Raw genomic sequence first — 57,671 nt, 5'->3', positions numbered from 1 at the left:
TTAGCGCGAAAAAGCCTTGGGTTGGCAGGCGACCTCGCGGTGGCTTCGACAAGCTCAGCCACCGCGCCGCTGGCTGAGCCTGTCGATGCCACCGCGCCGCTGGCTGAGCCTGTCGAAGCCACGCGACGCGGTCCAGGACTTTTTCGCGCTAACGATTTTTTAGAGGGACAGGCAGACAACCGTGAGCAAGCTCACACAAACATCCTCGGTGTCCTCTGTGCCTCTGTGGTTAAACACTCTCTATCTCTGCAATACTCTACCTCAAGAACCACGCAGGAGAGAGCCAGCCCCTTCGCCTCCCCCTGGCTGCTCGGCGGCCTCATCTTGGCCGGGTTGAGCTTGGTACATTTCCGCATCCTGCTCTTCGCCCTCGCCCTGCTCGCAGCCCTCACACTGGTCTGGATGGTGGGCCAAGCCTGGCGCAACCTGAGTAGGCCACTACTCTATATGCTTGCTACCGCAGGTAGCGCCATCATGCTCACGCTGCCGTGGCTCTGGCTGCTGCTGCAACGCACCTTGGTGCCTGCGGTGAGCAGTGAAGGGGGGCTGGCTGGTGGAGGCAGCTACAACGCCTTCAACAGCGGCCTACTCTGGGTTGGTGCCAACTACCTCTTGGTTGCTCTTGCGCTGCTTGGGGCTTGGCTCGGCCTATGGCGGCGCAGCGTAGCCACCGGCAGCATCTTGCTCTGGGTAGGCTTCATGCTCATCATGGCCAACCCCTGGCTCTTGACCTACCTCATGCCCGCTTTGGGCCTGCTGCTGCTCAGCACGCGCCGCGTCAGCCTGATCATGATTGGTGGCGGCATGCTGCTCTTCAACCCACAACTGGTACAACTGCCCTACCTCTGGCTCATTCCCAACGACGTCGTGGTCATCAGCCTCTTTGTGCCCATGGCCATCCTGATCAGCGGCGGGGTGGTCATGCTTTACGAGCGTCACAGCGCCAAACTGGGCCGTCTCGGGCCAATCGTGCTGCTCATCAGCATCATCGGCAGCGGAGCTTGGGGCCTCCACGCCATGCAAGCCAGCATCATTAATCGCGCCACGGTCTTCGGCAGCCCAGCGGAACGGGCAGCGATCACATGGGCCAAACAGCACACCCCAACTGACGCCCGCTTCTTGGTCAATGCTGCGCCGTGGCTACCAACGGCGCGCCGAGGCGCCGACGCAGGCTGGTGGCTCATGCCCCTAGCCGAGCGCTGGGTCAGTGCGCCACCCGTCGTCTTTACCTATGGCGATGCGGCCTACGTACAGCACATCAACGCCATCAACGACACGATGATCACCTACACCCCTGGGCAAGAGCAAGCCATCTTTGAGTTAATTGCAAGCGAAGGTATCACCCACATCTACCTGGTGGATGGGCGCGGCCCCTTGGAACGCAGCATGTTTGAAGGGCGTACAGGTTTTCGGGTGGTGTACGATCTGGGGGGCGTGGTGGTGGTGGGGGTGGAGGAAGTGTAACATAATACCCATCATCCGGTTTATCTTCACTAAATATGACGCTACAATCAAAGCCTCTTCAAGCCATAGCCACAATGTTGTGCGGCATACTGTTCATGGCTCTCTTCTTTGGCCCAACCGACAACTGGTCGTGGGATCCTTCATTTTACTATGCGCATATTCGTTCGCCAATCATTGATGGTGATCTCGATTTTCGCAACGAGACCAAAACTGGGCAGTTCGAGCTACCCTATACCCGTAATGGGCTACAGCACAGCCTCTGGCCGCTTGGGCCAAGCTTACTCTGGTCACCCTTCTTCTTACTAGCGCATGGCCTTACGCTACTGATCAATCCGGCGCATGCGGATGGTTTCAGCTTCCTCTACATCGCTTTTGTAACAGTGAGTTCGCTCGCTTTTGGGATGGTTGGTCTCGGCTTGCTCTATCAAATTTGTCGCTACTATACAAGGCCGCACCAAGCGCTACTCATCACTCTGCTCTGCTTAGGGGCAACACCCCTCTTCTTCTACATGTTCCGTCAGCCGTTGATGGCCCACACGACCGGCCTCGCCGCCGCAGCGGGTATGCTCCTCGGCTTTATGCATCTCACGCGCTCACAAGCGCCGCTGCATAGCTGGAGCGGCGCCATCTTTGGAGTCGGCTTAGTCCTCTGTTTTCTGACGCGCTGGAATGGCATTCTGATGGGGGTTCTGCCCGCGATCTATTTTGCCGCCTACCTCTTCCCTGCAATCAAACAGCGCTCCCTACGCGAAACTTGGCCAGTGGTACGTCAGATTGGCATCATGCTGACCATCTTTGGCCTACTACTCACCCCGCAACTTGCTTTATGGTATCGCCTCCACGGCACTTTTTTCATGCTACCGCAGGATGGTGGTTCGTTTGTTGCTAGTTGGCTACCAACCAATCTTCTCCATATCTTCTTTCACACCAATCGCGGTCTCCTCTACTGGTCGCCTCTCGTTATCTTGGGCATGCTTGGCATCTTCTTCATTCCCGCTTGGCGCGTGCGTCTTGCCGCCATCCTCATCATCACTATGCAGTTGGTATTGATTGGCTATCGCCGTGATTGGTACAGCGGCGGCGGTTTTGGCGCACGCTACTTTATCGAACTCTTGCCATTCTTGGTGCTTGGACTCATCGCCTTGCTGCAACGCCTACCCCAAGCGCGCATGTGGAATATCGCCCTTGGAGTAGGCGCAATAGTCCTAGTTATTCACCAGTTTACACTACTCTATGTGGTAGAACGCATTACTGAAGGATGGATCGAACCAGCAGCATACTTTCAGGGCCAGCCACTCGGCCTTGCGTGGCAGTATGAGGCTCTCCTGCACCTTGTACGCGACCCACTAGCCTGGTTCAGCCCACGCCCCTATGTTGGCCTTGATCGCCAGACGATCGTGACCAGTCTGCTCACTGGCCCCCATCCAACCAATGTCTATGCCATCAGCGGCACCGCCCTCGTCTTGAGCATTCCCGTTGCGCTCCTCTTCGCCACCATCTGGCGGCTCAGCCAGCGCTTTGGCATCTTGCCGCTTCTGTTTGCTATCACAGCCTATTTTGTGGCATGGGCCCTTTTTATTTTAGTGGTGGGGTAGGCTACGCCCCGCCAATTCCCAACCCCACCAACCACCACTCGCGTGCGCCATAGACTAATACTAAATAGCCCAACAACACCATGCAGAGCGCCGCGTCAACCTTTGTCAGCCGCCAGCGCCGACGGGGGGCCGCGAGGTGGAGCGTGAACCAGAAGAGGACGAGTGAAATAGCACCGTAGAGGACGGCGGTGGCGCGGTGGAGCGGCAACGTTCCCCCCAATGCGCCCGTCTCAAGCGCACCACGGGTTAAGAGGCTCAACAAGACCAGTGGCCGTAGTCCGCCAACGAACGCATCGGTCGGTGGCCGGGCCGGGACGAGGGCTGCCGCCATTGCCGAGAGCGGGTTGGCTACGACGTAGTACGCGGGTGCCGCTCGCATGGCGTTGAGCAACGACCAGATGTTGGCGGCGAGTAAGGTTCCCCCCACAAGACAGACGAGCAAAGCATAGCAGAGCAGCGTAGCACTGTAGGTCTGGCGTGTGGCCGCAGAGCAGCAGAGGCCCAACATGCAGCCGGTGAACGCCGTTAGCAGCAACAATCCGCCCATGCGTCCAAGGTCGGCGATGGTAACCCCGCCAAACAAGAAGACGACACTGAAGACTGGTGCAACGGCGAGCAGCAAGAGCAGCAAGAGGCTCAATGCTGCAACGAGTTTCCCGGTCACCAGTTGCAACGGTGTAATCGGCGTTGTTTGCAGGATCAGTGCCGTACCCCGTTCATACTCGCTACTGATGGCATGCAAGGTCAAGGCAGGTGCCAAGAAGATGGTGAGTAACTGCAAGCCCAAGCTCAAGCCAATAAACAACACCTGGCCTATTTGGGCGCTCAACAGCGGTGCGCCGCGATCCAGTTGGCTGACCAGCACCCCGTAGAGCAGGCGAGCTGTGATGCTACTCAGGCCCACGTAGATCGCCAGCAGCAGTGCCACCCGGCTACCGCGCATCTGCACGGCAAATTCCTTAAAAAGAATTGGCATGGCCAAGCGCTTCATGGCAACGTTCCTTCAAGCTGTGCGCTGAGATAGAGGCAAGTTGCTTCGCCAATGCGACCATCGAGACGGACGAGCAGTTGACCGTTGCGCAGGTAGGTTTCGGGCGAATTGACGCGCAATTCCCCCGGCCCCTCAAAGTCCTGCTCGACCCAGCGCGCTTGCGCCCAATCATAGAGTTCAGTCGTTACCCCTGCATTGGGCCAACGCCGCTCACTCGTAAGCACGAGGGTCAACGCTTCGGCACGGAGCAGTGCCAAGCCTGGGGGTACGTGCAAGGGCGCAATGACCGGCGCTGGTTGCGCGGGTATGCCCCAACCCTGACCGCCCATGCAGCGCGCCCATTCCAACGCGCTCCAATCGGGCTTTAGCCAGCCACGCGGGAGCGTGAGCGGGCCGCTGCCATGAATGTGTGGGCGCATCACCAGCAGATTTGTCGTTTGCACTGCTGCTGGCCCAGCAACATCTATTGCCAATGGCGAGCGTTCCAACCATGCGAAGATGAGTGGCCCTTCGTCGGTGAGGGTGGCATTACGTACAACTGCCGCATTGATCAACGCCTCGCGCACCAGCAACTCGCGTGGTGGCGCTTGCCCGGGTCGCCGTCCAAGCGCCAATTCATCGCGCAACACGAGGGTACTCAAGGTCTGATCAGCCGCTGGCCCCCCGAAGGCTTGCGTAGGCCAACGGGCTACCCGCTGTTCGCCCGGCTCAACAAGGCCAAGCCTGATGATATACTCACCAAAGACCGCAGCCACATCACGCAACGCCTGCTCACCACGGTTCTCTAAGGTAAGCTGGATGGCACCATCCACCACGACCATCTCAGCATGCACCGCATCAAAGGCAAGCTGTTGATCTGCGATGAGCCCTTGGATCCGCCATGCTTTTGCATCGAGGGTGGCCCTGGGGCTAAACTGGGGTAGTTCACCCGTCACCCCTTCAATCATGCCAAAGCTTCCACTGGTGGGTCGCACCGGGCGTAAGAGGGCATCATCACTCAGCGTGAGGGTCAATCGCTGATCTTGGGGCACCAGCACGCCCACCAAGCTACGCACACGCGCCTGGCCTGGTTCTAACACTTCGATCAGACTGATCTGGTTTACGAGGCGCTCATCGGGGCGGATGAGTACGGCGAGGCCAAAGACGCCTGCGCCAACAAGGAGCGCAACCACTGGCACTACCACCCATGCCCAAGCCTGACGATCAATCCGGCGCAGCAGGAGCGCCACACCAGGGCCAATTAGAATCGTGTAGAGGGCGAGGAGCGCAAAGATACGCTCGGTAGGTGGCAATGGGATCGCTGGCATACTAGTCAGACTGCTCGTAAGAATCTGCTCTTGCAGCGGATCAACACTGGTCTGCATGCCATTTGGCCCACGCACAAGCAAGGCAGGACGCAGCAATTGGTACCAGAAGGCGGGCGCATCGGCCCACTCAAGCAATGCGGTTTGGGCCGGATCAAAGGCGAGTTGCGTCACCCGCCCGCGCCCAATTGCATGGCTGACCCAGGCGGGGGCCGTTTCTGGGCCATTGATCTGGACGCCGGGCAAAGGGCGCAACTGCACCGCGGTCAACGCTCTTGGCCCAGCGTCTACTTCCGCCAACGCAGCCAGAGGGTCGGGATTAAGTCGTATTGTCGCCCCAAAGGTGGCAGGCAGCAGCGCCGCAGGCAAATTGGTCGCAGTCCGTTCGGCTGCACTCCCACCACCAATGAGCAGATGCCCCCCGGCATGCACCCAACCCAAGAGCGCCTGCTGCTGATCGCTCCGCAACGCCTCTGCGGGCAGATCGTGAACCAACAGCAAGCCCAGACTACTCAGCCCAGCCATATGAACCGGAAACTCTGCGGGGGTAAGCAGAAAGCTATTGAACGGCTGTTGGCTCAGGTCTTGACGACGCGGCAAGCGCAATTGGGGGTCTTGAGCGCCCAACAACCCAAGCATACGTTCATCAATACGGGGCCGCAATTCAAGCACTTGGCTTGCCAATACGTCCTCTTGGGCCTCGACACGCACCTGTAGCCGCCGGGTTTCGTGGTCTAGAGCGACATAGAGCGTCAACTGCACCTCAACGCCACCGGGTAGCGCCACGGCTTGGCTATGGTGTACCCCAGTCCCCCCTGCCGTCGCCACCACTACTACCTCACGCGCTACCCCCTGATTGCTCAGGTTCACCTGAATTGGCAGCCAACTACCTGGCGTATAATTGCCATTAAAAGCCGCCTCTGCTTCTAGCAGCAGCACCTCTTCAGCATGGAGCTTGCCTGGTTGCCCAAGCAGCAGTAGTACTCCACAGATCAGCATGATGCATAGCAACCTCCGGCTCATGAGTGGGCGCAGGTGGCATCCTCTGGTGGCATATTGGTTCATAGTCATCACTTCACATGCTCGTCTCGCTGTACCATATTATAGCTTGTGACGGAACAAAACTCTTTGTTAGGGATGGTTTCAGAAACAGCCTTTCCGCTTTACAGTTGGAGTGCCGACGTTAGTCGGCATCCAAAGGCAGTTTGTGAACTCAGCCGACTAACGTCGGCACTCCGTCGGAGGCCAAACTGTAAAATATCCTGAAACCATCCCTAACAAGTTTTTTCGCGTTTCTTTGCGTTCTTTTGCGACAACGAACATATTTTCTACCCGCCCTTACCCCACCTTGCCGCAATAGCCAGCCCATGCTATGATCAACACGATTGTAGCGAGGAAACCAAGCTCCTATGACCAATGATGTCCAAATTAGCGAACGCGAACGCGAAATTCTCGAACTGGTTGTCACTGGTGCAACCAACCAACAGATCGCGTTGCAACTCAATATTAGTATTAATACCGTCAAGGTTCACCTGCGGAACATCTTTACCAAAATTGGCGTCGTTTCGCGCACCGAAGCAACCGCCTACGCCCTGCGCCATGGTTTGGTGGCACTCCATAACGGTGCTGCAACCAAGCTCATTGCCGAAGCATCTGAAACCAAAGCAGCACCAACCGAGCTTGTCTCAGCACCTCATGAGCCTGATGCCCCGCCAGTTCCGCCTGAAGCCAGAGCAGATGCCACCGAGCCTGCGGTTGAAGCAACAACGGGAGCATCAGCCCAGGCCGAGCCTGCCGACCTAGCCGCACATGCAGAACCAGCATCTGTAGTACCCTCCCAACCTGAAGCCCCTAATCAAACCTCAGTTGCACCTATGCCTCAACGTACAAACCGTATCACTACCGAATTTCGTACCTGGTTACCCTTCATTATCGTTTTTGGCGTCATTGCGTTCTTCCTTGTTGCCCTACCCCTCCTGCGTCAACAGACCGCCACAGGGCCTCAGCTTGGCGATGCGCCTGATGTTGTCGCCAGCACAGCTTCATCCCGCTGGACAAGCCGTGCCCCTGTGCCTAATCCGCGTGATCATTTTGCCCTCGCTGCCTTCGATCTGCAACGCGAAATCTACCTCTTTGGCGGTAGTGACGCCCAAGGAGTCAGTGCAAGTATCGAACGCTACGACCTGACCAACGACCTCTGGACTTCACTCGGCGAGAAGCCTACCCCCGTACAGCATGCCCAAGCGGCAACACTACGGGGCCAGATTTTTCTGCCCGGCGGTGAGGATGCGGATGGTCAGGTGCGCGACATCCTCGAAATTTACGACCCCCGCGAACGCCAATGGCGCGAAGGCCCAGCCCTACCCGCGCCACGCAGTCGCTACACCCTCGTCGCCTGGGATGGCCAGATCTACCTCATGGGCGGCTGGGACGGGAGCGCACTTCGGGATGAGGTCTTTATCTTCGATCCTGATGCCAATCGCTGGCTTGAAGGCCCTACACTACCTTCACCGCGCCAACATGCTGGATCTATAATCGTCAGTGGTCGCCTCTACCTGATCGGCGGCGAAGGCGCGAATGGCCCCCTGCGCGAGAGCATGCGCCTCGATCCTGGCGATAATACGCTGCGACGCTGGATCAGCATTGCGCCTCTACCAGAGCCTAGCGCAGCGCCTGTGGTCATTGCCCCCGCCGGCACGCTGCTGGTCTTTGATCCGCTGCAACAAGCGGGGTTTCAGTATAATCAGACCTCTGATGTCTGGCAGCCGTTTAGCATCCCCGATGAAGTGAACTTAACTACGTCTGCGGTTATGCTCGACGCCCACGCCTACTTCATCGCTGGCGCTGATGCCCCCCAACCAGGGGCGGTCTACCAGTACCAGACGGTCTTTACGATCTTTTTGCCGTAGAATATAGGATTTATTACCATGATCCATATGCAAAAGCAACGCCCTATCCGTGCGACAGGATGGCGTCTTGCTCGCCATGCCTTGTTTACCTTCAATAACCGACGCTTATCACAGCATCTTGCGCCCGAAAAGCGTACATCACTCGCCCATTTGCATCAAACAATCACCCGTATGCGCTTGCCGAGCGGCCAAATGCGCTTGCCTGGTTGGCTGACGCCCCGTGAGCAGCAGACGCTCTACGCATTAGCCTACCTGCTGCCTGGCCCAATCCTAGAAATTGGTTCGTGGCTTGGTCGTTCAACCGCTTGTCTCGCCTCAGGCATTCGTGATAGCACACAAGCAAAAACATTGGTTGCGGTTGATCTCAAACTTAAACCTGAGTATTTTCGTCCTTATGCAGATAAGATCGGGTTTTTCTACCCTTCAACATCCGATCTACCTCTAGCTGTAGTTGATAAGGAAGATTTTACTCGTAATGTTGAGCCTATCATCCGCGCACCGGGGGGCTCACGCCAGGTACTCCGCGAAAACCTCACGAACCTTGATCTTATTGATCTCGTGCATGTCGTGATCTGTGATTTTCGGGATGCACCAGTTTTACCATATCGCTTGGTCTTTTGTGATGTAACCCATGATCCAATCGAAATCGAGCGCAATATTCCCGATATGGCCCATCTCCTTGCCCCAGGAACTATTTTGGCATGCCACGACATTGATGCCACCAATGAAAAGTGCCTGCATAAACTTCTGCCGTTTCGCTATAGCTTCATGCGCGACAGTTTGTTTGTTGGTGAACTATAAAAATCTGTAGGGCGATGCCCTACAACCCTTCGGACTGATGAAGGATGCGAGGGAACCAGGTTTCCCTCGCGCACCCTAACTATACACCCCCAGCCACGCCTGCGCCAGACGCTCCCATGCGTAGCGTTGCGCCTGTTCGCGCCCCGCCGCCGCCAGGCGTAGGCGTTGCGCATCGTCCTGCAGCAGCGCGATGATCGCCGAGGCGAGCGCCGTAGGGCTACCCGGTTCCACTAAAACCCCGGCCCGCCCGTGCGCCAGCAACGCCTCACGATCCCCCACCGCCCCCGTGATCACCGGCACGCCCAAAGCCATGCTTTCTACCAACTTGAGCGGCGAGCGCGCCCGCGCTACTGCGTCGTCATGCACCGGATCAACGCTCATCTCGGCCAGTGATAGCAGTGTGGGCACGGCACTGTGGGGCACATGGCCTGTAAAACGCACGCTGGCTGTGAGGTTCTGCCGAGTTACCCATGCCTGCAACTTGGGTAGATCTTCACCACCGCCAATGATCAATAGGCACGCTGTGGGCACTGAGGCCAACACCAAGGGCCACGCTTCGAGCAACAGATCAACCGGGTGATTCTGCAATGCTAGGCTGCCCACATAGGCCACGACCCGCCGCCCTTGTAGCCCTAAAGCGCCACGTAACGCTGCAAGGCGTTGCGCTTCCGGTAGGCGAAAGCGGGCCACGTCAACCCCGTTGGGCACATAGACACTCCGCGTTACCCCGCTTTGGCCCAGTTGCTCTGCGAGATGCTGGGTGTTGACCGTGACCCCCTCAGCCAGGCGGGGAAGCAGGTGTTGCCAAAAGGCAAAGATCGCCCGCTGCCACTGGGCCGTGAAGCGGTTTCCATGCACTTCATCATCATCACAATCTACGTAAAACCCCTGATGCCGGAGTAAGCCTATGCCCAAGAGCGCAGCCATGCCGTTAATCGGCTGCGGTTTGCCGAGGTGGTAGCAATCCGAGGGTGAACAGATCACGCCCCAGATCATACCGAAGGTGGAAGTGGTGAGGACGCGCAGCAACTCCAGCGGCCCGAAGCGTTGCGGCAGGCTCCCCGTCTTGCGCGCATGCATCTGGCCCACATACCAGACCTCAACGCCATCCTGGACAAAACGACGCCGTGGGCAATCGGCCAGATCGGGATGCAGCGCCAAAATCCGCACCTGATGGCCCTGAGCCACCAGGCTACGCGCAATGTTCATATAGCGCCGCCCTGAAGGACGCTCAATGCCCATAATGATCAAGAAGGTGATACGCATTGTAGGAGTGATGAGTGACGAGTGATGAGTGATGAGTGACGAGTGACGAGTGACGAGTGACGAGTGACGAGTGACAAGTAGGGTATGCCGCATGATAAGAACGCGAAAGCCCATTGGGACGCCATGTTCGGCAATCTACAATCTACAATCGTAAATGGTATTAACTCGATTCACCCAACTCATGCGCTGTCTGCTCAATGGTGCTGACGAGTTGCTGCCAAGAATAGCTCTGCGCTACGGCGGTCTGGCGCACATTGGCCGTCAGTTCAGGCGCAAGCTCTTCGTTGAAATAGCGCACAATCGCCTCAGCCAAGGCTTGCTCATCCTGGGGCGGTACAATCAGGCCATTCACGCCGTCTTGCACCACTTCATGCAGCCCACCAACCCGCGTCGTAATGACTGGCTTGCCAAAACCAAAGGCCAACTGCACTACCGCGCTCTGCGTCGCGGAAACATAGGGCAACACCACCACATCAGCTAGATCAAAATAGGGTTGCAGTTCTTCATTCGCCACATAGCGATTAACAATCGTCATGGCATCGCTAACCCCAAACTCCTCCGCGTAGGTCTGATAAAAATTGGGATGCGTCCAGAATTCACCAACCACCAGCAGATGGGCATCCACATGTTCACGCACAGCACGCATCGCCTGAACGAGATATTCCAGCCCCTTGTAGGGTCGTACAAAGCCAAAGAAGAGAATAATCTGGCGTCCAGGCGGTAGCCCTAACCCTTGGCGCAGATCAGATGCAGGCTGCACCATACTCCCAGCAAGATCAGCGTAGGTTGGCAAATTCGCCTTGATCACGCGGGCGTAGGGCAGCAGCGCATGCAAACGGTAGCGATCCTGTTCACTATGCACAATCAGTGCATCACCACGGCAGAGCGCAGTGAGCGCAAGGCGGCGATCAATCACCCCGCCGCCTTCGTGCGGTACCACATTATGGCAAATAAAAACAATCTTGACTGACGTATTGTTTTTAATCCAACGGGTCAACATAGTGAGCGTCGGCGTCCAGTAGGGCACCCACCACTGTAAAACCAGCAGATCAGGCTGATCGGTACGAATACGCCGATAGAGACGCCACCAAGTTAGTGGATTCATAGGATCAAGAATATACTCACAATCCACCTTCAGCGGCGTACTACTAGGATCACGGTCGGTCTTGCCAGGAAAGAGCCAGCGCGGATACTGGCGCGTAAAGGAGTAGAGCGGCACCGTATGGCCTGCCGCCCGCAAATGGCGCACCAACAACGTCGTATAGTGGGCAATGCCCCCACGGTAGGGGTAGGTCGGGCCAACAACAGCAATCCGCACTAGCGTACTCTCCAGATCGTTACCCCATCACGGTCATAGATGCGCTCATAGTAGGGCACATCTGCTAACCGGGCTGGATCTATATGTTCTACTGGTGGATTTGCTGCCGGGCCATCGTAGAGGTAGCGATAGCCCCATTGCCGCAGGGCAGCGACAGCGGCAGCACTCTCAAGCGGATGCTCAAGGATTGCCTGATTATACTCCATCACCAGAAGCGCAAATTGGGGGTCTTCAGCCGCCTCAAAACCATAGGACATAGGCGGCAGATTGGTGCGATGGCCGCTAATCAGCGGTAACCACCAACCTCCGTCCGTCCCAGCATAGACATAGGCATCATAAGCGGGAAAGCTATTGACAAAGACTTTGGCTTCGGGTGCGAGGTGTTCGCGCATCCAAGCAGCGGCATGCAGATCGGCATGGGTGAGCAGCTTAAAGTTGGGATCAAGCAGATTGCTCTGCGCTCCTACGCCCCAGAGAATGCAGGCCGTAGCGAGCAGCACGATAACGAAGCGCTCTGCTTGAGCCTGCCTACCCGCAGCGACCCGTCCAACCAGCCAGCCAACTCCGTCAACCAAGGCGGCCAAACCGGCACCGGCGAGCGGTGCCAGCCAAATGTAGCCAGCAATAATCACCGCAAAGCTCGAAATAATACCTGCACCCGTCAGGCCAACCAAGTAGGGATTGGCGGCTAACCAAATGATCCCGAGCCACAACGGCAGCAGCAGCGCCAGCCAACGGCGGCGCAGCAGCAACACCAGCAGACCAAGCAGCGCCAGGGGCAACATCCCATTGGCCAGCGTGCGTTCTAGATCAATGGGAGAAGGGGCGTTGCCCGAAGTTGCGCCAATGTTGGTGGTCACCATATGGTTCGCCAATTGAAGCATGCGCCCCTCACGTAGACGCAGCAGCCAGGGCAAGGTGAACACAACCCCCGTGCTGCCCACCAGGATGGCAACGAAGAACATCCGCAAAGCCGGGAGCCATGAGCGCACATGCATGAGCAGCAGATAGAGCGCATAGAGCGCGACAAAGCAAGCCGCAAAGACCCCAATACGATAGTGGGCCAGCGCGACCCCGGTAGTAGCCAACACAGCAAGCAGCGCAGGCGCAGCGAGGCGCTGCCACGTCAACTTGGGTTGACGGGCCTGCTGCAACAGCAGCATCCAGACAAAACAGGTAGCGGGCAGCACCGTCTGCCCAGCCAACTGGGTATAGCGCCCCCAATTAACATAGTAGGTCGGAAAGACACTCAGCAAACCCACACTGAGCGCAGCCCACAACGCAATAGTACGTTCACCAAAGAGCTGACTAGTGAGCAAAAAGACCCCTGGAACCGCCAGGGCGGCGGCAACTTGACCCACCAGCAGCACCGCACGCAGCACAGGATAGCCAGTCAGCCAATGGAGCCAAGCAGCCATACTATGAAAACCAAAGTGGTAGGTAAAGGTCGCGAGTGGTGCATAGGGCTGCCATGAGCGAAAAAGGCCGCCATTATCCACCATCAGTTGGGTAATCAGCGTATGGTGATAGGAATCGCCAAAGAGCCCAGCGGGCAACTCACGCACCAGATAGAGGCGCAAAGCGAGGGTCAAGCCCCAGAGGGCCAGCAGCAGCCCCAGTTCGGCATCATACCAAGGGCGTGCTGGGGCAGCCTTATGGCGCGGCCAGAAGACCACGAGGGCAGCGAGCAGCAGCACCGCCCATGTAGCAAGCGGCCCCCAGCGCAAGCCCAGCAGATCGGCAGCGAGCAGCAGCAATGGCGGCACGATCCAACTGAGCGCGAGGGCCGCAGCGAGATATTGTGCGGGGCGCACAGGCACCGGGAGAGGCAACAGGCGCAACAGCGCCAGCCCAGGCAGCATAAAGAGCGCCAACGCACCCAAAGCTACCAAGGGCGCAGCAACAAGCGCCCCGGGCAGCCAAGCGAGGAGATCAACGAGGGCGGGGAACACCAGCGCTACTCAATAACCAATTGCGTCGCAAAGACAATCCCAAACCCTGAGACATCACGATAGCCAGGGCCATGCTGGAAATCAGCAGGATCAATATCGGTACCAGTCACATCACCGAGGGCAATGCCGATAATTTCGCCAAGCCGCATCTCGGTTGTTTCAATCGCAAAATTGCCATCATCATCAATAACCGTCTCACCAAGCACTTCAGCGTCACGCATAAAATTGACGACGCGAATCGGTACGCCAGCAGGGCCAGTGCCACTCACCACACCACGCGCGGCAGTAAGCGGGATATCGATAGTAAAGAGGGGACCCTGAGCGGTATCGTCGTTATTCTGTGGTTCTGGATAGGGATAGGGATAGGCAGGCGAAGCAGGTTGATCTACCGTTGCTTCAGGCGGCGGGGCATCCGTCTCATTCTGGGCTGGCCTGCCACAACCAACCAACAGAGCTACCATGAGTATCAGCAACATGAACCGACGCATGATCGTACTACTCCTAACTTACCTAATCCGTTTCAGGTAACCTCGTGGATTATAGGTCAACAGATAGCGTTCACACGCATGATCGACAGCAAAACGCGGATCCTCGCGTAAGAAGACCTCAACGGCTGCTAAGGGGCCATCTTTCAGCCCCCAGAAGCCATCGCGCAGACGAAACAGATCAACAATCCCATCTTCCACGATAAGATAGCTATGCAAACTGACCAGATCGGCATAGGCACGCAGATCGCGCAGCACCTGAGGTTTATGGTGGTCACCATCATGGATAACGAGAGTTGTCTTACCAACACAACGCTCATACACCTGAGCCACAAGTTCAGGGGATGAGCTATGCCCAGTGAGCGTTGTAATGCGGGGATGGCTCACATGATAATTGCTCCGGTCAATATCAATCGAGATTACGGCTCCTTTACCCAGCAGATCGCAGAGTTGGGCAAAATAGAGCGTACTGCCACCGGCTGCGCTGCCAATCTCAACAATGACATCGGGCTGCACACGATGGACAATCTCTTGGTACACCCAGACATCAAGCGGATTTTTAAGGGTTTTCACCCCCATCCAGCTACACTGTTCAAAAACGACTTGACGTTGATGGTAGGCGAGCCAATCCTCTAGGCTTTGGGCGAAGCGACGGCGATAGAAGCGTTGCGTTGGTTGCAACACCTTCGCCACATACTGCACAAAGGTACGGGGTTGGCGCAAGAGCAATTTCGCATTACGGGCTATTTCGAGCAGTGTATGGCGTTCAAACATCACGCAAGCGGCTCCACAGCAGGCAATCGAATGAGCCCAAAGACAAGCCCCACTATGATAGCACAATTACGTGCCAGCGAAAAACGGCGGTAGGGGCAAACCCTACCACCGTTGTTAGGTTACGATTGTTGGCTAATCCTACTGCCCGAAGGTGTTGTAGGTGAAGAGGCCGTCAGTCAGAGCGGCGGTCTGGTTGACAATCGCCACAATCTGGCCACCGGAAGCGGCTTCAATCTTGGCCGAACCGACATAGCGGCAGGTGGCAAACTGATCATCAAAGCCATCAGCGGCTGCGCCGCCAGCCTGGATGCGGGTTGCCGACGAGCCAGCCGGCAGGCTGATCGTGCGCGACTGAGGCGTAGCACACGTGCCATCACCACTCACCGTGTTGGGGCCGAAGGAGATGGTGACCTGAGTGGCAGAGGTACCAACGTTCTGCACCTGAATACCCGTTGTGCCACCGAAGTTGTTCGACACCACCAGAGGTGCACGCACCTCACCGGTTGCACTGCTCACCTGGAAGCCCTCATAGGCCGAGAAGCTGGCACCAAACGACTGGTTGACAACTGCCGTGAGGGGTTGGTTGTTGTTGCTGGTTACTGTTGCACCACCAACATAGCGGCAGTTAGCAAACTGGGTGTCGAAGCCTTCATTTGCACTACCAGCGCCCTGGATGGTGGTTACCGAGGCACCCGCCGGCAATTGGAAGGTACTTGCCTGAGGTGCACCACAGGGCTGGAAGGTACCGGCAGGCGTGGTCGCCGTATTGGGGGTGTAGGTCACGGTGACGGTTGTCGCCTCGTTGCCGTTGTTCTGGATCTGGAGGCCGGTCGTGCCACCAAAGTTGTTGGCAACGAGCAGCGGAACGGCCACAGCCGAGGGGGTCACGTTGGCATCAAAGCCACTGTAGCTGGCAAGGGTGTTGTTGCCATCTTGCACCACGGCAGCGACAATCGAGCCACCCGAAGCGGCTTCAACCACAGCCGAGCCGACAAAGCGCTCGCCAAGAGCGTTGTTGGTTGCCTGCGTAAAGGTTGCCGAAGCGCCAGGCTGGATGTTCGCAGTCTGCGTGCCAGCCGTGCCAGCCACACCAGGGGTATAGCGGACGGTCACACTGGTTGCTGCCGTACCAGTATTCTGCACGATGATCGTGGTGTTAAAACCAAAGTTACCACGCATGATCAGCGGCAAACTGACGGAGCTATAGCCAGCATTAAAACCACTGTAGGCTTCACCAACACTGATGTTGCCTTGGACCCCAACGAGGTTGGTGATCGCAACAACAGGCTGATCCGACTCGATCACAACGGAGCCGCGGAAGCCAGCCGGAACGCTCATTGCCACCGTGCCACCACCGCCATCCAAGAAGGTCAACGAGCCACCCGCCGGAATGGTTGCTTCCTGGCTTGCTACCTCAGCCCCATTGGCGGCACTGTAGTAGCGAATGGTAATTTGCGCTGCCGTCGTTTCACTCAGGTTCTGCACCTGAAAACCGCTGGTGGTCACCGAAGTCTGGGCACCGACAAGCATCGGTACCAGCGCCAGAATGGCTACCAGCATGGTTTGCATCAGTCGTCGCTTCATGATCGTCCTTCCATAATTCCTACAACGTTACCCTACCCTTTGTAGAGCTAGGCTGATTATACGTGGTACCCCTGAGCTTCTGCTATAGTCCATCTTGGTTAGCCAACATCACCTGTTTAAGCTACTCAAGGCTCCTTCTTACGAGCTAATCCAGGGCAACAGTAAGGCTACTCTGGGGATTATTACCCATCACCCAAAAGTAGTAGTACTTGAGTTTTTTCGTGATTAGAACGCCAAATTCACCCTAATCCTAGCGAGGTTGGGCTACAATAGTGACCACCGTCGTGCGTTGCCGCCATGTTGCTAGTTGCAAGTAGGGACGCCAGCAGAGCATACGGGCTGGCCGTGAGAAGATGAGCGCTTGGCTCAAGCGATGAGCAGTGTAGTTGCGTACAAGCGCCCGTAGCGCAATATGCATACTCTGATCCGCACAATAGTCTATGCCACTCAGGCTCGCCATGCGGAGAAGCGCAAACCCTGCCTCATGGAGCATCCGTGTCAACGAAACTCGATCAAAGTGAATAAAATGGCGCGGTAGCTCCCAGCCCAACCAATAGGGCCCAAAGAGCCGGGCATCCCAACTGTCATAGAGGGGCAGGGTGAGATAGAGGCATCCATTGGGGCGCAACAACTGACGTATGCGCTGCAAATCGGCCAATGGATTGGGTAGGTGTTCTAGGACATTCCAAAGGGTTACTGCATCCCATGTCTGGGCCGCGAGTTCGGCAGTTGCCAGGGTACCAATCTGCATAGTGACCCCATGGTGAGCGGCTTGTGCGGCAGGTAGCGGACTAGGCTCTAGCCCACATGTCTGCCAATGGGGTTGCAACAAAGCCAGCGCATGCAGAAAGCTCCCCACCCCAGCACCAACGTCAAGCAAGTGGCCGCCTGCTGGCTGTTGTTGTGCAATGAAGGCACAAGCACGTACCAAATCAGGCGGAATGGAGCCTGGCTCGATCCTCTCTGTTTGGTAGGGCGTATAACTGGGCGGATAGATCGCCTCAAATGCGGCTGCCGTTGGACGCGGATTCTGGTAGCCTAACCCGCAGACACGGCAACGGACAACCGTGAAACTGCCGTCCACATACCCAAAGTGATCGGGGGTCTCGACCAATGGCGTACTGCTATCTGCCCCACAGAGTGGACATACCACCAGTTCCAAGGGGATCAGCCGCCGCATGGTGTAACCGTGTCTTTACGCAGGCCCAAGCAACGCAGGGTGCGCCCATAGGCCCATCCAGCGATTGGCGGCACCAACATGCGGGCGATCTGACGCCAGCGCGGGAGCGCTGGCGCGATAAACTGTCCACGCCATGTCTCAAATTCTCCCTTGAGTTGGGCCACGCTTGCCGCATCAACCCGACCCTTGCATGCTACCGCTGCAACGGTATGTGGAAAGATCGGATCGCCACCACTGACAATCTCGACAAATTCAAACGGTCGCAGCAAACTCGCAAAGGCTTCCGGCGTAAAACGCCAGTAGTCGTTGGGGTAGTCATGGATGGGGAAATTCATCACCGAGGAGAGTACCAACAGCCCATGTGGTTTGATAACACGATAGAGTTCAGCGCAAGCCTTATGGGGGTATTCGACATGTTCAAGGGTGTCAAGGCAGAGTGCCGTGCCAACTGAACCACTGGGCAAACCCAGATCGTGCAGATTGAGCACGGCATCAACTCCGCGCCCAACACGCATATCCGAACCAACATACGCTTTGCCAGGGAAAAGCTCACGCAGATTGGCAAACTGCTCTTGGCCATGCACTTGATAGCTACCAAACTCATAAATCGGCGCGTGGATGGGCAAGTGGCGCGTACAGATCTCGACAAATTGTTTAATTGAAGGACGCATATGGTTTACTAGAGCAATAAACTGATGCCACCCCAAGTGACTTCGGTCAGATTGACCCAGACGCGCCAGAGCAGCATTAGCAGCAGGGCTTGGGGCATGGGCATAATCGTTGCAAGAATGACCACCGTAATACTATTACTCACCCCACTACTCGCGGGCATCCAGAAGAGCAATGCACCAACAACAACCGTGAGCGCCCAACACTGAATGATCAGCGCATAATCGCCTGGCTCAATCATTCCAAAGGCGCGACAGAACAGGTAGAGCGTAATCCCCCCTAGCACAGTGACGAGTACATTCAAGCCGGCCCACTGGAGCAGATGGGGCCAGCGCAATTGGTGTTCGGGGGGTTGACCCTTATTCAGCCAACGCAAGACGGGGCGAAAGATGGGTGAGGGCACAAGCGCCACAAAGCCAAGAATAACCCCAATCAGGATACTCGGAGGGATAAAATCAGCCTGACTCCCAGGCAGGAGGAGCGCCAAGAGCGCCACAACCGCTGCGGCAATGCCAAAGATTACCGTCTCAGCCAAACTAGTAGCGGTAACCTTGACCACATCGCCCGTATCGCGTTGATACATATAGACGCGGCTAATGATATTCCAACCAAATCCAGGAATCTTACGCGCTAGGTTGGAGATCATATAGACCCGAAAATGGCGTCGAAAAGAGACTTGGTAGCCAAACTGGCCCATCATGTAGGTCCAACTATAGACCAAGAGCAGGGCACCACTAAACTGCACAAGCGCAGTCAAACCCAAGAGCAGCAGATCAGGGCGTGGCCACTCAAGGGCCCGCAATTGGCCCCAATCTTGATAGAGTCGGTAGAGAATGTAGCCATTGAAGAGGACAAAACAGAGGCCAATAACCACCCACTGCCAGCGACTCTGCTGAAAAGCGGTAAACCATTTGCGTAGCCGCAACTGAAGTGGTAGTGGTTCTACAAGTTGTTTCTGCATAATTCCTTTATGTACCTACCGATCCTTTGGCACGGGCATAATCAAACCGGCCAGTGATCCTGCTAGGTAGCCGACCACATTGGCCATACCCTCATATTTTACCCGAAATGGCGCTTCACGAAACAGTTTATAGAGTTCACGGCCACGATAGACCACACGCTGCCAAGCAGAACGGTGTTTACGAAAGAAGAGTTGCCGCCCTCGCCCCAAGTAGAAGAAGCGCAGACCGCGAATACCTGCGGTACTAGCCGAGACCGCATGGAAGACCCGCACGTGGGGGGTGTAGGCGACGACAAACCCCGCCGCCCTTGCCCGTACACACAGATCGACATCTTCGTAATAGAAGAAAAAACGTTCATCAAAGAGCCCCACCCGCTCAAAGAGTCGCCGTGGGATGAGCATTGCCGTGCCAAAGACCGCATCCAACACAATGGGATGAGGCTGCTGCTCTGGTTCATCACGTTCGTCCCACCCAATCAGTTCACATTCATAGCGATGGATACGAAAACCAAGACCAGCGCGGCGCGTTGGTTCATCTTCGTAGACTGCAACCGGCGTTAGAATGCCAATGTGAGGGTTTTGTTGATGCATTGCAATCAATAAACGCAACGATTCAGGTGCAATGAGCGCGTCATTATTAAGCAAAAATATGTAATCAGTATGCGTGGCAAGTGCGGCTCGAATGGCCGGATTGATGCCACCAGCAAAACCATAGTTCTGAGCTAAAGCCAGAATCTCGATACTAGGAAAACTTGCACGCAGACGTTCTAGTGAACCATTATGTGAACCATTGTCTACGAGCACAATGCGGTACTGTGGGTAGTCGAGTTGCTGGAGCGCCTCAAGGCAACGCTGAGTCCGTTGATCATTGAGCCAGTGTAACACAATGATGGTCACATGGGGGAACATGCTCATGGATGCTTCCGAAAGGCAACAATTTGGCCCACATACCAAGCTATGCGTACCCAATAGACTCCCCACAACGTTGGCCAATGGTGGCGCAAGAGGGCAGGTTGGGCGCTGTAGAGCTTATATACGTCCTTCAGCGTCCAGAAGGGGATCAGCAACCATGCGAGGAGCGGATGTGTACGATAGCTCCTGCGCCAGAAGGGCAGGCCCAAGATCTGTGGGTAGCGATCCACCAGCATGGGCCATTGTGTCCCATAGAGCCAAATATGGCGCCAAACTTTCGCTGCCTGATCGCGGCTCGTCTCATGGTGAATGATCGCTGTTGGCTCAAATTGGGGGGTATGCCCCTGCAACACTAGTCGAAACGCAAGATCGCTATCTTCGCCAGAGGCATAACGAAAGCTGAGATCAAAGCCACACTGCTGCAAGAGCAATGCACGGCGAATGGCTAAGTTCGCACTGATCACATAGAGCCGTGGGCCACGCGGTGCCGTGACAAGAAAAGGTGCCATCGCAGCAATATTATCACAACGCTGCCAAAAACGCTCGTTGCCCAATGCCACCGCCCCAACAACAACCGCATCCCCCTCCATCTGACGTGCTAACAAACGCTCCAACCATGGAGCCTGGGGAATACAATCGGCATCAAGAAAACAGCAGACATCGCCCCGTGCATGGGCCAAGCCGAGATTACGCGCTACTGCTGGCGGCACGGGATGCGGGGTGGTAAGCATGCGTACAGCAGGATGCGCTACGTGAAAGCCATAACGATCCTGACCAACGACAATCACCTCAAGTGGTGGGGTCGTCTGCTGGCTCAACGCAGTCAGCACTGCCCCCAAATGGGGTGAGTGCAGGTTGGGGATAATCACTGAGGCGGTTAGCATAACATAAGCACTCAACAACTCATGGCAATGGCTCAAACGTCAGCAGACGCAGAAAGGGCACGTTGGTATGTGCAGGAATGATCCCCGCTATGGCAGGAATATAATCTTGGGCATCATGAATCTCGATGGTATCCAACCAAATCTGATTATACCCCGCTCGTAATGATAATTCGACACTACTAACCTGGCCATAGGCGCTATGCATCCTTGTCGTAGGTGTGCCATTGACATGAACGATGATCTCTTCAGGTAGCATAGTAGCACCTGAACGATAGCTCCTTTGATCAGGCGTAAGCTGCATGTGGGCATGACGTGCTTGGGCTGTATAGACCCAGAAGTGGGCAGGTAGCGCTAATATGCGCCGATCATGGTCACTATGTGGTTGTTTATCATCATACCATGCTCGCCAATTGCGCGGTAACATAAGCGCGACATCATTTTTACAAACTGATCCGGCTACGACAAAATCTTGCTGCACATAGATAACTTCATCGGCGAGGATAAAGGGTTGCCATGATGGTGCTTCTAGCAAGGTGAGCATGGCAGGATCAAATGAGGGCGAGGTTAAGAGACTACTGTCAATCGCAACAACGGCGGGTTGATGCCGGGCCAGATCGGCTGCAAGATCAACATGCATCCCTTGATTCAATGGGTAGACAACGCGACACGTTGGGCAGAGATAGGCTATGTACGCGGGAATAGCGCCACCATAGACCGTATAAGCGCCTTGCGGAAGGATGCTTTGGAGAACATTCAGCTTGGGTATCAGGGTCTGTGCCGGTAGATAGCTGGCGAGAAAAGGCCGTGGTTGGGTCAAAAGTATCACGGCTACGAGCGTGAGCACCACTGGAGCAATCCAAGCCTCGCTCCGCACCATCACACTTGCCAGCATTGGGTGCTCAGAGTGCCTGAGCGATCGTATGGCCGCAAGCCCCCATATCCCCAGAGCATAGAACAGAAAGGGCATCAGGATCATAAAGTACTGGGCAAAGCGCAGGTTAATCAATATGTTGGGAATGATCGTTAGGGGAGCAATCAGAGCAAGGATTGGCAGATCACCTGTTGGAAACCTCAACACCTGTTGGGCTTGATGCCATGCTTGGGGAAACTTCATCAGCCATACGAGGCCGCAGAGCATCGCACTTGGCACGAGTACCCCATACAACATCGGGGGGCGTAGCGGAGCAACGGGCAAGAGAAATTGCACCAATGCTTGTGGTAGGGCCGCAAGATTGGCGAAGATATGGCCCAAGAGAACCGTGGGATAGTTGGCGACAACATCGCTCAGTGATTGTGCATTCGGGAGATCACGCGCAATAATGTGAGGAAAGTCGGCCCAAGGATCGAGATGGTAGCGTCCGGCTATGACTTGGGCAAAGGCATAGTGTTGCTGAAATGCTAACCACGAGCGACCTGCACTAAAGTTGATGCTTGCCACATGGCTAAACAAGAAGGCAACCAGACCAAGCTGCATACTGATCAGCAAGAGCAGCGCCCAGTTGTAGCGTGAAGGAGGTGCTTGTTGAGGGCGCAATGGGAACCTTGAGCTAACGTGTTGTAGCCCTATGTAGCAACCATACACAAGGGCTAACCCAAAATATTCGGGGCGCACAAAGCCAGCTAACAGCAGAAAGAGCCAAGCTGCGAACCGATTGATCCGGCTAAAGATAAGAGTAATCAGAAAAAGTGCAAGAGCCAGATGAAAAACCATCGTTCCTGGAAAGATATTCGCCGCTGAAAAAATCCATATGAACGTTAAACCTGTAGCAACCCGTAATGAGCGCAGGCTACCAAGCAAGAAAATGAAGAGCAGCAGCGTAACACCAAGGGTCAACATGTAGCGCATCACAAAGATGCTCTGCTCTACCCCTAACACTGCGATGAAGGGTACATAGAGCAAGCTATAGAGTGGCCCATACTCAATACTCTGCAACGCTGACGTACCGCTCAACCACTGTATCGCAGGCAGCACGTAGAAGTTGAGCTAATCCCAAATGGGCAGATCCATGGTCTGATGTAGAGGGTAGAGTAACCACCACTGCATCAGGAGGACAACCATGCCTGCTATGATGGTTATGATGGTGCGCTGCCTTGCGGGTGTCTGCCCATGTTGCACAGTTATACCAATTACCCTTGAACAGGCCGCATGATCAAGAACGCGAAAGCCCATTGAGACGCCATGTTCGGCAATCTACAATCTACAATCTACAATGGTATTACAGCCTCTTGGCAGACTCTACCGCCAACATCCCCTCCACCACCCCCAAGTACCACGCCGCTTTGCCCCAGATCATGCCTGGTAGGCAATACCAGTAGCGTCGTAATTCGGGGTTGCGCCCGTACAGCAGCAGGGCGTCAAGAAGGGCTAAAAGTGGCGCACACGCCATAAGCAGCCCGCTCCACGGGCGCAGGTGTGGCCCCAAGCGCGGCGCGGCCCGTCCCTGATGCTCGCGTTGCAGCCGTACATGCACCCGTCCGAAGCTGCGTAGATGGGCTGCAACCGAAGCCGCACTGCTCCGTGCTGGGCGGTGGAAGATCGTGGCCTCTGGCTCAAACCAGAGCGTATGGCCTTGATTGCGTAGCCGCAGGCTAAAGTCAATGTCTTCGCCCGCCGCCCCAGGGAAACGCTCGTCAAACCCGCCAAGTGCGATAAAGAGATCACGCTGCAACATTACGTTTAGGCTCGGTAGGTAGGGCCGTTCACCTGGGCGTGCCGAAGCTAACACTGATGCAAAGACGAGTAGGTTGTCGCAGATCCGCCAGTAGTTGCCCGGCTCGGGCGTGATGCTGCCCCCGACCATGCTGGCTCCCGCTTGCAGGCGGGCCAAGAGCCGCTCTACAAACTGGGGGCTGGCAATACAATCAGCATCAAGAAAGCATAGGTACGCTCCAGTAGCCAAACGCGCCCCTCGATTGCGTGCTGCTGCTGCACTGAGTGGCTGTGCGACCTCCACATGGCGCACGCTCTTGGGTACCAGTTGCTCCCGATCTTGGCCAACCACGATCACTTCGGTAATCTGTTCACGGATGGTCTGGCGCTCCAGTGCGGCAATGACTTCAGCAATGAGTGGTGAGTTAAGATTGGGGATAACGACTGAGATCATCGTGGCTTCCCCCCCCACTCCACCAGTTGTGCCACCTGCGCCCGCCCCGGCCCGATGATCGGACGTGCCGCCCGTATCCGCTCCAAGGCGCGCTGTGCGTCTAAGCCCTCATTGGCCATCAGGCAGGCCGCCGCCATGATCGGCGCCCGCCCGACCCCCGCATGGCAGTGGATGAAGACCGGCAACCCCTCCGCGTGCGCCGCCTGCACAAAGGCTACCCCCGCATCCAGTTGCTCTAACGTCGGCGCTGTGAAGTCGGCTACCAGTAGCCGCTCCTGGCGCGACGGGTAGGGTTCCATAAATTGATCTTCGTGCTCCGCCTGTAAGCTCAAGACCGCCCGGATGCCCAAGCGATACAACTCAGGCCACTGCTCCACACTGAATTGCCCGCCAACAAAGAGCTGGGCGTTGATCATGGAGACGTTGAGGCCGAAGATCCGTTGCCATTGGGCTTGGAGGTAGGGAAGTAGCATAGGGGAACAGGAGAACAGGGGAACAGGAGAACAGGGGAACAGGAGAACAGGGGAACAGGGGAACAGGGGAACAGGGGAACAGGGGAACAGGGGAACAGGGGAACAGGGGAACAGGAGAACAGGGGAACAGGAGAACAGAGGAACAGGGGAACAGGGGAACAGGGGAACAGGGGAACAGGGGAACAGGGGAACAGGAGAACAGGAGAACAGGGGAACAGGGGAACAGGGGAACAGGGGAAATGCTTGTTAGGGAAGGTTTCAGAAATGCGCTTTCAGCTTTACCGTCGTAGTGCTGACTTTCGTCGGCGTCCAGAGGTTTTTGGCGACCTCAGCCGACGAAAGTCGGCACTACCTAAGAGGCTGTCTGAAAAGGGTGTCAGTACCATCATGCTACGTGGCATACGTTGGAGTGCCGGCTTTAGCCGGCTAAAGCCGGCACTCCAACGCCAGTTCATAGACTTTTCAGACAGCCTCTAATAGCGCAAACGCTATTGCCTACTTTATATCAGTCTGGGGCGCTTCGCGCTTGCTCTGCCAGACGGCCCAGACGAGTGCAGCGAAACAGACCACCATACCAATCATAACCCCAACGCCTAGTGGCTCGCCGGGCTTGGTGAGCGTGACGACCACCGGGGCGATGATCAGGGCGACGAGGTTGATCACCTTGATCATTGGGTTGAGCGCCGGGCCGGAAGTGTCCTTCAACGGATCACCAACGGTGTCGCCCACCACAGCGGCCTTATGCGGTTCGCTGTGCTTGCCGCCAAAGTTGCCCTCTTCGATATACTTCTTGGCGTTGTCCCAGGCACCACCAGCGTTGGACTGGAAGACCGCCATAAGCTGGCCGGTGAGAATGATGCCGGCAAGGAAGCCGCCGAGTGCTTCAACTCCCAAGAGGAAGCCGACCATGACGGGAACCACGACGGCAATGATGCCCAGGCTGATCAACTCTTTCTGGGCGGCAACCGTGGAAATCATCACGGCACGGGCATAGTCGGGTTGCACCTTGCCCTCCATGAGGCCGGGGATGCGGAACTGGCGACGTACCTCGTTGACGATCTGGGCTGCCGCACGCGAGACGGCGCGAATGGTGAGGGCCGAGAAGAGGAAGGGTATCGCACCGCCGATCAACAGCCCGATGAAGACCTCCGGCAGGGCGACATTGATACCCACGAGGCGGTCGTCTTCGGTGAGGATGCCCTTATCGATCAGCGGCTGTTGAATGCGGCCCACATCGGTCAAGTATGAACCAAAGAGGGCCACGGCGGCGATCACCGCCGAGCCAATGGCGATCCCTTTGGTGACCGCCTTGGTGGTGTTGCCCACCGCATCCAGGTCGTCCATCACATTGCGGGCATTCTTATCGAGGCCAGCCATTTCGCCGATCCCATTGGCATTATCCGAGATGGGCCCAAAGCTATCCATCGAGATAGTATTGCCAGTGAGTAGTAGCATGCCAATGCCGGTGAGCGAGACCCCATAGAGCACTGCGGTGAAGGTAATCATCGCATCGGCTGAATAGCCCGCAAAGATCACCACCGAGCTAAAGATGGAGATCGCGATGACACTAATCGCCCAGACGCTCGACTCCATACCCAGGGCCAAACCGGAGAGAATATTGGTAGCCGCGCCGGTCTGTGAAGACTTGGAGGTCTCTTTCACCGGATTGAAGTGGGTACTGGTAAAGTACTCGGTTAGCTTATCGAGGGCAATTGCGAGCAGCACACCAGAGACGGTAGCAAAGAAGGGACGCCAATCTACCACCCCAGTTTCGGGATGGCGCATAAAGAAGTAGCTCGCAACCGCACTGGCCACCACAGCAATGGCGGCGGCAATATAGAAGCCCCGATTCATCGCGGCCATCGCATTACGGGTACGCTCATCGGTCTTAACGAAGAGGTTCCCAATCACCGAAGCGATCACACCGATGCCACGCAGCACCAGCGGGAAGATGACAAAGCGCATATCGTAGGTACCATCGAACATTGCGCCGGAGGAGATATCGGCCAGCACAAGGCCGAGAATCAGCGCAGAGACGAGAGTCACCTCAAAGCTCTCGAAGACATCCGCCGCCATACCGGCGCAGTCACCGACATTATCACCCACGAGGTCGGCGATCACCGCAGCGTTACGCGGGTCATCTTCAGGGATACCGGCCTCAACCTTGCCCACGAGGTCGGCCCCAACATCGGCAGCCTTGGTATAGATACCACCACCGACGCGCATAAAGAGCGCAATCAATGAGCCACCGAAGCCAAAGCCGAGCAGCGCATCGGGCGCGGCGATACCAAAGACCAAAAAGATCAGCGTGCCACCAAGCAGACCAAGCCCCACGGTGAGCATACCGGTTACTGAACCGGATTTATACGCGATCTGCAGGGCGGGGTTGTAGCCCTTACGACTTGCTGCGGCCACACGCACATTGCCCTCAACCGCCACATTCATACCCACAAAGCCGACGGCGTAGGAGAAGAGCGAACCCATCAAGAAGGCCACCGCTCGTCCGATCGCCACCGCCACGGTTGCATTGTCGCCAAAGACCTCTACGGCCTCGTGGGTTGGAGGAACAATAAAGACGCTCGCTGCGAGGAAGAAGGTCAGCACCGCCACAAGAATGGCAATGACCCGAAACTGACTACTGAGGTAGGCGTTTGCCCCTGACCGAATAAAGCCCCAAACCTCCCTCATTTTGTCGGTACCCGTATCTTGGGCCAAAATCTGGCTCCGCAAGATAAAGGCATACACGATTCCAAAGATTGAAATCGCCAGCACGGTCCACACCGCAGCCTGTTGTAGGCCATCAAGGCCATCGAGCCCATGCATCGTACAACTCCTTCGTTGTGGTAGCGGATCAGAACAGCAGCGAACAGTGATCGTGCATAGCTCAGATCACCCTTGCCTCTGAACCATGCCTGAGCCTAAAAGAGGGGAGAGCATTATCTGGCAATTGTTGCCAGGGTGTAACGTGCCTATTCTAGCACTCGGCCTCATGCTTGGCAAGGTGAATACTATCACAAGGGGTCACAGCCCCAAGGACAAATGGTAAAATAGCCCAGTGGCAACCTGGTTCAACAATGAGGCATCTATGGATTCAATCAAGACCACCTTCCAATTGGCGCTCGGCGGGCTGCTGCTCGATCCGGCGGCCTTTCGGGAGCAACGCGACGCCCCTGATGGTTTTGCACGAGGAGCGCTGCTTGTGGCGCTGATTGGCTTATTGGTTGGTGTTGCGGCTTGGATTGGCAACCTGGGGGTCTATGCAACCCAACCAGATGCGACCGAGTTTAGCGCGACGCTCTACGATGGCATTACCAGCCTGCCGCTCTACCAGAATATGGTTGCAGAGAGCCCGGAAATTGGCATTGCCTTCGAGGAGGCCTTCAGCCAGCCTCAGGATTTTGGTGTGCTGGCCGCAGGGCCAGCGCAGAGCTTTATGGCGATCTTTTTTACCCCCGTCTTTGCGCTGCTCGGCTGGTTTCTCTTTGGCAGTGTGGTGCATATTGCCGCCCGAGCCTTTGGCGGTGCCGCTACCTATCAGCAGACTATGGCATGTACTGCGTTGGCCAGCGGTGCCAATCTTTTGGCACTTGTGCAGATCGTGCCCTATGCCCAGGTCGCTGCCACGACCACTCTGGGTTTGATTGCGACCTACGTCGCGGTGCGCGAGAGCCACCAACTACCAGCCTGGCCAACCTTCTGGGCTGTCGCTCTGGGGCCAACGCTCTTACTCGTGCTTTTGGGGACGTTCTTTTGTTGTTTCTTGTTGCTGTTGGTAAGTGCTGTTGCTTAAGGCTTCGCATAATGTTTGCGGAGTTACGCCCCCAACCTTGTTTTTTGTTGCGTATTGGCGGCTTCGCCGCCAATACGCAACAAAAAAAGTCTTTCGGGGGAGGCCCCCGAACCACCATGAACTATGGGTAACCCAATGATCGAACTTTTCAATGGTGCGCTTACGCTCAACCGCAATGTTATGCTGGGCCTCCGCGAGGCCCCCGATGGGGTGCGACGCGGGTTTCTGCTGATTCTCTTTGTTGGCCTGTTGGTTGGTGCGGTCAATGGGATCAATGATCTGATCCGGTCGGCCACGCCGGAGCGCACGGTGCAGAACCTCCGCAACCAAGTGAATACCCAGATGAATCAGTTGGTGCTGACGTCAAACAGCCCGGCTACGGCGGATATTACGCGGGTGGTGAATGAGAACAAAGAGCCTTTTTTCACGATGATGGAGGAGTTGTTGGCTCTGCAAACACCGCTGCCGCGCCCGGTGGCGCTGGTGTTTCAGTTGTTGGCCGCGACGGTCAGCCGCCCATTGAGCTATCTGGGATGGATGTTGCTTGGTGCAGTGGCGGCCCATATCATCGCTCGGCAACTTGGAGGGCAGGGGAGCATCCAACAGATGGTGGCCTTGGGCTCGCTCTCGGTTGCGCCCCGTGCGCTTGATGCGCTGGCCTTTATTCCCATTATGGGCGGCACCTTCAGCATGATTGCCTGGGTTTGGGGCTTGGTGGTGATGATTACCGCTACGAGTGTTGCTCATCGCCTCGATGTGGGTAAGGCGGCCATGGCAGTCCTCTTTATTCCGCTGCTGCTGATTGTGCTGGGCTTCTTTTCGCTCTGTATGCTCCTGGCGCTCTTGGTAGCCGCCGTCGGCGGGTAGCACTCCTACAACAATCTGCACTACAATCTACAATGGTATTACCCCGGCTGCCAGAGGGTGACACGCCCTTCGCTGTCGCCGGAGGCGAGCAGTTCGCCGCTGGGGCTGAAGGTGACGCGCAAGACGCCGCTGCTGTGGCCTTGCAGCACTTGGTGCAGTTCGCCATCGGCGGTGCGCCATAGTCGCACGTTGCCGTCCATGCCGCCCGAAGCGACCAACAGTCCGTCGGGGTGGATGGCAACACTGCGGATGGCGTTCTGGTGACCACGAAGTTGGTAGCGCAATTCGCCATGCTCGCTATCCCAGATGCAGACCATGCCGTCGGTGCTGCCCGAAGCAAGCAAAAAGCCGTCGAGGCTGAAGGCGACTGCGCTCACGCCGGCATGGTGGCCGGTGAGGGTGGCAACCAGTTGCCCCGCTTCTGCATCATAGATGCGGATGCGCCGGTCGTGACATGCCACCGCTAGGGCTTGGCCGTCGGGCCGACATGCCAGCGCAACCGCATCACGCACGGTGGCAATGCGTTGGAGCAGTGATCCGTCATCCAAGCGCCAATAGCGAATCGTCGCATCGCTGCCATTGGCAATCAGCACCTGGCTGTCGGGGCTGAAGTGGATACTCTCTTGGTAGGCTTGGGGCGTCGAAAGGGTCTGCACCAATTTGCCCCCTCGCGCCCCCCAGACCTTCACATCGCCATTGCTGGAGGCGACGGCTACGAGGAGGCCGTCGGGGCTAAAGCTGACGCTGAGTACATTGCCAGCCTGATCATCAAGGGTCGCGAGCAGGTTCCCATCGCTCACGCGCCAAAGCCGTACCATCTCGTCCCAACCACCCGAGGCCAATTCCAAACCACCTGGCCCAAAGTCGAGGGCCCAGACATTGCCTTTGTGCCCATGGATGGTTCGCACCTGGCGCACCGGCGCATCTTCCCACTGGAGGGCGCGTTGCCCCCCGACGGTGCGGAGCCAAAAGGCGCGCCAGCGTGAGAGTTGAGCCTGGACTTCGATGCGAAAATTGAGCCCATGCTGGTCTTTGAGCAGCAGTGCATCGCGCAGCTTACCGCTCTCGGTTGCACGGCGCATATCGGCAGTAATTTTGAGTTGCTGCCGTTGGCCTGGGGCGAGATTGAAACTGAGGAGTGAAGGGATGATCCAACGGGGGTGTTGCAGATTTACCCGCGCATAACGGCGGCCACGGTTGGAGATCAGCAGCCACTCGTCGCGCCGCTCCTCTAGGGCCATCGAGCCAAAATCGAGGCTGCGCCGGTCGGCCACGAGGCGCGTGCGTTCGGCCCCAAAGCCCTCTGGATCGTGGCTGGCCAAGAGCGCATCGAGGCCAGCGTGGCGATCCTTGGGGTGCTGATGCGTGGCCGCACGCATCTCGGCGGCCAGCTTGTTGCGCCCCCACAGCTTCTCCACCTGATCGGCGAGATTGCCATAGAGCCACGCCAGCGCATGCTCCCAATTGGCTTCGGCCCAGACCATGAGCGCCTGCTCATCGGCAATGGGGGTGCCATCAGGCGCTTGCAGCCTGGCTTGGCTGCGGGGGGTCAATAATTTCTCTAGTGCCTGGCAGAACGCGGCGGCACTCGGACGTTCACGCGCCGTAAAGGCCAAGCCGTGGAGCAGCAGATTTTCAACCTCCACCGGAATCGCGGGGTCAATGCTACGCGGCGGTGGATAGGGTTGCAGCACGCCACTGAGGAAATTGGGCAGATCGGCTTTGGTGAGGATGGGATGAAAGCCGGTGAGCAGGGTATGCAATGTTGCGGCAAGGGCATAGACATCGGAGCGCGGTTCGGCTTGGCCGCGCCACTGTTCCGGTGGCGTAATGCCCAAGGTGCCAGCCAGTTGGGTATGGCGCGGATCATTCTGGACATGCACTGCAATTGCGCGCGAGAGGCCAAAGTCAATCAGCCAGACCCGCCCAGAGCTATCGAGCAGAATGTTGGCCAGCTTGACATCACGGTGCAGTACTGGCTCAGGGCGACGGGCGTGCATATAGCTCAGGGCCGAAGCCACATCGCGTGCAATCGCCATCGATTCAGCGGGGTTCAAGAGACCGCGCCGTTCACGCAGAATCTCACCCAGATTGCGCCCCTCAACATACTTCATTACCAAACAGCGTTGTTCAGGCAGAAACTCATAAATTTCAGGAATGTTGGGATGCCCAGGGGTATTGAGCGTGACCAACAACTCAGCTTCACGCACAAAGTTCTGCGCGGCCAACTCCTTGGTACGTGTACTCCACTTGGGATTAGGCACCTGCCGTTTGGCCACACAGAAGCGATTCAACTGGCGGTCAAAGACCAAGTATGCCTCGCCAAAGCCGCCTTTGCCAATCGTCTCACGCACAACATAGCGTCCAGCGGGATCAATCGCCAAACCAGGCACCAACTCAGCATCTGACGTAAGCATCAGGGGTGCAGTCGGGCGGGCGCGGGCAAGCCGTTCACCAAGAGGCCGCGTCACCCCCAAGGGCGAACCGCAGGCATTGCAAAAACGTGAACCTGGCGGATTCACATGCTTACATGAGGGACAACGTAGCGGCTGGCTAGGCATAGGCTTAGACTCAATACTCTTCAAATACGACGGGTTTCCTGACGCAAAGGCGCAAGGGCGCAGAGTTTCTTGCATATGAGCGCCAAAACCTTTGCGGCTTTGCGCGAGCTTATCTGAAAGGTATTGGGCTTAGAAGCTGTCTGAAAAGCTAGTGGGCACGCGTTGGAGTGCCGGCTTTAGCCGGCTAAAGCCGGCACTCCAACGTCAGTTCATAGACTTTTCAGACAGCCTCTTAGACTCCGGTGCCGCGCACAAAGATATTGGGCCAGGCGCGAAAGCGGGTCAAAAAGGTTTGACGGGCAAGTTCGTGTTCACCCTGGCGAATGATGCGGTGGATGGTAATATCACGGCCACTGCGTGCCACATCGCTCTGGCGCAGGGTTCCACGGGGCAGCGAAGGATCATCAACATAGATCGGCTGCGCCGGGGCGCGTACCTCATTACTGATCAACGGGCCTTCGATGCTGACCTGACGATCGGGCGGCGTACCATAGAGGCGCACATTCAAGATTTGGGCCGCAGCATCCACTTCAGCGTGCATGAGCAGCCAATGGCCGGTATCATTCACAAACTTGAGATCAGCAACTCCGGTATAGATTGCCGCATCAAGCCCTTGACCATCGCCATAGGGCCCTAAGCCAAAAGGATCGTACCAACTGATGTAGAAGGCATGGGCGTGGCGTTCAGTGATAGGCAGGCCCGCCCAGAAGGCACTGCGGAAGACCGTGGTCGAGACTTGGCAGACCCCGCCGCCCCATTCGAGTTGGGTGCGGTTGCCAATAATCGCATAGCCCTCAACAAAGCCATTGGCGGCATTGACCTCACCAAGCTGCCGGTTGAACGAGAACTCCTCACCGGGAGCGATGAGGACACCATCCATGCGTTGGGCCCCCGCTTCAATATTGGTGATCCGGTAGGCCGCCGAGCCACTAAAGCTGCTGCGCCCCTCAGCGACGAGCGCACGAATACCCAAGCTATCGATCCGTTCCGCCGTAATCTGGGGTTCAAGCACATCGCCGGGCAGTTCAAGGGTGCGCGTCGTAGCACTGGTACTGAGCAAGAGATTCGCAAGCTGCTCCAGCGCATCCTCTTGGCGCAAACGCCAACCCGGCTGCCCCGGCTCAACAATCTGCACCGTCCCAGCAACAAAGCGCAACCGTGGTTCAGCGGTGCCGCTATCAACCAACTGGGCCAAACCCTCAACCGCCCGCGTGAGCCGTTCAACATCAGTATACAACTCCAAGCGATCATCTACCACTGCCACATGGAGCAATTCAGCCAGACGTTCAGGTTCCCAGAGCCAGACCTCGTCGCCGCGCTGCATCTGAATAGGAGCCTGGAGCAGCGCCTTGGCCCGTTCTTCCGCCACAGCCAGGGCCGCATCAGAGACACTCGGTTCGAGCAGGCGGGTACGCACCGCCACCTGCTTGGGGCGCAGATCGCGTAGCGCCAGCATAAGATCATTGGCGGTTGCATCAACCAAGAGTTGCTTCCCGGGCTGTCCGGGAGTACCGAGGACATGGGCAGCGGTGAGGCTCAAGGCCGCATTCTGGGGCGGCGTTTCAATTGGGGGCGCAAGGCTCAACAGGTAGTCCTGAAGCACCTGCTGATCCACCACCAGCCGTGGTGCCAACTCAAGCCCCTGCTGGTAGATCAGGTACAACTCTTGCAGGCGCATCAACGGGTCACCCCGCCGTCCGGTGGTGACCGCCGCATGGGCAGCGGCATCGAGATCAAGCCGCACGCCCAGATCGCTCAAGCTTGGCTGCCAAACCTGATCGGCATAGACCAGCGCAACCGGATTACGCATAAAGCTATCGTAGCGTTCGGCAAGCTGGGCATTGATTGCGGCCCGGCTCATGCCCGCGACCGGCTCACCCTGGATCGAAATGCCCGGCAAGGCTTGATTGGCAAAGGCAAAAGAGAGGCCATAGGGCAAAATTAGGGGCGCGGCCAGCAGCAAGAGCAGCAGTAGCAGTAATGGCCCCCCACAGCCACGGCGGCGCTGCGGGCGGGTGCAGCGGCGCTGCTGCGGGCGCTGGGGGCGCGGTGGCTCATTGCGGGGTGGCGGTTCCTCAGGCGCAGGCATACCACCCTGCGCCTGACGGCGCCGGATTGGCCCATACTCTTGGTGGTAATCGTTGATTGGCATCGCTGAACCATTCCGTCACCCGGTCACACCTCTGACCTTCATTGTACAAAAGGCAGAGCCGTAAGACAAGCATAGAGATGCAGAGGTTTTCACCACAGAGGCACAGAGAACACAGAGAGAGTTATCGAGATACAGAGGTTTTCACCACAGAGGCACAGAGAACACAGAGAGAGTTATGGTAAAGTTCGCACTCCTCCACCAAAACCTCTGTGTCCTCGGTGCCTCTGTGGTGAAAATTTCGGTATCTCTCTCCATCTACTGCTTCAAGAGTTGCTTCAGCAACTCATCATCATCATCGTCATCGTGATCAGCAGCATGCGGTTGCGGCTCTGGTTGCGCCTGGGCTTTGGGGGCTTGATTGCTGCCCGCTGGTGGCAGGCGGGCGAAGCGCTCATAGGCGCTACGCCGATAGCGGTAGGTCTGGCGCGTATTGCGCTGGCGACGGTTGCGCCAATCGTTGAAAGCAAGGCCAAGCATCGCCAAGAGCGCAAGGGCCAAAGCAAAAGCGGCAATGTAGGGAATCAAGGGGGTGGCACTCTGGGCCAACTGGGTCGCAGCGGCACCAATCAGGCTGAGGTCTTCGCTACTCAGCCCAAGGATAAAACCGGATGCTGGCATAGGTGTAGCCGTTGGTGCGCCCGCCGTAACCACCGCCGGGGTTAGCGGCAAACCACAGAGTGCCGCGACGCCCCCGGCTTCACGCAGCTCGCGCCCCAGCAGGCCGAGACGCACCTGGGCATGCAGCGGCGCAGCGGGCGGTTGCAGCGGAGCCAACTCGAAGCGCGCCCGCTCGAAATATTGCACCGTCGTTGGCACGCCTGTCTCTGGATGATCTTCGTTAAGTGCCCCCGAAATAGGATAGCCAAAGCGCTTCAGGTCGCCATACTGCTCATAGAAGGCGCGAAAGCGACTATCGCCAAAGGCTGCTGGATCGCTCAGATCGGTACGACGCTCGATGCTGCGCCCCGGGTAGCGCTGCATAAAGCTATACGTTCCCAACTGGCTACCAATGATGCGGTAGGGCCAGGGGGCATCGGCGTGCAGTTCTAGGCGTTGCCGTTCAGTGTAGAGTACAGGCAATGACGTGGTGCAATCGCCCGCCAACTCGACCATGGGCGGGCCGAGGGGCAGGCCCAGCGTTATCATGGCATGCTCAAGCGGCTGGGGGGTTCGTTCACCCAAACTGCGATAGTGCTGGGCAAAATCGCCGAGCAGCGGCGTCTCTGGCGCCTCGGCAAGCACTAACGGCGGGCAGACCTCCACCCGCTCTTCAGGCGGGCTCGCGGGAAGCTGGCGCAAACCACCGGGGTCGCGCATCATCGTACGTACGTGGGCAAGCACCGATTCGTGGCTACCGGGCTGGATCGGTGCGGGCCGGGTATCAGCGTCACTATGCATAGTTGGCAAGTAGCGATAGCCCGTCACACGCACACTGCCATCGGCGGCGCGGGCTACGCCCACATAGAAGATAACCGAAGTAGCGCTAGAGGACTGCGCTTGAAAGGCTCCCTGCGAAGCAAGGAAATGGGCTAAGGAATAGATTACCAGAGTTTGCCGCCCCTCGTGTTCAAGCCACTCCACAGGTTGCAGCGTATGGGACTGAGCACCCAAGATGACATCAGCCCCAGCGGCGGCCAATTGGTGGGCAGCCTCACGCTGGCTCACAGCGGGCTCAGACTGACCCTCAAAGCCCCAATGGGCCGCCACCACCACCAAGTCGGTTGCAGCCGCCGCCTGCGCCACCGCCTCCAGCATACTGGCCCGCAGCTCGCCCTGTTCGCCATAGCTACGACTGGCATAGAGCAAATTCACCTGATCAAAGGGATCGGGAAGATCGTTCGTGCCCCATGTGGCCGCAATAAAACCAAGCGTCAGCGTCGCATCGCCGCGGGTCAGCGTCAGCGGCAAAAAAGCGGGACGCTCACTGGCATCACTACGGACAGCCCCGTGATGCAGCATGGCATTGGCATCAAGCAGATCAAGGGTCGCATCGAGACCAGCGGGGCCACGGTCAAGGCTATGGTTAGTAGCCATTGAAATCAGCCCAATTCCCGCCTCGCGCAGGGCTGTAGCCAAGCTAGGATTATAGTTAAACTGGGAGTCCGTCCCGGTCAGCATTGCCCCATCGAGATGAGTATAGGCCAGATCAGCCGCCTGCAAAAACGGGCGTACATGGTCAAACAGCACATGGTAGCCCTGGGCCTCACCCACCGCCTGGATATGCTCATGGGGAAAGGTAGCGCCAGTAGCCGCCAGGGTAAAATGGATCTCACTGACCCCATCGCCACAGCGATTGGCCAGATCCAAGGGCTGATCGAGCCCCTGCGCCTCACGGCTATGCACCGGATGGGCCAAGGCAAGCATGAGCCACATCGTGATGAGGAGAGGTAGTAGGATTTTCATAATACCAACTATTCAGCCGTAAGCAGCATGGTCGCCCGCATGCCCCACAGGGCCAGCAGGCTGATCGTGAAGAAGAGGATTGGCACCAATAGGGCTAGGCTGAACACAAGCGCAAGCCCCATCAAAAAGAGGTTGAGAAAGCTGAAGAAGGGGTAGCGCAGCAGAAGCAAGGCGCTGTCGCGCAGCACAAGGCGGAGGGTTGGTTGGGCATAGAGGATAGTGAGTGCGGGGGCATAGATGAATATACCCAGCCAAAAGAGCAGCGCATAGAGCCAAATGCCACTCAGCACGATTGCCCACCAGCCTTCATGCTGGCTGTAGAAGCCCAGATTGAGTAGCACAAGCAGTATGCCTGCCACCCAAAACCCCATGAGCGCCCAACCGACCTTGGCGTAGTCGCGCATGCCTGTAAAGAAGGTGCGCAACGTAATCGCCCGCCCCTCAGCGACACGGTATACCACCGCAAACAAGCCCAGAGTCGCAGGGCCAGCCGGTAGTACGCCCACCAGCCCAAAGAGGGCCGCAAGCCATCCCAAGCCATCAAGCAGTGCAACAAAGGCCAGAGCCCAAAGAGGGCCGCTCAGGCAGAGCCAGAGCATGTTACAGCCTAGCAGCAACAAAATTTCATCAAAGAGATCACCCAAGGCACGCCCCAAGGGCAGCAAGGGGTTGAGCATAGCCAAGCCTCCCTGTGATACCATTTACGATTGTAGATTGTAGATTGTAGATTGTAGATTGCAGATTGCCGAACATGGCGTCCCAATGGGCTTTAGCGTTCTTGATGATGCAGCATGTTCAAGGGTAATTGGTATCACAGGTCTAATCCAATCCCTATTACCTTGGTTATTATACCCATTAGGGTAGGATACAGGAAATAGGAGATAGGAAATAGGAAAACGGTAAAGTAGCTATGAACCATGTCCTGTGCTACAATCGTTGCGGTTACGTGGTTGTTTCCGCCTCCTTGGTTGAGGCACAAGTACAAAGGAGTGATTGCGATGAGCTTTCGTATTGAAAAGGACTCACTGGGTGAGATGCAGGTGCCCGCTGATGCGCTCTATGGTTCCCAGACGCAGCGTGCCGTGCTCAACTTCCCGGTGAGTGGCCTCAAGCCCTATCCGGCGTTTGTCTGGGCCCAGGCTGCGGTCAAACGGGCCGCCGCGCAGGTCAACCGTGATCTGGGCCTACTAGAGCCCAAGTTGGCCGATGCGATCATTCAGGCCGCCGATGAGATTCTCGCTGGCCAGCATCAGGATCAGTTTGTGGTTGATCCCTTCCAGGCTGGTGCTGGCACTTCACACAACATGAATCTCAATGAGGTGATTGCCAACCGCGCTAACCAGATTCTGGGCTTTGCGCTTGATGATGCCAACAAGCCGGTCAATCCCAACGATCACGTCAATATGGCCCAGTCTACTAACGATACCATTCCGACCGCGATTCGCCTTGGTTGTCTCTGGCGCTTGCCCGAGTTGGTGAACGCCGTAACCAAGTTGGCTGAGGCATTGGAGGCGAAGGCTGCCGAGTTTGATGATGTGGTGAAGTCGGGGCGCACCCACCTGCAGGATGCCGTGCCGGTGCGTTTGGGCCAGGAGTTTAGCGCCTACGCGCTGGCGGTGCGGAACGACCTAGAGCGCATCAATGTTGCAGCGGAGCGTATGCGGCGCTTGGGCATCGGCGGCACCGCGACGGGCAGCGGCCTCAATGCCCACACCGAATACCACCAGCGCATGGTCGAGGCGCTCTCGGCCCTCTCGGGGCAGCCGCTGCGTAGCTCAGGCAACCTCTTCGAGAGCATGCAGAACATGGCCGATCCCGCCGATTTCTCAGCCAGCATGCGCTCGCTCTGTATCACCCTGACGCGCATCGCCAACGATTTCCGCCTGCTCAGCTCCGGGCCAGCCACCGGCCTCGACGAGATCCGTCTGCCCGCTGTGCAACCCGGCTCGAGCATCATGCCCGGCAAGGTCAACCCAGTGCTGGCCGAGATGCTCAACATGGCATCGTTCCACGTCCAAGGCTGCGATGTTACCATTAGCCTATCGGCCCAAGCTGGCCAGCTTGAACTGAACGTCATGATGCCGATCATCGCCCACAACCTCTTCGAGATGATGCACGTCCTGATCGGCTCGATCAACGCCTTCACCGACAAGTGTGTGGTGGGCGTGACAGCCAACCGCGAAAAGGCGGAGGGCTGGCTGGCCAAGAATGCCATCCTCGTCACCGCGCTCAACCCAGTGATTGGCTACCTCAACGGGGCTGCGGTTGCGAAGGAAGCCATGGCCACCGGCAAGACCATCAAGGAGATCGTGGTTGAGAAGGGTCTGCTTTCGGGCGAAGAGGTAGACAAGCTGATTGATGCCCGCACCCTCACCGAGGGGGGCATTCAGGGAATTGCCGCAGCGGGGTAGGAACGCTTTCATGATATTCACCACAGAGACACCGAGAACACAGAGAGGTGTGCGGTATGGGACAAGCGCCACTGTTGGCATTCCCTGCATACTAACCTCTGTGCCCTCGGTGCCTCTGTGGTGAAACCCTCTGTTTTCTCGTTCCTGTATCCTTCCCTAAAGATAAGGAGCCACCATGGACTACGAACTTGACATCCTCCTGACCGACCTGCGCCATACGATCACGCAATTGGGCAAAGATGGTGGCCTGATTACGCCGGCGGTCTATGACACAGCTCAAGTCCTCCGTTGGGCCCCACCAACTGAAGGGGTTTGGCCCGCCATCAGTTGGTTGTTGGCGCAACAGCATGATGATGGCGGATGGGGCGATCCGGCAACACCGCGCACGCGTGATCTGCCGACTCTGGCGGCTATTCTTGCCCTGCACACCTACTGCACACGACGTCAAGAGCAGGAGGCGCTACGCAGGGGGCTTACGTTCCTGTCACGGCAGGCATCCTATTGGCAGAACACCCTCAGCGACGATCTGACGGCAGGCATCGAGTTGCTCTTACCAATGCTCATCCAGCAAGCACAGCAGCAGGGCTTAGATGTAGACCCCTCGCCCTACCAGGCATTGATTGAACTAGGTGAGCGACGGCGCCAATTGATCCAGAAACTGCGTCCTGGACGTGGTACCACTGCGCTACATTCCTGGGAAGCTTGGGGCAATGAGCCGGATCCTGCCTTGCTTGATGCCGATGGAAGTATTGGGAGCAGCTTGGCGGCCACTGCCTACTGGCTGCACCTCGCCGGAACTGATCCAACGACCCTCCAGGCCCGTGAGTCAGCACGCAACTACATCCAACGGGCCAGTCAAGCCACTGGCCTTGCCATTCCTGGGGTCGTTCCTTCCTGCTGGCCTTGTCACCGCTTCGAGCAGGTCTTTGCTCTGCATACCCTCTATTTGGGAGGATTACTGACGCTACCCCAACTCGCCGATAGCGTAAAGCCTCAGCTTGATGAGCTTGAACGGATTTTTACATCAACTGGCATTAGTCACAACGATTGTTTTGCCCCCGATGGCGATGATACGGCAGCAGCGATTGCCATTTTTCACACCATGGGGTACCCAATTGATTGTACGGCACTGATGCATTTTGCGGCTGGCGATCATTTTTGCGCTTGGCATCATGAACTGCAACCCTCGGTTTCAGTGACTGCGCATGCCATCGATACGCTGCGCCTCATGGGGCAGGATTTTTCACCATACTTGGCTTTCCTGCTCCGCAATCAACTCTCTGATGGACGCTGGCCAGGCGATAAATGGAATCGTTCGTGGCTCTATACCACTTGGCGCGTCTTGGTTGCCTTGGGCGATGCCTACCCCCAACAGACAGAGCAGGCGATCAATATTATTCTCGCCTATCAGCAAAACGATGGCGGATGGGGCATTGGTGCCTCAAGTAGCGAAGAGACCGCCTATGCGCTCCTCGCCTTACGCAACGTCGTTGGTAATGGTAAAGCGTATGATAATATTAACGCTAGTATTGCTCGTGGCGAGCGTTGGTTGCAGTATCACTACCGACCACTCGTTCATGAGCCTGTAGCATGTTGGTTGACCAAAGAGACCTTTCGGCCCAAACGGATTGCGCATATCATTGAGTTGACGGCGCTGTTAAGCAGCTATCCAGCGGGTTTGAAGCAGGGGAATTGTTCATGATCCATCTGAATCAGCGTAATGTTACCCTCGGCGTTTTCATCGTCCTGAGTGTAGGAGCCTTGTTATTTACCATATTTTATTTGGTTGTTGGCGGATTAACTGTCAGACTACTTAGTGCTATTATCGGACTATTTTTCTTTAGTATACTTGGTTTGGCCTATTGGCGCGGATGGGAATATGCACGTTATGTTGCGCTCATTGTCTTGAGTATATTAATCTTTCTTAATCTACGTGAACCATTTGTCCTGAGAGGCACACCTTTTATCTTGGCCTTGATCCCTGTTATCGCGCTGCTGCTTGGCAATGCCTACTGGGTGGTGGGGTTAACCGTAGCAGCGGTGATTGGCTTGATCACTCTTGCTGGTGGTCAAGGAACCTATACTGAACCCACCCTGTTGCTCTCCGTCGTAATGCTTGTCAGTGCGCTCATCTTATCCCGCCTTGTGACCGAAGCGGCCCAACGTCAAGCCGAAGAACAGGCTGCACGCGCTGAAACGGCTTTGGCCGAGTTGCAACACCAAGCCGCCGAGTTGGCCCAGCGTAGTGCAGAACTCCAAGCCCAGAATGAACAACAGGCACAACTCTTGGATCTTGTGGCGACGCTCGAAACCCCAGCGGTCGAAATGGCCAATGGAGTGTTATTAGCGCCAATTGTGGGCCATATTGATAGCCGCCGCGCTACCCAGATTACGGCTCGCCTGTTGCACGATGTGAGTGAGCGTCGTACCCACCTGCTGATTCTCGATATCGCTGGCGTGAAGACCGTAGATACCGCCGTTGCCCAAGCCATCCTCCATACAATCCAAGCAGTGCGCCTGCTTGGCTGCGATGTCACCGTCACGGGGATCTCCGCTGCTGTGGCCACCACCATGACCCACTTGGGGATCGATTTGGCTGGGATTACCACGGCACGTACCCCCCAAGAAGCCCTATTGCTTGTCCAGCGCTAAGGGGGGAGACAGAGAACAGAGAACAGAGAACAGAAGAACAGAGAACAGAAGAACAGAGAACAGAAGAACAGAGAACAGAGAACAGAAGAACAGAGAACAGAAGAACAGAGAACAGAGAACAGAGAACAGAGGAAACTCCTAATTTCCTGTATCCTGTATCCTATTTCCTGTATCCTGTATCCTATTTCCTGTATCCTGTATCCTATTTCCTATTCAAGGAGCGTATTGTGCAAATTACCCAACGCCAGGTTACCCTGCTCATGCTTAGTGTGCTTACTGTTGGCACGATTATACTGGCAATTCCAACCTTTGATCGCTCTGCCTTCTTTATAATGAATATGGGAGTAACAGCGATCTATGCAGCTTTGCTCTTTGCCTATTGGCGTGGTTGGGAGCCAGCACGCTATATCGCTGCCGCAATGGTTGCTGTTTTGATGATGAGCGTACTGTTAACTCCTGAACTACCTATAAATATTGGTTTCATACCTGTGCTTACGGTGGTTTTGGCAACAATCATGATGTCTACCATCTGGGCATTTGTGGTTGCTCTAGCTGTTATTGTACTCCTCATCCTTCGCTTTACTTCACTCAGTAATGATATTGTCGTAGCTGATATTGGTGTTTTTGCTATGGTAGCAATTGGCGTGGTTATGATCCGCGTGGTGGCTGAGACGGCTCAGCGCCAGGCTGAGGCCCAAACAGTCCAGGCCGAGCAGTCGCGCTTGCAGAGTGAACGGCAGGCAGTTGAGTTGAGCCAGCGTAGCGATGAGTTGCGGGTGCAGGTTGAAGAACAGCAGCGCCTCTTAAATCTTGTCGCTACCCTCGAAACCCCCGCTGTACAAATGGCCGATGGTGTGCTGCTGGCGCCAGTCGTTGGTCAACTCGATAGCCGCCGTGCTAATCTACTGACTACCCGCCTGCTGCGTGAAGTTAATGAACGTCGTACGCGCCTTGTTATCCTCGATATTGCTGGGGTGAATACCGTAGATACTGCTGTTGCCCAAGCTCTGCTGCACGCGGTTCAAGCTGTGCGCCTGCTTGGTTGCGATGTCACGATTACTGGTATCTCTGCCTCGGTCGCTACCACGATGACCCACTTGGGGATCAATCTTACGGGTGTGCGTACCGCTCGCACCCCCCAGGATGCGTTAGCAGAGGAGGTTGCACGGCGCTCCTAAGGGAAGGATACAGAAACGAGTATATAGAAAATAGGTTTGCGGCATCAGGATGCACTGCATGCCTCCAAACGGTAACGTGCCCTGAAGCCATCCCTTAAGGAGTTGATCATGTCTGCCCAAATCGTCGCTATCCGTGGGCCGTTAACTGGGCGCACGTTTCCTCTCACAACGACCCCGTTGAGTTTGGGGCGTACCCCCGAGAATGTGGTGGTGCTGGCGAGTGGGATGGCTTCGCGGCGCCACGCTGAGATTCGCGCTGAGGGCGGTGCCTTTGTCCTCTATGATCTCGGTAGTTCCAATGGTACGCGGGTCAATGGCCAGCCCATCCAGATGCAGCGCCTCAATCCTGGTGATCTGTTTGAGATTGGTGATGAGTCCTTTCGTTTTGAGTTGGCGGCTACGGATGCGCCTACGGTCGTGGCTGGATCGGCCCATCAGCCGCCCCCGCCGCCCCCTGCGCCCCGTGGCAACCCAACAGCCCAACAGCCCCTGCCCCCCCCGCCGACGCCCCACGGTGGCCCGGCGGCCCACCAGCAGCCCTTCCCGCCGCCCCCCCCGCCCCCGCCGGCGCAACCGGCTCGACGCTGGCCGCTGCTGCTTGCCGTTGCCCTCTTGCTCAGTTGTACGCTCCTCGCTGCGCTCGTTGGCGGGATTACCATCGCCCGCACGATTGATTGGTCTGGTACGTCCGTCGGCGGTACTGGCGGTAGCACCAATGGCGGCGGTCAAGTACCAGCGCCCGTTCCAACCCTTGAGCCTACCCGCGTGCCCCTGGCCGCTGATGCTGCCAAATGGACGGTGCTGGTCTATATGGCTGGCGATAACGACCTTGAAAGCGCCGCGATTACCGATTTCCACGAGATGGCCCGCGTTGGCTCTTCCGATGAGCTTAATCTCGTCGTTCAGTTTGATCGCATTCGTTCACGGGAATTCTGGAATGATTCCTCTGCGGGTGATTGGGAGACAACCAAGCGCTTTTTGGTTGAACGGGGTATGCAGCCAACGCCCGATATGGCCCTCGCCGATATGGGTGAGCTGAATATGGGCGATCCGGCGGTACTTGCCGATTTTATCGAATGGGGCATTACCAACTATCCCGCTGAACGCTATGCCCTCGTTCTCTGGGACCACGGTGCCGCTTGGTTTGGTGTGGCCAGTGATGATACCGATGAGGATATGCTGACTCTGCCCGATATTAGTGCTGCCCTTGAGAATGCGCGTGCCCGTACCGGCTTTGGACGCCTCGATCTGATTGGCTTTGATGCCTGCCTCATGGCTCAGCTTGATGTCTTCCATGCGGTCGCGCCCTACGCCGATGTGGTTGTCGCCTCTGCCGATCTTGAACCGAACCAGGGCTGGGATTGGGAGGCATGGGTTCAGCGCCTCGCTGATGATCCGAGCCAAGATGCCCACGCCGTTGCTCGCGCTATCGTCGAGACCTACATGGTCTACTATCCGCCCTCGCGTACCAGCGATCTCACCCTCTCGGCGTTTGACCTGACCCGCATTGATGAGATTAATGAACCCTTTGAGCGCCTCAACCGCTTGATGATTGAGCAGGTCTCTGGGCGCAGCTACAACGCCATCGCGCAGTCCCGGGCCTTTACGGATGTCTATGTACCCACGAGTGCCGAACTCTTCAGCGCGGTAGACCTGGGCCATTTTGCTCAGTTGCTCGCCGAACGGAGTACCTATGCTCCTATGACCCAGGCTGCCAATGATCTGGCCCAGGCCATCGAGAATACGCGCATTGCCAATGGTACCGGCAGTTTCCACCCCAACTCTACTGGCATCTCGATCTACTTCCCCGACCGCCGAGAGTATTTCTTACAGACGGAATATGGACGTGCTTCGCCTTTGCCACGCAACACCAGTTGGGATACCTTCCTCGACACCTTCTACGAAGCGGGCCTCGTGGCCGTCACACGGCCTGAGATTCGCGATCTGAGCCTCAGTGCCCTCACTGTCGCAGAAGACGACCCCGTAACCCTTGAGGGGGTTGTGAGTGGCCAAGACATCGCCTATGTCTTTTCGTTCATTGGGATTCCCAATGCCAGCCGCGATACGATTGAGTTGATCTATGTAAACTTCATCTATCCCCCCGATTCGATTGTCACCCTTGGTGATCAGCCGGTGTGGGACGAGGGTGCCTATAATCTGCGCCTGCGCTGGAACGCCCGCAACTGGTACATGAACAATGGTCGCGACAAGATCGAAGTGCTGCTCGGCCCCATCCGCTACGGGAGCGATCTCTTTGGCGTAGAGGGAGTCTACACCTCCCAAGCTACCGGCGAAAAGATTAATGCTGGCCTGATCTTCAGGGTGAGCGAGAACCAAGGCACACTCGAACGCATCTGGGGCTTCCCGGGTAGCCGCGATGATCGCCAAGAGCCGCAACCCTTTGAGCTTACCCCCGCCCCCGGCGATACCTTCACCGCCTATATGCGAACCTATACCGATACGGGTACCGATCTGGAACCGGGGAGCGTGCAAGGCAATACACTTACCTTTACCAACCAGCCCTTCACAGTTGGCTTCGACGCAACCATCAGCGGCGACTATGTTATGGGTTTTCTGGTGCGCGACATCGCGGGTAACTTTAACTATGACTACGAAGATATTCGGGTGGTGAATCCTTAGGGAAGGAAGTAGAAACGAGAAAATAGAAAATAGGTTTGCATCATCAGGAGAGGTTCCTTTACCATATGCGCTTCAATGACATCTTCATCACCGCCCTTGAGAATTTAGGGCGGCGCAAGGTACGCACCGTACTTACCTCTACCGGCGTGATTGTCGGGATTCTCACGATTGTCACGATGGTCTCGTTGGGCGTTGGGGTGCAACGCGAAATCCGTACCCAATTTGGGGCCTTGGGCCTTGAGAATGTCTTTGTGCGCCCCGGCGAGGCGCGGGGCGATGATGCGTTCTTTACCCAGTTTGGCTTGCCTAGCCGCGAAAACCCCTTGACTCCCGAAGTCCTAGAAGACTTGCGCGCCCGGCCCAATGTGCTTGAGGTTACCCCCCAAGTCTCGTTGATGGGCGTCAACCTGACCCTCGAATTTCCCGCTGGCCAAGCCAGTCGCGTGCGCGTGATTGGCGTCGAGAGCTTTGCCAATCCCTTTCGCGCCGATCCTAGCCCACTGGCGGGCGATATTCAGCCCATTGAGCGCCCCGGCAGCGTGATCCTTGCTGCTGGCAGCCTGCCCAACGGTGTTGCCCCCGACCAACTGGTGGGCCAGGACGTTACGATTGTGCTACAGAGCCCCCGGGGCGAGAGTGAACGCTTCGTGCTGCGCGTTGCCGGAGTGAGTGACCTGCCGGAACGCGAGGTGCAAGCGGCGGTGGAAGATATGGTTGCCATGAAAGCCTGGTGGTTCAATAGCCCCAACTACCTACAAACCCAAGGCTACGACCTTGTGGTGGTACGAACCAGCGATGTGGGCGCGGCAGCACAACTGGTTCGCTCGCTACGCAGCGAAGGCTTCCAGGTGCAATCGCTCGAACTGATCCTCGAACAGGCCAACCGCGTCTTTGCCGTAATCAACGTTATGCTAGCCTCAGTGGGCGGCCTCGCACTCTTTGTCGCCAGCCTGGGCATTGTAAACACCATGATCATGGCGATCTACGAGCGCACCCGCGAAATCGGCACCCTGAAGGCCATTGGTGCCTCGCAGGGCGACATACGCGGCCTCTTTATGATCGAAGCGGGGCTGATTGGCCTGCTCGGCGGGGCCGTCGGCGTCATCGGCGGCTGGCTCGTCGGCATCCTACTCAACCAAGTCATCGCCTGGTACATCGCCCGCGAAGGGCTGCCCATCGCCGCCACGCTCTTCGTCACCCCCTGGTGGCTCGCCCTCACCGCCCTCATCTTTGCAGCCCTCGTCGGCATCGTCGCCGGCCTCTACCCCGCCGCCCGCGCCGCCCGCCTCGATCCGCTCGTGGCGCTGCGCTATGAGTGACGAGTGATCTAGCTACCCGACAGTTTGAATTTCCCGTTACACGACGTTCTTCAAGACCTCGCACGCCGGCAGGCTGGCTTCGGCAAGCTGGCTTCGGCAAGCTCAGCCACCGAGCCACCGAGCCTGCGGCTGCTATGCGGAGGAAGCCCGCTTCGCGGGCTGCGAACCCTTCAGGTTGAGCCCGCGAAGCGGGCTTCGCGTAGCAGCGCAGGGCTTTAGTCCTGCGCCCCCAGCGCACGGGATGAAACTGTCGGGTAGCTAGGCGAGTGACGAGTGATGAGTGGCAACGGCAATTGGTGTGATATTGACGCACTATACCCTCAATGCTATGATTGGGGCACTCATTTATTGTTGTGGTGTGGTGGCGGGATGCTCAGGATGGCCCTCACCCCCTACCCCTCTCCCACGTTGTGGGAGAGGGGCGAAGGCAACGCTGTTTTTTTGCATTCCCTTGCGCTCTTTTACGGCAATGAATACATGTTCTTTTCGCTCTTAAAAAACCCACCGGAATTGTTGTATGAAGATCATTAAAGAACCCCCTACCCATTTCAATCTTGAGCGCATGCCCAAGGATCTTCAAGATCAATTGCGTAGTCTCTACGAAGTTGACAACCCAAAAGAAGCATACCTTCAACCTAATGCCGTCTATCAAGGCGACGCACGCGATCTATTGGGCAACATCCAACCCAACACGATCGCGTTGAGCGTCTGGTCGCCACCCTATTTTGTCGGCAAAGATTATGAGGCGTACCTCACCTTTGAAGGTTGGCAAGAGTTACTCAAGAGCGTCATCCACTCACACTTTGCCCTGATTCAGCCTGGGGGCTTTCTCGCCATTAACATTGCTGATATTCTCTGTTTTCGTGACCCATCAATGCCTAGAATTCAAGCGGATGTTGTTCATGGCAAGCGATCTTCAGTCACGCGAGCAGATGTCCTGCGTGTATGGACTGAAAATCCCACCTATACTCGTCATCAGATTGCTAAAATCTTAGGTTGTAGTGAACAGACTATTGATCGCAGGCTCAACGGAAACAATATTCGTGGTGGTAAACATGAAGCTCAGACTCGTGTGAAGATAGTGGGCGGTTTGATCGAGCAGTGGGCATTAGAGGCTGGCTTCTTTCCCTATGATCGTCGCATTTGGGTCAAAGACGCCGCTTGGGAAAACTCGCGCTGGGCCAACTCTTCATACCGTGCGGTAGACGAGTTTGAATATATCTATATCTTTTGGAAGCCAGGTGTGACGAAATACGATCGTCAGCGCCTTACTGCCGATGAATGGAAACGTTGGGGCTCGCGTGCTGTCTGGGAATTTCCTTCGGTACGTGCCAATGATGACCATGAAGCGAAATTTCCGCTGGAATTGCCCCTGCGTCTCATTCGTCTCCTTACCGATCGCGGAGATGTTGTCTTAGACTGTTTTCTTGGCAGCGGCACGACCGCTATTGCATGTGTACGCGAGAATCGCCGCTATATTGGTATTGAACTTAACGAAGACTACGCTCGTTTAGCTCATCGCAATATCGAAACAGCCCTACATGATCTAGTTACAAACCAATCAACTTATCTCGAAGAGGAGCAATACGTACAGGCGCAGCATGAGGATTTGTTGAAGGGATTCCATGCATGACCACTATCGATCCGCATGCTTTACTTGATGATTTAAATCGCATCGAGGAGATCGAAAAAGCGTCTTTACGCATGGTAGTCCAGGCATTATATGATTATCGCCAAGATGCTGCGCTCATTTTTGACGCGGAGAGCGATCAAGTTGCCGATGTAGGTGAAGATATTACCCGCGAAGCTCTTGATCGGCTAGGTAACTCAAGAGTACATCAACGCTTATTTGGTAAAGTTGATTATAAACGAGCATGTTATCTGTTTCATCCAGATTTTGCAGTAAAGCAAGCCCTTTTCATTGACTCAAAAGCAGAGAAGGTAAGTGGTGCTGGAACAGCAACGCTACAGATTAGCCAGCTCTCAATGATAGTAAAGCAGATTCGTGCAGGTGAGGCTATCTCCATTCCAGGCAAGTTGCCTCAGATTCTTACGCTAAACCATGATCATTTTCTGACAACCACAATATTTGTAAAATACGCCTATGAGGAGAGCGAAAAACGTGATCTACGCTATATTATTGTTGCTGCACTACCTAATGGCCTATTGCAAGCTAGATACAACCCACATGAGCATGATACCATCTGGTTAGCAGGCAGAAATGCGCCCTCTCTAGGTGAAGAATTCCGGGTGCGCTTGCACTTTGAGCGCCTAAAACAGAAAGCTACTTGGCGTGTGCAAAGAATCCCTATGCAGCCGCAAGCTTATGCATGGCATGAGTAAATTCCTTGTTAGCGCGAAGAAGCTCTGGATCGCGCCGCTTGGCTTCGACAGGCTCAGCCAGCGTCGCGGTGGCGCGTAGGTAGTGCCGACTTTAGTCGGCTGAGGTCGCTGACAACCCCTGGATGCCGACTAAAGTCGGCACTACGAAGAATGTAAAGCTGAAAGGCTGTTTCTGAAACCTGCCCTAATAATTCCCTTTACACTGAGCCATCCGGTAGGGCAGGCGCAGCCTCTCCTGCCAGATGGCGCACCGCCACCGGGAGGTGATCCCACCTCCCCACCAACAGAAAGATGACTTCGCACGATGCAAGAGCAAGTTATCCGCGAAATCTACTGGAACATTCCGCAACCCATTGGATCGGTTTTTCTCTATGGGATTATGCTCATCGCAACGATTGTGATGACGTGGGGGATTCTTCAGGATGTCTTGCGTTGGCGTAGGGGCCAGGCCGATCTGCGGATCAACCAGGTGCCCCAACGAATCAGGGAGTTCCTTGTTCAGATCTTTGGTCAGAAGAAGGTGCTGCGCGACCGCCAGCCCGGTATGATGCACGCTCTGATCTTCTTTGGCTTCCTTACGCTCTTCCTGGGCACCAATATCATTGCGGTGGAGGAGGATTTTACCCTGCCGATGATGGGCGAAGAGGCGGGGAAGTTGCTTGCGGGCAATTTCTATCTGGCCTATGAGTTTATCATGGATACCCTGGGCCTCGTCTTTGTCGCTGGGGTGAGTTGGGCGATCTGGCGGCGCTATCGCACCAAGGAGCCACGGCTCGATAATCGGCGTACCGATGCTTGGGTGCTGGGGCTGCTGCTCTTCTTGGGCGTCGGTGGCTTCCTGATCGAAGGGCTGCGGATTGCCAATCAGGTGATCGAGATCCACAATGCCAACGGCGAACTTATCAGCGCCGTCATCTACGAGCAAGCCTGGGTGCGCTTTGCCTATATTGGTTATGTGCTGGCGGTCATCTTCTACACGATGGGCCTGGGCGAGGGCAGCGCCCTGGGGCTTTGGTTGCACCAGTTCTTCTGGTTCACCCATGCCGGAGCGACTGCCGCCTTTTGGGCCACGCTGCCCTTTAGCAAGTTTAAGCATATTGCCTATACGCCGATCAATATCTTCTTCCAAGACAAGAGCCCCCACGGCGCACTCGATCCGATTCCCAACCTGGAAGCTGAGATCGAAAAGGACGAGCCCCGGCTGGGGATTGCTAGTCTGGGCGATATGACCTGGAAGCAGCGGCTCGATTTTGATGCCTGTATGCGCTGTGGGCGCTGCCAAGCCAACTGCCCGGCCCACGCGGCTGGTACCGAACTCTCGCCCAAATATATCATCACCAAGCTGCACGACCTGATGCGCCAAGAGCCGATCCACTTCAAGGATGGTAGCGTTAAGCCGATCAGCGCCCTCGTCGCGGACGAAGCGGCTGAGGGGGGCAATGGTGCTATTGATGTGGAACGCGCTCCGCTCTACGGCAACATCTTCAGTGAAAACGAACTCTGGAGTTGCACCACATGCTACGCCTGCGTCCACGAGTGCCCGGCGATGATTGAGCATGTGGACGACATTGTGGGGGCGCGGCGTCACCTAACGATGATTGCCAGCGAAGTACCCCAAGGCGTCAAGCGCGTGCTTGAGGGCATCGAGCGCGCCGGTAATCCGTGGCGGCTGCCGGCGGGCGAACGCACCGCCTGGGCCGCTGATCTCGACGTGCCGATCATGGCCGAAAAAGAGGAGGCCGAAATCCTCTACTGGGTCGGTTGCGCCCCCAGTTACGACGAGCGCAGCAAGCGCGTCGCCCGCGCCTTTGTCCAATTGCTCCAAAAGGCGGGCGTAGACTTTGCCATCCTGGGCGACGAAGAGACCTGCAACGGCGATCCGGCGCGGCGCATGGGTGAAGAGTTGCTCTACCAAGCGCAGGTCGAGCAGAACATTGAAACCATGAAGCAGTACAAATTCAAAAAGGTGGTCACCACCTGCCCCCACTGCTTCAACACGATCAAGAACGAATACCCCCAGTTCAGCGGCGCAGCAGAACTTACGTACGAAGTCATGCACCACAGCGAACTGCTCGTCCAGCTTGTGGCTGAAGGCAAACTGAAACCGAGTAGGCCCATCAACGAGCGCGTCGTCTACCATGATGCCTGCTACATCGGGCGCTACAACGACATCTACGACGCGCCACGCGAGTTGCTACGCACCATTCCCGGCATCACATTGGTCGAAGCACCGGAGCGCAACCGCGAACGGGCCATGTGTTGTGGCGGCGGCGGCGGCAACGTCTGGCTCGAAGGCTGGGGCAAAGAGCAGGTCAACTACATCCGGCTGGAGCAGCTCACCAAAGGCCAACCGCAAACCCTGGCCATGAGCTGCCCCTTCTGCATGGTCATGTTTGAAGATGCCGCGAAGAACACTGGGCGAGACGAAAGCCTCAAGCGGCGCGACCTCGCCGAACTGCTCTTAGAGGCTGTCTGAAAAGCCGGGGGGCACACGCTGGAGTGCCGGCTTTAGCCGGCTAAAGCCGGCACTCCAACGCCAACCCATAGACTTTCCAGACAGCCTCTTAGAAGCAACTGAATAAACGCAAACGAGCTAACCGAGGCGCAGGTTAGCTCGTTTCAGATGCTTGCCGGTTGCGTGGTGGTAGCGAAGCTGCCACCACGCAACCGGCGAACATCCATCATTCGGTTAGCACAAAACATTAATAGCGACGGCCACCACCACCGCCGTAGCCACCACCATCACGACGGGGGCCACGGGGGCCGCCCTTATCCTCTGCCTCGTTGACGCGAATGGCCCGCCCCCCAACCTCAAGGCCGTCGGTAGCGCGAATAACCACTGCAACATCGTCAACGTCCATCTCGACAAACCCGAACCCGCGTGAGCGGCCAGTGTCGCGGTCGTGAATAACACGGGCGCTCTGGACATCGCCGTGCTGTTGGAAGACCTGCTCCAACTGCACATCGTCGATGCTCCAAGCAAGGTTGCCGACAAAGAGCTTCACTTGCATTCCGATCGAACTCCTGCGTGCCATGTCAGAACGTGGCATCGCCTTAACAGGGAAACCCTGCACACCTCACTCCAAGCCACAGCCTACAACGTCCACACACAACACGCCTCACTTGTGTGCCGCGTGGGTCAAGAACGTCTCGTGCTGTACCTCAAACAGGGAGGTCGTGCGGGCCAGGGAGCCAAATGCCGGAGGCAAGGATAACTCGCGCGGCAGCGGGACGCTACTTGTCGCAAGCAGTGTAACATAGGAGCATCTATTTGAGAAGCCCCTTTTGACGCTTTAAGCAATAAATTGTACAAATAGTACGAAATGATAAAAGAAAGCTAAATACTATCGAAAAACCTTTTCTTAACCAACGTTCCGTTTTTGTTCCTCGCTGTAGCGTTTTAACTGCACAACGGTGGTACTGAGATGATTGACCGCATGGTGCATATGTGCAAAGATCTCTTCGTACTCCTCCTCAGAGATCGGATCATCATCATCAGTGAGCCGCTTGAGTTGCGAGCCAAGGATGCTAACAGGACCATAGAGCTCCTTGACCAACAGATCGATGATCTGCTCTGGTGTCAGTTGGTTCCAGCCAAGTGGACCCGTCCGGCGCTTTTCGCTCATAGTAACGTAACTCCTCGCAGTGCATAACGTGGAAAGTATTGTAACACATCTCCCTTAGGGGAAGGAGGCAGAAACGAGGAAATAGGAAATAGGTTTGCGGCATGAGGCGAGGACTTCACATCCTCGCGTCCTCGCGTCCTCGCGTCCTCGCGTCCTCGCGTCCTCGCAAACTGTAACGTAGCGATGAACCATCCTATGTCAGAACAGTTCACACCCTGCCAAATCCTTGTCATTGCACGTAATACCATCTCAGATTGTAGATTGCAGATTGCAGATTACCGAACCTGGCCGTCCCAATGAGCTTTCGCGCTCTTGATCATGCAGCATGTTCAAGGGTAATTGGCATAACATCTGTATAAATTTATGCGTAATAAAGCAATTTTGCTTGACAATCCATTTCTCTTGTTTTATACTTGCGATACTAGCATTATAGATTGCTAATAGAATTTCTTGTTGCGTGTTTAATACCAATTCTCGGAGAGGAAGTGATCATGACGCTTAGTAGCACCGTACCTGCACAAGTACCGTTGTCAATCATGCTGTTTCACGAGGCGATGGTTCGTAATCAATCACTGAATAAGTTTGCTACAGACCTTGAGGTTGGTACGCTCTCGTTACGCCAACTCATTCTAGGGAAGACAAAGCATCCGCGCCAGAAGACGCTTCAGATGATTGGTGACAAGCTCGGCTTGTCAGCCCAAGAATTGAATCAACGCCTTGAATCCGTGCCTACCATGGCGCAAACCTTCCATGAGTGGCTCAAACAGCAGATGGGCCATGAATTCACTCGTATCAAATTGGCTAAGGCATCTAAAATTAGCGACGGCGCTCTACGCAACTACCTCAATGGGCAGACGTTCCCCGATGCAGATCAGGCTCTACGCCTCGCCGAAGTCTTCCAAGTGCCCCCGCTTGAGCTTGCTACTATCGTTGTATCCAATCAAGTCTTTCAGGCTGGAGGTAAGCTTGCTGCGCCGCCCTCTGAATCTGAGGAGGCTGCGCATGCCCCAGATGAGGCAGAAATTACCACCATGCCTCCGCCCATTCCGAGTAGCCACGATGAAACCCAACTCTTGAGCCTCTGGCGCCAACTTCATCCCCAAGCACGCCGTGCAACCCTGGGCTATATTGCGATGCTGCTTGCAGAGCGCTAACCAGTAGGGTGCCGTCGTTACCGCCAGTGGTGGTTTGGGGACGGCTTCGCCGTCCCCAAACATTGAACTACTGACTCGCTGCCAGCGCCAAGAGTAATAATGCCTGAAAGCCGCGCCCCATCAGCGCGGGCAGAATGAATTCGTCGTGGCGATGAGCATTGCCCCCATCAGTGAGCCCCATACAAATAGCAGGAATGCCTTGGCTGAGGGGGATATTGGCATCGGTACTGCTCTGCTGGAAGTTTACCTGGGCACCGACCGAGTGGTAGGCCGCTACGGCAGCCTGAACTAGGGCATGGTTGCGCGGAAGTGTCCCAGAGGGCCGATCACCAACGGTCTGTACCTGAATCTGTACCTCGTATGCTTCGTTGGCTGCATCAGCGATTAAGCCGTTGACCTCGTTGATCAGGCTTGCTAGTGCGTTGGCGTTGACTGAACGCATATCGAGCAGCATGCTGGCATGCTGGGCAATTGTGTTGACCGAAGTACCACCCTCGATCATGCCAATGTTAAAGGTTGTACGCGGGTTGTGTGGGACATGTAAGGCTGCAATCCGTGCCCCCAAGCGCACAAGGGTGTGAATTGCGCTCGCGGTGCCAAAGTTGCCCCACGAGTGGCCGCCTGGTGCTGTGGCCTCGATGCGGTAGCGCCGTACCCCAATCGCTTGGTGGTGCAGTGTGCCAAAATCGCATCCCTCTAGCACAATCACCCGCTTGATCTCATGGCGTAGCCGCTCGATTGCCGCCTTCATCCCCCGCAGATCGCCCAAACCCTCCTCGCCCACGTTGGCCACAAACCAGATGTTGCCCTCGTTGGGGAGATCATGCCGCTGGAGTATCTGCGCTACATGAATGAGCCCCGCCAAACCAGTGCTGTTGTCTCCTATGCCCGGCCCATAGACCCGCTCGCCCTCGTAGCGCACGCGCAGGTTTGTCTCCCTGGGAAAGACGGTGTCAAGGTGGGCCGAGATAAGCAGCCCCGAACCATGCCGTTGCCCCCGACGTAACCCGTAGACATTGCCAAGGGCGTCTTTGCTTACCTCGCTCAAACCAAGCCCACGGAAACGATCAAGGACAAAGTTTCCCCGCTCTGCCTCATCAAAGGTTGGCGCGGGTATCTGCTGTACTGCAATCGCCGTCTCAAGCAAAGGCCGGTAGTCGGATAGTTCGGTTAGAGCACATTGCACCGCTGGAAGCTTGCGCCAATGCTGAATGTCCATGGTGTCGTACCAATTACTGTTGAACATGTCGTATCATCAATGACGCGAACGCGCATTGGAACGCCATGTTCGGCAATCTGCAATCTACAATCTGAACCGGTATTATACCAATTCCTGTTGCATATGCCCAAATTTGCATCAACGGGATGAATATGCTATACTTCGCAACGTTGCGGGCGATTAGCTCAGTTGGCTAGAGCGCATCCTTCACACGGATGAGGTCACTGGTTCAAGTCCAGTATCGCCCACCATACCATTGCATTTGAAGGGAGGTTTGAGGGGCCAAAGCCCCTCAAACCTCCCTTTTTGTCAAAATCCCCCTAGTATGCCTCCCCCTCAACTAATTTCTACCAATAGCTCATGCAGTACGACCGTCTGACCGGGCTGGACGTTGAGGGTGGTGATTGCGCCTGCGCGGGGGGCGGTGATTTCGTTCTGCATCTTCATGGCTTCGAGGATGAGAATGGGTTCACCGACGCTGACGTTTTGGCCTAGTTCCACAAGGACGTTGGCGATGATGCCCGGAATGGGCGCTTTGATCCGTCCGTCACCGCTGCGGGGCCGCGCCACTCCCGCTTCGAGGTCGCGGATGCGGAGCTCATGGCGTCCATGGATCGATTGGACGGAACGCATGTCGCGGTCGAAGAGGACTTCGTAGGGCCGTGTATCTACAATGGCCCATTCGGTTGCATCGGGTGAGGCTGCGGGCGCAATGGCAACACGCAGGGCTTCGCCGTTGACCGACACACTCGTGAAACCCTCCGCATCCGGTGGGCTGTTGATTTCGACCTCGAATTCTTGGTCGGCAAGGTGGATGATCAGTTTGCTCATAGGATTATGTGGGTTGCTGGGGAACACATAGCCCCCAGGCGCCCGTAGAGAGTGTTTGAGGTACAGAGATGTTCACCACAGAGGCACCGAGGACACAGAGGTTTTTACATGGAAAGAGGTTTCAACACGGTGGTTGCTACACCATTACCCTCTTGTGTTCTCTGTGTCTCTGTGGTGCAATTCTCTGTATCTCTGCCAAAACTCGTACTTCACTGCGGTAGACGACGGCTGTCGCGGTGCCAGCCGGTGGTGTAGGCTGCTGGCGTGGTGGAGCGAGCGGTGCGCGCACGGCTGAGGTAGGTGAGCGCCGCGATGGCTGCGAGGTCGCGTAGTTGGCTATCAGGTGGCGTGGGAACGTTGAGTTTGAGGTGGCTGAAGGCGGTGGTGTAGTTGCCACTGGTGAATTCGGGGTGGGTGATCAGCATGTGCAACAGACTCAGGTTGGTCTGAATGCCACCAATGTGCAACTCTTGCAGCGCCCGTTGGATGCGTTGCAGACATTCGCCCCGTTCAGCCCCCCAGACCACCAGTTTGGCCAAGAGCGAATCGTAGCGCACCGGAACCTCCGCGCCTGCGTAGGCGTAGCTGTCTACGCGGACGTTGGGCCCGCCGGGCAGCCGGAAGGCGCTGATCAAGCCTGGGCTGGGCAGGTAGCCACGCCACGGGTCTTCGGCGTTGATGCGGCAGAAGATGGCGTGTCCATCACAGCGTACCTGCGCTTGGCTGATCCGCAAGGGCAGACCTGCCGCAATGTGCAGTTGTTCGCGTACCACGTCAATGTGCGTGATCATCTCGGTAACGAGATGTTCTACTTGGATGCGTGGTTTTACCTCACTGAAGAAGTGGTTGCCTGCACCGTCGAGGACAAATTCAATTGTACAGGCACCACGTAGCCCAAAGGTGCGGGCAACTTCAACCGCACTGTTGCAGATGGCCTCGCGCTGAGCGGGGGTGAGGTTGGGCGCTGGGGCTTCGCTGATGATCTTGCGCGTGTTGCGCTGGATCGAACCATCCTGGTCGCCGAGTTGAATAATGTTGCCATGATGGTCGCCCAAAATGGGTACTTCGATGTAGCGCGAAGGGATAATTGCAGCTTCAAGGTAGATGCGCCCGTCGCGGTAGGCCGCCTGGGCCTGGGCTGAAGAGCGCTGTGCGATGTTGAGCAGCTTCTCGGCGCTGTAGACGAGGGCGGTGCCGCGCCCGTGACCGCCAGCGCAGGATTTGATCACCAGCGGGTAGCCGAGTTGCTGCGCTTCGGCCAGCAGATCCGCTCCCTCTTCTGGATCAAAGGTGCGGCTGGAGGGGCGTGTGGTAGCGATGCCTGCCGCCTGGACACGCTGAATCGCGCCAACTTTGTCGCGGACTTGGGCCGACACTTCGCTCTCTGGGCCAACTAGCGTGATGCCCGCTGTTGCGCAGGCTCGTTTGAAACCGGGGTCTTCTGAGATGAGCCCGTAGCCGGGATGCACGGCGTCCACCCCGCTACGCAGAGCAACCGTCAGCATCTCTTCGGGGTCGCGGTAGCCCTGGGGCGAACTGAGCATGTAGGCTTCGTCGGCAAGGCGTACATGGAGCGCACCCATGTCGCCCGGCTCATAGACCGCCACCGTGGCCAGCCCTAGATCGCGGCAGGCGCGCACGATGCGAACGGCAATCTCGCCTCGGTTGGCAATAAGGACTTTTTGGAACATGGGGTTTCCTTTTGATGAGGAACGAATGTTTTCACCACAGAGGCACAGAGCACACAGAGGTGTGGATAGAGCGGGCACAATCCCTTAGAGGCTGTCTGAAAAGCCTGTGAACTGGCGTTGGAGTGCCGGCTTTAGCCGGCTAAAGCCGGCACTCCAGCGTGTACCACATCGTGTGGAACGACACTGAGACCCTTTTCAGACAGCTTCT

The 57,671-nt window shown here is 56.6% G+C and carries 42 protein-coding genes and 1 tRNA gene (1 of these 43 running past the window's edge); 17 read left to right on the top strand and 26 right to left on the bottom strand.

What is annotated here, in order from left to right; translation table 11 throughout:
- On the top strand, positions 1-1,464 hold the 3' portion of the coding sequence (locus tag CJ255_RS06530) for a hypothetical protein (protein ID WP_097643286.1). The gene continues 1,041 nt to the left of window position 1, outside the view; 1,464 of the gene's 2,505 nt are visible here — the last part of the coding sequence; the start codon falls outside the window, past its left edge; its stop codon occupies positions 1,462-1,464.
- Positions 1,465-1,559: 95 nt separating this feature from the next.
- The gene (locus tag CJ255_RS06525) at positions 1,560-3,059 is read left to right on the top strand and encodes a hypothetical protein (RefSeq protein ID WP_097643285.1); all 1,500 of its coding nucleotides are present in this window, start codon (positions 1,560-1,562) and stop codon (positions 3,057-3,059) included.
- A 1-nt stretch (position 3,060) separates the two neighbouring features.
- On the opposite strand, the gene CJ255_RS06520 is transcribed toward CJ255_RS06525, so the two are convergent.
- Both CJ255_RS06520 and CJ255_RS06515 read right to left on the bottom strand, forming a co-directional pair.
- Complete coding sequence (locus CJ255_RS06520) at positions 3,061-4,050, bottom strand: ABC transporter permease (protein ID WP_097643284.1); 990 nt, start codon at positions 4,048-4,050, stop codon at positions 3,061-3,063.
- On the bottom strand, positions 4,047-6,425 hold the full coding sequence (locus CJ255_RS06515; protein WP_124681840.1) for a DUF8815 domain-containing protein: 2,379 nt from the start codon (positions 6,423-6,425) through the stop codon (positions 4,047-4,049). The genes CJ255_RS06520 and CJ255_RS06515 overlap by 4 nt, the downstream gene beginning before the upstream one ends.
- Positions 6,426-6,763: 338 nt before the next feature.
- Between CJ255_RS06515 and CJ255_RS06510 the strand changes: the two genes are divergently transcribed.
- Both CJ255_RS06510 and CJ255_RS06505 read left to right on the top strand, forming a co-directional pair.
- A complete protein-coding gene (locus CJ255_RS06510; protein ID WP_097643282.1) occupies positions 6,764-8,263 on the top strand; it encodes a Kelch repeat-containing protein in 1,500 nt (499 codons plus the stop codon).
- Positions 8,264-8,281: 18 nt separating this feature from the next.
- Positions 8,282-9,064, top strand: a complete 783-nt coding sequence (locus tag CJ255_RS06505; protein ID WP_097643281.1) for a class I SAM-dependent methyltransferase — start codon at positions 8,282-8,284, stop codon at positions 9,062-9,064.
- A gap of 75 nt (positions 9,065-9,139) precedes the next feature.
- Here CJ255_RS06505 and CJ255_RS06500 read toward each other — a convergent pair whose 3' ends face one another.
- The 15 genes from CJ255_RS06500 to CJ255_RS06420 form a co-directional block, all read right to left on the bottom strand.
- The gene (locus CJ255_RS06500; protein ID WP_165774591.1) at positions 9,140-10,330 is read right to left on the bottom strand and encodes a glycosyltransferase family 4 protein; all 1,191 of its coding nucleotides are present in this window, start codon (positions 10,328-10,330) and stop codon (positions 9,140-9,142) included.
- 160 nt (positions 10,331-10,490) lie between these two features.
- On the bottom strand, positions 10,491-11,648 hold the full coding sequence (locus CJ255_RS06495; RefSeq protein WP_097643280.1) for a glycosyltransferase: 1,158 nt from the start codon (positions 11,646-11,648) through the stop codon (positions 10,491-10,493).
- Positions 11,648-13,600 (bottom strand): DUF6541 family protein, encoded by a 1,953-nt coding sequence (locus tag CJ255_RS06490; RefSeq protein ID WP_097643279.1) that lies wholly within the window; start codon positions 13,598-13,600, stop codon positions 11,648-11,650. The genes CJ255_RS06495 and CJ255_RS06490 overlap by 1 nt, the downstream gene beginning before the upstream one ends.
- A gap of 5 nt (positions 13,601-13,605) precedes the next feature.
- Entirely contained in the window at positions 13,606-14,088 is a 483-nt protein-coding gene (locus CJ255_RS06485) for a hypothetical protein (protein WP_124681839.1), read from the bottom strand.
- An 18-nt stretch (positions 14,089-14,106) separates the two neighbouring features.
- A complete protein-coding gene (locus tag CJ255_RS06480; protein ID WP_097643277.1) occupies positions 14,107-14,859 on the bottom strand; it encodes a CmcI family methyltransferase in 753 nt (250 codons plus the stop codon).
- Between the two features lie 138 nt (positions 14,860-14,997).
- Entirely contained in the window at positions 14,998-16,443 is a 1,446-nt protein-coding gene (locus CJ255_RS06475) for a hypothetical protein (protein ID WP_124681838.1), read from the bottom strand.
- 250 nt (positions 16,444-16,693) lie between these two features.
- Positions 16,694-17,623: a class I SAM-dependent methyltransferase gene (locus CJ255_RS06470; RefSeq protein ID WP_097643275.1), complete on the bottom strand. Its 930-nt coding sequence runs from the start codon at positions 17,621-17,623 to the stop codon at positions 16,694-16,696.
- Positions 17,611-18,294, bottom strand: coding sequence for a methyltransferase domain-containing protein (locus CJ255_RS06465; RefSeq protein ID WP_097643274.1), 684 nt, complete (start codon positions 18,292-18,294; stop codon positions 17,611-17,613). Before CJ255_RS06465 ends, CJ255_RS06470 begins: the two co-directional genes overlap by 13 nt.
- 8 nt (positions 18,295-18,302) lie before the next feature.
- Positions 18,303-19,253, bottom strand: a complete 951-nt coding sequence (locus CJ255_RS06460; protein ID WP_097643273.1) for a lysylphosphatidylglycerol synthase domain-containing protein — start codon at positions 19,251-19,253, stop codon at positions 18,303-18,305.
- Between the two features lie 15 nt (positions 19,254-19,268).
- On the bottom strand, positions 19,269-20,168 hold the full coding sequence (locus CJ255_RS06455; RefSeq protein ID WP_097643272.1) for a glycosyltransferase family 2 protein: 900 nt from the start codon (positions 20,166-20,168) through the stop codon (positions 19,269-19,271).
- Positions 20,165-21,049 (bottom strand): glycosyltransferase family 2 protein, encoded by an 885-nt coding sequence (locus CJ255_RS06450; protein WP_097643271.1) that lies wholly within the window; start codon positions 21,047-21,049, stop codon positions 20,165-20,167. The genes CJ255_RS06455 and CJ255_RS06450 overlap by 4 nt, the downstream gene beginning before the upstream one ends.
- A gap of 19 nt (positions 21,050-21,068) precedes the next feature.
- Entirely contained in the window at positions 21,069-22,982 is a 1,914-nt protein-coding gene (locus CJ255_RS06445; protein ID WP_124681837.1) for a hypothetical protein, read from the bottom strand.
- Positions 22,983-23,265: 283 nt separating this feature from the next.
- On the bottom strand, positions 23,266-24,153 hold the full coding sequence (locus tag CJ255_RS06435) for a glycosyltransferase family 2 protein (RefSeq protein ID WP_097643268.1): 888 nt from the start codon (positions 24,151-24,153) through the stop codon (positions 23,266-23,268).
- Complete coding sequence (locus CJ255_RS06430; RefSeq protein ID WP_097643267.1) at positions 24,150-24,626, bottom strand: protein-tyrosine phosphatase family protein; 477 nt, start codon at positions 24,624-24,626, stop codon at positions 24,150-24,152. The genes CJ255_RS06435 and CJ255_RS06430 overlap by 4 nt, the downstream gene beginning before the upstream one ends.
- 495 nt (positions 24,627-25,121) lie before the next feature.
- Complete coding sequence (locus tag CJ255_RS06420; RefSeq protein WP_097643266.1) at positions 25,122-27,449, bottom strand: sodium-translocating pyrophosphatase; 2,328 nt, start codon at positions 27,447-27,449, stop codon at positions 25,122-25,124.
- 262 nt (positions 27,450-27,711) lie between these two features.
- Here CJ255_RS06420 and CJ255_RS06415 point away from each other — a divergent pair, with 262 nt between their 5' ends.
- Both CJ255_RS06415 and CJ255_RS06410 read left to right on the top strand, forming a co-directional pair.
- Entirely contained in the window at positions 27,712-28,416 is a 705-nt protein-coding gene (locus CJ255_RS06415; RefSeq protein ID WP_097643265.1) for a YIP1 family protein, read from the top strand.
- Between the two features lie 135 nt (positions 28,417-28,551).
- Positions 28,552-29,283 carry a Yip1 family protein gene (locus CJ255_RS06410; protein WP_097643264.1) on the top strand — a complete coding sequence of 244 codons (732 nt, stop codon included), beginning with the start codon at positions 28,552-28,554 and terminating at the stop codon, positions 29,281-29,283.
- A gap of 38 nt (positions 29,284-29,321) precedes the next feature.
- Here the strand turns inward: CJ255_RS06410 and CJ255_RS06405 are convergent, their stop codons facing one another.
- The 4 genes from CJ255_RS06405 to CJ255_RS06390 form a co-directional block, all read right to left on the bottom strand.
- Positions 29,322-31,844, bottom strand: a complete 2,523-nt coding sequence (locus CJ255_RS06405) for a WD40 repeat domain-containing serine/threonine-protein kinase (RefSeq protein ID WP_165774590.1) — start codon at positions 31,842-31,844, stop codon at positions 29,322-29,324.
- Positions 31,845-32,076: 232 nt separating this feature from the next.
- Positions 32,077-33,996 carry a VanW family protein gene (locus CJ255_RS06400; RefSeq protein ID WP_097643262.1) on the bottom strand — a complete coding sequence of 640 codons (1,920 nt, stop codon included), beginning with the start codon at positions 33,994-33,996 and terminating at the stop codon, positions 32,077-32,079.
- 255 nt (positions 33,997-34,251) lie between these two features.
- Positions 34,252-36,399, bottom strand: a complete 2,148-nt coding sequence (locus CJ255_RS06395; RefSeq protein WP_097643261.1) for a CapA family protein — start codon at positions 36,397-36,399, stop codon at positions 34,252-34,254.
- 8 nt (positions 36,400-36,407) lie between these two features.
- The gene (locus CJ255_RS06390; protein ID WP_097643260.1) at positions 36,408-37,076 is read right to left on the bottom strand and encodes a YesL family protein; all 669 of its coding nucleotides are present in this window, start codon (positions 37,074-37,076) and stop codon (positions 36,408-36,410) included.
- Positions 37,077-37,391: 315 nt separating this feature from the next.
- Here CJ255_RS06390 and CJ255_RS06385 point away from each other — a divergent pair, with 315 nt between their 5' ends.
- The 9 genes from CJ255_RS06385 (at position 37,392) to CJ255_RS06345 (ending at position 51,418) form a co-directional block, all read left to right on the top strand.
- Positions 37,392-38,810: an aspartate ammonia-lyase gene (locus tag CJ255_RS06385; RefSeq protein ID WP_174714059.1), complete on the top strand. Its 1,419-nt coding sequence runs from the start codon at positions 37,392-37,394 to the stop codon at positions 38,808-38,810.
- A gap of 175 nt (positions 38,811-38,985) precedes the next feature.
- Positions 38,986-40,512 (top strand): prenyltransferase/squalene oxidase repeat-containing protein, encoded by a 1,527-nt coding sequence (locus CJ255_RS06380; RefSeq protein WP_097643258.1) that lies wholly within the window; start codon positions 38,986-38,988, stop codon positions 40,510-40,512.
- Positions 40,509-41,462, top strand: coding sequence for an STAS domain-containing protein (locus tag CJ255_RS06375; protein WP_097643257.1), 954 nt, complete (start codon positions 40,509-40,511; stop codon positions 41,460-41,462). Before CJ255_RS06380 ends, CJ255_RS06375 begins: the two co-directional genes overlap by 4 nt.
- 227 nt (positions 41,463-41,689) lie before the next feature.
- Entirely contained in the window at positions 41,690-42,640 is a 951-nt protein-coding gene (locus CJ255_RS06370) for an STAS domain-containing protein (protein ID WP_097643256.1), read from the top strand.
- Between the two features lie 108 nt (positions 42,641-42,748).
- Entirely contained in the window at positions 42,749-45,280 is a 2,532-nt protein-coding gene (locus CJ255_RS06365) for a clostripain-related cysteine peptidase (RefSeq protein ID WP_097643255.1), read from the top strand.
- Between the two features lie 65 nt (positions 45,281-45,345).
- Entirely contained in the window at positions 45,346-46,599 is a 1,254-nt protein-coding gene (locus CJ255_RS06360) for an ABC transporter permease (protein WP_097643254.1), read from the top strand.
- 517 nt (positions 46,600-47,116) lie between these two features.
- The gene (locus CJ255_RS06355) at positions 47,117-48,232 is read left to right on the top strand and encodes a DNA-methyltransferase (protein ID WP_097643253.1); all 1,116 of its coding nucleotides are present in this window, start codon (positions 47,117-47,119) and stop codon (positions 48,230-48,232) included.
- Positions 48,229-48,942 carry an SfiI family type II restriction endonuclease gene (locus CJ255_RS06350; RefSeq protein ID WP_097643252.1) on the top strand — a complete coding sequence of 238 codons (714 nt, stop codon included), beginning with the start codon at positions 48,229-48,231 and terminating at the stop codon, positions 48,940-48,942. The genes CJ255_RS06355 and CJ255_RS06350 overlap by 4 nt, the downstream gene beginning before the upstream one ends.
- 304 nt (positions 48,943-49,246) lie before the next feature.
- A complete protein-coding gene (locus CJ255_RS06345; RefSeq protein ID WP_097643251.1) occupies positions 49,247-51,418 on the top strand; it encodes a (Fe-S)-binding protein in 2,172 nt (723 codons plus the stop codon).
- A 226-nt stretch (positions 51,419-51,644) separates the two neighbouring features.
- Here CJ255_RS06345 and CJ255_RS06340 read toward each other — a convergent pair whose 3' ends face one another.
- On the bottom strand, positions 51,645-51,953 hold the full coding sequence (locus CJ255_RS06340; RefSeq protein WP_097643250.1) for an RNA recognition motif domain-containing protein: 309 nt from the start codon (positions 51,951-51,953) through the stop codon (positions 51,645-51,647).
- A 351-nt stretch (positions 51,954-52,304) separates the two neighbouring features.
- The gene (locus CJ255_RS06335) at positions 52,305-52,568 is read right to left on the bottom strand and encodes a hypothetical protein (RefSeq protein WP_097643249.1); all 264 of its coding nucleotides are present in this window, start codon (positions 52,566-52,568) and stop codon (positions 52,305-52,307) included.
- Between the two features lie 491 nt (positions 52,569-53,059).
- Between CJ255_RS06335 and CJ255_RS06330 the strand changes: the two genes are divergently transcribed.
- Positions 53,060-53,722, top strand: coding sequence for a helix-turn-helix domain-containing protein (locus CJ255_RS06330; protein WP_097643248.1), 663 nt, complete (start codon positions 53,060-53,062; stop codon positions 53,720-53,722).
- A 67-nt stretch (positions 53,723-53,789) separates the two neighbouring features.
- Here CJ255_RS06330 and CJ255_RS06325 read toward each other — a convergent pair whose 3' ends face one another.
- Positions 53,790-54,968, bottom strand: a complete 1,179-nt coding sequence (locus tag CJ255_RS06325) for a M20/M25/M40 family metallo-hydrolase (protein ID WP_245863221.1) — start codon at positions 54,966-54,968, stop codon at positions 53,790-53,792.
- A gap of 147 nt (positions 54,969-55,115) precedes the next feature.
- Between CJ255_RS06325 and CJ255_RS06320 the strand changes: the two genes are divergently transcribed.
- Positions 55,116-55,192: transfer RNA gene (locus CJ255_RS06320), tRNA-Val, on the top strand.
- Between the two features lie 85 nt (positions 55,193-55,277).
- On the opposite strand, the gene CJ255_RS06315 is transcribed toward CJ255_RS06320, so the two are convergent.
- Positions 55,278-55,772 carry an acyl-CoA carboxylase biotin carboxyl carrier protein subunit gene (locus tag CJ255_RS06315; RefSeq protein ID WP_097643246.1) on the bottom strand — a complete coding sequence of 165 codons (495 nt, stop codon included), beginning with the start codon at positions 55,770-55,772 and terminating at the stop codon, positions 55,278-55,280.
- A 209-nt stretch (positions 55,773-55,981) separates the two neighbouring features.
- A complete protein-coding gene (locus CJ255_RS06310) occupies positions 55,982-57,463 on the bottom strand; it encodes an acetyl-CoA carboxylase biotin carboxylase subunit (protein ID WP_097643245.1) in 1,482 nt (493 codons plus the stop codon).
- Positions 57,464-57,671 lie beyond the last annotated feature (208 nt).

The organism is Candidatus Viridilinea mediisalina (assembly GCF_002532535.1).
Classification (GTDB): Bacteria; Chloroflexota; Chloroflexia; order Chloroflexales; family Chloroflexaceae; genus Viridilinea; species Viridilinea mediisalina.
Note: the sequence above shows the minus strand (reverse complement) of the source record. Positions and strands in the feature narration are given on the sequence as shown.

Bases quoted from the DNA above. Each gene is read 5' to 3' on its own strand.
- CJ255_RS06340 (WP_097643250.1), bottom strand. From the start codon at position 51,953: ATGCAAGTGAAGCTCTTTGTCGGCAACCTTGCTTGGAGCATCGACGAT.
- CJ255_RS06455 (WP_097643272.1), bottom strand. From the start codon at position 20,168: ATGAGCATGTTCCCCCATGTGACCATCATTGTGTTACACTGGCTCAAT.
- CJ255_RS06430 (WP_097643267.1), bottom strand. From the start codon at position 24,626: ATGCTACTTCCCTACCTCCAAGCCCAATGGCAACGGATCTTCGGCCTC.
- CJ255_RS06345 (WP_097643251.1), top strand. From the start codon at position 49,247: ATGCAAGAGCAAGTTATCCGCGAAATCTACTGGAACATTCCGCAACCC.
- CJ255_RS06525 (WP_097643285.1), top strand. From the start codon at position 1,560: ATGGCTCTCTTCTTTGGCCCAACCGACAACTGGTCGTGGGATCCTTCA.
- CJ255_RS06450 (WP_097643271.1), bottom strand. From the start codon at position 21,049: ATGCTAACCGCCTCAGTGATTATCCCCAACCTGCACTCACCCCATTTG.
- CJ255_RS06355 (WP_097643253.1), top strand. From the start codon at position 47,117: ATGAAGATCATTAAAGAACCCCCTACCCATTTCAATCTTGAGCGCATG.
- CJ255_RS06375 (WP_097643257.1), top strand. From the start codon at position 40,509: ATGATCCATCTGAATCAGCGTAATGTTACCCTCGGCGTTTTCATCGTC.
- CJ255_RS06405 (WP_165774590.1), bottom strand. From the start codon at position 31,844: ATGCCTAGCCAGCCGCTACGTTGTCCCTCATGTAAGCATGTGAATCCG.
- CJ255_RS06465 (WP_097643274.1), bottom strand. From the start codon at position 18,294: ATGCGTCCTTCAATTAAACAATTTGTCGAGATCTGTACGCGCCACTTG.
- CJ255_RS06360 (WP_097643254.1), top strand. From the start codon at position 45,346: ATGCGCTTCAATGACATCTTCATCACCGCCCTTGAGAATTTAGGGCGG.
- CJ255_RS06415 (WP_097643265.1), top strand. From the start codon at position 27,712: ATGGATTCAATCAAGACCACCTTCCAATTGGCGCTCGGCGGGCTGCTG.
- CJ255_RS06400 (WP_097643262.1), bottom strand. From the start codon at position 33,996: ATGCCAATCAACGATTACCACCAAGAGTATGGGCCAATCCGGCGCCGT.
- CJ255_RS06380 (WP_097643258.1), top strand. From the start codon at position 38,986: ATGGACTACGAACTTGACATCCTCCTGACCGACCTGCGCCATACGATC.
- CJ255_RS06410 (WP_097643264.1), top strand. From the start codon at position 28,552: ATGATCGAACTTTTCAATGGTGCGCTTACGCTCAACCGCAATGTTATG.
- CJ255_RS06325 (WP_245863221.1), bottom strand. From the start codon at position 54,968: ATGTTCAACAGTAATTGGTACGACACCATGGACATTCAGCATTGGCGC.
- CJ255_RS06330 (WP_097643248.1), top strand. From the start codon at position 53,060: ATGACGCTTAGTAGCACCGTACCTGCACAAGTACCGTTGTCAATCATG.
- CJ255_RS06350 (WP_097643252.1), top strand. From the start codon at position 48,229: ATGACCACTATCGATCCGCATGCTTTACTTGATGATTTAAATCGCATC.
- CJ255_RS06505 (WP_097643281.1), top strand. From the start codon at position 8,282: ATGATCCATATGCAAAAGCAACGCCCTATCCGTGCGACAGGATGGCGT.
- CJ255_RS06470 (WP_097643275.1), bottom strand. From the start codon at position 17,623: ATGCGGCGGCTGATCCCCTTGGAACTGGTGGTATGTCCACTCTGTGGG.
- CJ255_RS06310 (WP_097643245.1), bottom strand. From the start codon at position 57,463: ATGTTCCAAAAAGTCCTTATTGCCAACCGAGGCGAGATTGCCGTTCGC.
- CJ255_RS06335 (WP_097643249.1), bottom strand. From the start codon at position 52,568: ATGAGCGAAAAGCGCCGGACGGGTCCACTTGGCTGGAACCAACTGACA.
- CJ255_RS06390 (WP_097643260.1), bottom strand. From the start codon at position 37,076: ATGCTCAACCCCTTGCTGCCCTTGGGGCGTGCCTTGGGTGATCTCTTT.
- CJ255_RS06480 (WP_097643277.1), bottom strand. From the start codon at position 14,859: ATGTTTGAACGCCATACACTGCTCGAAATAGCCCGTAATGCGAAATTG.
- CJ255_RS06515 (WP_124681840.1), bottom strand. From the start codon at position 6,425: ATGACTATGAACCAATATGCCACCAGAGGATGCCACCTGCGCCCACTC.
- CJ255_RS06500 (WP_165774591.1), bottom strand. From the start codon at position 10,330: ATGCGTATCACCTTCTTGATCATTATGGGCATTGAGCGTCCTTCAGGG.
- CJ255_RS06315 (WP_097643246.1), bottom strand. From the start codon at position 55,772: ATGAGCAAACTGATCATCCACCTTGCCGACCAAGAATTCGAGGTCGAA.
- CJ255_RS06395 (WP_097643261.1), bottom strand. From the start codon at position 36,399: ATGAAAATCCTACTACCTCTCCTCATCACGATGTGGCTCATGCTTGCC.
- CJ255_RS06460 (WP_097643273.1), bottom strand. From the start codon at position 19,253: ATGCAGAAACAACTTGTAGAACCACTACCACTTCAGTTGCGGCTACGC.
- CJ255_RS06520 (WP_097643284.1), bottom strand. From the start codon at position 4,050: ATGAAGCGCTTGGCCATGCCAATTCTTTTTAAGGAATTTGCCGTGCAG.
- CJ255_RS06420 (WP_097643266.1), bottom strand. From the start codon at position 27,449: ATGCATGGGCTCGATGGCCTTGATGGCCTACAACAGGCTGCGGTGTGG.
- CJ255_RS06485 (WP_124681839.1), bottom strand. From the start codon at position 14,088: ATGCGTCGGTTCATGTTGCTGATACTCATGGTAGCTCTGTTGGTTGGT.
- CJ255_RS06435 (WP_097643268.1), bottom strand. From the start codon at position 24,153: ATGATCTCAGTCGTTATCCCCAATCTTAACTCACCACTCATTGCTGAA.
- CJ255_RS06510 (WP_097643282.1), top strand. From the start codon at position 6,764: ATGACCAATGATGTCCAAATTAGCGAACGCGAACGCGAAATTCTCGAA.
- CJ255_RS06365 (WP_097643255.1), top strand. From the start codon at position 42,749: ATGTCTGCCCAAATCGTCGCTATCCGTGGGCCGTTAACTGGGCGCACG.
- CJ255_RS06475 (WP_124681838.1), bottom strand. From the start codon at position 16,443: ATGAAGCGACGACTGATGCAAACCATGCTGGTAGCCATTCTGGCGCTG.